Source organism: Niastella yeongjuensis, assembly GCF_900110245.1.
Taxonomy (GTDB): Bacteria; Bacteroidota; Bacteroidia; order Chitinophagales; family Chitinophagaceae; genus Niastella; species Niastella yeongjuensis.
In genome coordinates this window covers 57,672-115,342 of record NZ_FOCZ01000015.1, presented here as the reverse complement: position 1 = coordinate 115,342, position 57,671 = coordinate 57,672, and the positions used below count along the sequence as shown (strand labels likewise).

General features: G+C 46.1%; 37 protein-coding genes (2 of these 37 cut by a window edge). 23 read left to right on the top strand and 14 right to left on the bottom strand.

Annotated elements, in window-relative coordinates:
• Positions 1-2,102, bottom strand: the 5' portion of a protein-coding gene (locus BMX95_RS28750; protein ID WP_081200049.1) for a sugar-binding protein. 2,050 nt of this gene lie to the left of the window's left edge; only the first 2,102 of its 4,152 coding nucleotides appear in the window; the start codon lies at positions 2,100-2,102; its stop codon lies beyond the left edge, outside the window.
• A gap of 442 nt (positions 2,103-2,544) precedes the next feature.
• Here BMX95_RS28750 and BMX95_RS28745 point away from each other — a divergent pair, with 442 nt between their 5' ends.
• From BMX95_RS28745 to BMX95_RS28725, 5 genes are all read left to right on the top strand, one after another.
• The gene (locus BMX95_RS28745) at positions 2,545-4,176 is read left to right on the top strand and encodes a DUF6377 domain-containing protein (RefSeq protein ID WP_242673118.1); all 1,632 of its coding nucleotides are present in this window, start codon (positions 2,545-2,547) and stop codon (positions 4,174-4,176) included.
• A gap of 352 nt (positions 4,177-4,528) precedes the next feature.
• Entirely contained in the window at positions 4,529-7,684 is a 3,156-nt protein-coding gene (locus BMX95_RS28740) for a SusC/RagA family TonB-linked outer membrane protein (RefSeq protein WP_081200054.1), read from the top strand.
• Between the two features lie 109 nt (positions 7,685-7,793).
• A complete protein-coding gene (locus BMX95_RS28735; protein ID WP_081200057.1) occupies positions 7,794-9,596 on the top strand; it encodes a RagB/SusD family nutrient uptake outer membrane protein in 1,803 nt (600 codons plus the stop codon).
• Positions 9,597-9,632: 36 nt separating this feature from the next.
• Positions 9,633-11,735 (top strand): glycoside hydrolase family 97 protein, encoded by a 2,103-nt coding sequence (locus BMX95_RS28730; RefSeq protein ID WP_081200059.1) that lies wholly within the window; start codon positions 9,633-9,635, stop codon positions 11,733-11,735.
• A gap of 238 nt (positions 11,736-11,973) precedes the next feature.
• On the top strand, positions 11,974-12,957 hold the full coding sequence (locus BMX95_RS28725) for an adenylate/guanylate cyclase domain-containing protein (protein WP_165758904.1): 984 nt from the start codon (positions 11,974-11,976) through the stop codon (positions 12,955-12,957).
• A 41-nt stretch (positions 12,958-12,998) separates the two neighbouring features.
• On the opposite strand, the gene BMX95_RS28720 is transcribed toward BMX95_RS28725, so the two are convergent.
• Positions 12,999-13,454, bottom strand: coding sequence for a GNAT family N-acetyltransferase (locus BMX95_RS28720; protein ID WP_081200063.1), 456 nt, complete (start codon positions 13,452-13,454; stop codon positions 12,999-13,001).
• Between the two features lie 13 nt (positions 13,455-13,467).
• On the bottom strand, positions 13,468-13,854 hold the full coding sequence (locus tag BMX95_RS28715; protein ID WP_081200065.1) for a DoxX family protein: 387 nt from the start codon (positions 13,852-13,854) through the stop codon (positions 13,468-13,470).
• A gap of 176 nt (positions 13,855-14,030) precedes the next feature.
• Between BMX95_RS28715 and BMX95_RS28710 the strand changes: the two genes are divergently transcribed.
• Positions 14,031-14,918, top strand: a complete 888-nt coding sequence (locus BMX95_RS28710; RefSeq protein ID WP_081200067.1) for an OmpA family protein — start codon at positions 14,031-14,033, stop codon at positions 14,916-14,918.
• 74 nt (positions 14,919-14,992) lie between these two features.
• Here the strand turns inward: BMX95_RS28710 and BMX95_RS28705 are convergent, their stop codons facing one another.
• Together BMX95_RS28705 and BMX95_RS28700 are read right to left on the bottom strand one after the other, a co-directional pair.
• Positions 14,993-15,664, bottom strand: a complete 672-nt coding sequence (locus tag BMX95_RS28705) for a hypothetical protein (RefSeq protein ID WP_081200069.1) — start codon at positions 15,662-15,664, stop codon at positions 14,993-14,995.
• Between the two features lie 356 nt (positions 15,665-16,020).
• Positions 16,021-16,773: an SDR family NAD(P)-dependent oxidoreductase gene (locus BMX95_RS28700; RefSeq protein ID WP_081200071.1), complete on the bottom strand. Its 753-nt coding sequence runs from the start codon at positions 16,771-16,773 to the stop codon at positions 16,021-16,023.
• Positions 16,774-16,877: 104 nt separating this feature from the next.
• On the opposite strand from BMX95_RS28700, the gene BMX95_RS28695 reads away from it, so the two are divergent.
• Complete coding sequence (locus tag BMX95_RS28695) at positions 16,878-17,234, top strand: winged helix-turn-helix transcriptional regulator (protein WP_081200073.1); 357 nt, start codon at positions 16,878-16,880, stop codon at positions 17,232-17,234.
• Between the two features lie 106 nt (positions 17,235-17,340).
• On the opposite strand, the gene BMX95_RS28690 is transcribed toward BMX95_RS28695, so the two are convergent.
• Positions 17,341-17,637 (bottom strand): hypothetical protein, encoded by a 297-nt coding sequence (locus BMX95_RS28690; RefSeq protein ID WP_081200075.1) that lies wholly within the window; start codon positions 17,635-17,637, stop codon positions 17,341-17,343.
• 47 nt (positions 17,638-17,684) lie between these two features.
• Positions 17,685-18,134 carry an Hsp20/alpha crystallin family protein gene (locus tag BMX95_RS28685; protein ID WP_081200077.1) on the bottom strand — a complete coding sequence of 150 codons (450 nt, stop codon included), beginning with the start codon at positions 18,132-18,134 and terminating at the stop codon, positions 17,685-17,687.
• 214 nt (positions 18,135-18,348) lie between these two features.
• Between BMX95_RS28685 and BMX95_RS28680 the strand changes: the two genes are divergently transcribed.
• Entirely contained in the window at positions 18,349-18,552 is a 204-nt protein-coding gene (locus tag BMX95_RS28680; RefSeq protein ID WP_081200079.1) for a hypothetical protein, read from the top strand.
• Positions 18,553-18,595: 43 nt separating this feature from the next.
• On the opposite strand, the gene BMX95_RS28675 is transcribed toward BMX95_RS28680, so the two are convergent.
• Entirely contained in the window at positions 18,596-19,705 is a 1,110-nt protein-coding gene (locus BMX95_RS28675) for a glycoside hydrolase family 130 protein (protein ID WP_081200081.1), read from the bottom strand.
• 138 nt (positions 19,706-19,843) lie between these two features.
• Between BMX95_RS28675 and BMX95_RS28670 the strand changes: the two genes are divergently transcribed.
• The 8 genes from BMX95_RS28670 to BMX95_RS28640 all read left to right on the top strand — a co-directional run bounded on the left by BMX95_RS28670 (position 19,844) and on the right by BMX95_RS28640 (position 40,558).
• Positions 19,844-21,760: an ulvan lysase-like protein gene (locus BMX95_RS28670; protein ID WP_133053901.1), complete on the top strand. Its 1,917-nt coding sequence runs from the start codon at positions 19,844-19,846 to the stop codon at positions 21,758-21,760.
• Positions 21,761-21,893: 133 nt separating this feature from the next.
• On the top strand, positions 21,894-22,028 hold the full coding sequence (locus tag BMX95_RS35740; protein WP_262493574.1) for a hypothetical protein: 135 nt from the start codon (positions 21,894-21,896) through the stop codon (positions 22,026-22,028).
• A gap of 122 nt (positions 22,029-22,150) precedes the next feature.
• A complete protein-coding gene (locus BMX95_RS28665) occupies positions 22,151-23,509 on the top strand; it encodes a PKD domain-containing protein (RefSeq protein WP_081200085.1) in 1,359 nt (452 codons plus the stop codon).
• A 27-nt stretch (positions 23,510-23,536) separates the two neighbouring features.
• On the top strand, positions 23,537-25,252 hold the full coding sequence (locus BMX95_RS28660; protein WP_081200087.1) for a TonB-dependent receptor: 1,716 nt from the start codon (positions 23,537-23,539) through the stop codon (positions 25,250-25,252).
• A 93-nt stretch (positions 25,253-25,345) separates the two neighbouring features.
• Positions 25,346-29,848: a hypothetical protein gene (locus BMX95_RS28655; protein WP_081200089.1), complete on the top strand. Its 4,503-nt coding sequence runs from the start codon at positions 25,346-25,348 to the stop codon at positions 29,846-29,848.
• A gap of 3 nt (positions 29,849-29,851) precedes the next feature.
• Entirely contained in the window at positions 29,852-31,939 is a 2,088-nt protein-coding gene (locus tag BMX95_RS28650) for a fibronectin type III domain-containing protein (RefSeq protein WP_133053902.1), read from the top strand.
• A 9-nt stretch (positions 31,940-31,948) separates the two neighbouring features.
• Positions 31,949-35,170 carry a SprB repeat-containing protein gene (locus BMX95_RS28645; protein ID WP_081200093.1) on the top strand — a complete coding sequence of 1,074 codons (3,222 nt, stop codon included), beginning with the start codon at positions 31,949-31,951 and terminating at the stop codon, positions 35,168-35,170.
• Positions 35,171-35,203: 33 nt separating this feature from the next.
• A complete protein-coding gene (locus tag BMX95_RS28640) occupies positions 35,204-40,558 on the top strand; it encodes a hypothetical protein (protein WP_081200095.1) in 5,355 nt (1,784 codons plus the stop codon).
• Positions 40,559-40,643: 85 nt separating this feature from the next.
• Here BMX95_RS28640 and BMX95_RS28635 read toward each other — a convergent pair whose 3' ends face one another.
• Both BMX95_RS28635 and BMX95_RS28630 read right to left on the bottom strand, forming a co-directional pair.
• A complete protein-coding gene (locus tag BMX95_RS28635; RefSeq protein ID WP_081200097.1) occupies positions 40,644-41,087 on the bottom strand; it encodes a hypothetical protein in 444 nt (147 codons plus the stop codon).
• A gap of 190 nt (positions 41,088-41,277) precedes the next feature.
• Positions 41,278-45,057, bottom strand: a complete 3,780-nt coding sequence (locus BMX95_RS28630; protein ID WP_081200099.1) for a glycosyl hydrolase family 28-related protein — start codon at positions 45,055-45,057, stop codon at positions 41,278-41,280.
• A gap of 221 nt (positions 45,058-45,278) precedes the next feature.
• On the opposite strand from BMX95_RS28630, the gene BMX95_RS28625 reads away from it, so the two are divergent.
• Positions 45,279-45,872: a dihydrofolate reductase family protein gene (locus tag BMX95_RS28625; RefSeq protein WP_081200101.1), complete on the top strand. Its 594-nt coding sequence runs from the start codon at positions 45,279-45,281 to the stop codon at positions 45,870-45,872.
• Between the two features lie 24 nt (positions 45,873-45,896).
• Here BMX95_RS28625 and BMX95_RS28620 read toward each other — a convergent pair whose 3' ends face one another.
• Positions 45,897-46,097, bottom strand: a complete 201-nt coding sequence (locus tag BMX95_RS28620) for a hypothetical protein (RefSeq protein WP_081200103.1) — start codon at positions 46,095-46,097, stop codon at positions 45,897-45,899.
• A 384-nt stretch (positions 46,098-46,481) separates the two neighbouring features.
• Between BMX95_RS28620 and BMX95_RS28615 the strand changes: the two genes are divergently transcribed.
• Together BMX95_RS28615 and BMX95_RS28610 are read left to right on the top strand one after the other, a co-directional pair.
• Positions 46,482-47,759 carry a DEAD/DEAH box helicase gene (locus BMX95_RS28615; RefSeq protein WP_081200105.1) on the top strand — a complete coding sequence of 426 codons (1,278 nt, stop codon included), beginning with the start codon at positions 46,482-46,484 and terminating at the stop codon, positions 47,757-47,759.
• 495 nt (positions 47,760-48,254) lie between these two features.
• Complete coding sequence (locus tag BMX95_RS28610; RefSeq protein ID WP_081200107.1) at positions 48,255-48,644, top strand: hypothetical protein; 390 nt, start codon at positions 48,255-48,257, stop codon at positions 48,642-48,644.
• A 64-nt stretch (positions 48,645-48,708) separates the two neighbouring features.
• Here the strand turns inward: BMX95_RS28610 and BMX95_RS28605 are convergent, their stop codons facing one another.
• On the bottom strand, positions 48,709-49,191 hold the full coding sequence (locus tag BMX95_RS28605) for an inorganic diphosphatase (protein WP_081200109.1): 483 nt from the start codon (positions 49,189-49,191) through the stop codon (positions 48,709-48,711).
• 36 nt (positions 49,192-49,227) lie between these two features.
• Positions 49,228-49,776, bottom strand: coding sequence for a TspO/MBR family protein (locus tag BMX95_RS28600; protein WP_165758905.1), 549 nt, complete (start codon positions 49,774-49,776; stop codon positions 49,228-49,230).
• Between the two features lie 172 nt (positions 49,777-49,948).
• On the opposite strand from BMX95_RS28600, the gene BMX95_RS28595 reads away from it, so the two are divergent.
• Entirely contained in the window at positions 49,949-52,321 is a 2,373-nt protein-coding gene (locus BMX95_RS28595) for an ABC transporter permease (RefSeq protein WP_081200113.1), read from the top strand.
• Here BMX95_RS28595 and BMX95_RS28590 read toward each other — a convergent pair whose 3' ends face one another.
• Positions 52,322-53,515: an aminotransferase class V-fold PLP-dependent enzyme gene (locus BMX95_RS28590; protein WP_081200115.1), complete on the bottom strand. Its 1,194-nt coding sequence runs from the start codon at positions 53,513-53,515 to the stop codon at positions 52,322-52,324.
• Between the two features lie 289 nt (positions 53,516-53,804).
• Between BMX95_RS28590 and BMX95_RS28585 the strand changes: the two genes are divergently transcribed.
• The 3 genes from BMX95_RS28585 to BMX95_RS28575 all read left to right on the top strand — a co-directional run.
• The gene (locus tag BMX95_RS28585) at positions 53,805-54,878 is read left to right on the top strand and encodes a 3-oxoacyl-ACP synthase III family protein (RefSeq protein WP_081200117.1); all 1,074 of its coding nucleotides are present in this window, start codon (positions 53,805-53,807) and stop codon (positions 54,876-54,878) included.
• 146 nt (positions 54,879-55,024) lie between these two features.
• Positions 55,025-57,460, top strand: a complete 2,436-nt coding sequence (locus BMX95_RS28580; protein ID WP_081200119.1) for a gliding motility-associated C-terminal domain-containing protein — start codon at positions 55,025-55,027, stop codon at positions 57,458-57,460.
• Between the two features lie 59 nt (positions 57,461-57,519).
• Positions 57,520-57,671: the 5' portion of a B12-binding domain-containing radical SAM protein gene (locus BMX95_RS28575; RefSeq protein ID WP_081200121.1), read on the top strand. The gene runs 2,047 nt beyond the window's last position; only the first 152 of its 2,199 coding nucleotides appear in the window; it begins with the start codon at positions 57,520-57,522; its stop codon lies beyond the right edge, outside the window.

The following is a 57,671-nucleotide window of genomic DNA, read 5'->3' as shown; positions in this document are numbered from 1 at the left end:
CCGGCAGTTTCATCAGTGGCCTTTACATTCACGGCGGGGCTGACCGAGATATTTTTAGTGGCGGTTTTATTACCATCACCAGATGTTACCGTAATGGTAGCTGAACCGATGCCTGCTGCCGTAATTTTTCCTGTAGCATCAACGGTAACTACCGCGGAATTGCTGGTGCTCCAGCTTACTGTTTTATTGGTGGCATCGGCCGGAATAATTACCGGGGTTAGCTGAACCGTTTGGTTCAACGCCAGGGTGGTATCACCTGCCGGACTAATACTTACACCCGTAACCGGTACATTCACGTTTTGAAAAATAAGCTGAAAACCGGAGTTGCGATTTATAAAAGTACCCGATTCTGCATCGGTAACAGAGAGGTTGTTAAACGTCATGCCCTGTGAGCTGGCATCGCAGTAAATGCCAAAACCGCCATAAACGTCTGCCGGTATATCGCGGGTCACCGGGTCTTTACCGGTTCCATTGATGGTTGTATTGGTAAATACAATATGATGCAGGTTATTACCGCTGATGCGAATGGCATCGCGTTGGGAATTAAGAATAGTGGTATTATCGAACTGCATGTTAGAAATACCAGAACCTGCAAAGAATTCAATAGCACCGCGCATCTGGTTCCATAGGTCGTAACTGGTTCCGCAGTTTTCAATGGTATTCTCATACAAATGGATAACGTCGCCGGGATACTCAAAGGTAAAACCAGCGAAATCATTGGTGAAACGGATACCCGAACCGCCCACACCATCTTTAATGTAGTTGTGGTGCACCTGGTGACCGGTTCCGCCAAAGATGGCAATGCTGCCCGCCCGCCAGTTGTTTTCAATGGTATTGTTGCTAAAAGTATTGTTGCGTTCCTGCACCGAGCCCTGTACATCGCTGGCAGGCCACATGGCCAGTCCATCATCTCCATTGTTACGCAGGCTGCATTGGGTTACCGTAGAACTGGAAGTGCCCACGCAGAAATTAACCCCATCGGCATAGTTGTTCCTGATGCGGCAATTGGCGATGGTGAGGTTACGGGTAACATCAACCGGGTAGGGGGCGTCATAACCACCTATCCAGAAACCACATTCAAAATGTTCTACCCAAATATCATGGATACTGGAACCATTGCCATAGGTACCCATAAAACCTTTGTAAATTTTGTATTTCTGTCCATCGCGGGGATTGGCTTCATCATATTTTAACCGGTCGTTATTGGCGGTGCCTAAGGTGAAATTCGAGATCTCAACGCCACTGCTGCGGGCCAGTATACCACCATAAAACTGTTTGTCGGTACTGAAATACACCTGGGTATACCACACACCGGCGCCGGTTATTTTCATATTGGTCACATTCAGCATTATCTTATCGCTTAATAAAAAACGGCCAGCCGGGATGTATACATTTTTGCCCTGGGTTTTAGCGGCGGCAATACAGCTATTAAAAGCAGCGTAATCATCGTTGGCATCATTGGCTACCGCGCCAAAATCTGTTACACTCAAATAGTTTGCAGGCAGAGTAATGGCTGCAGGCACAGGTTCCAGCTCAACAAAATCGACCCCGTAAGTGAGTCCATCACCGTTAGTTTTTTGAATTTTAATGGTATCGCCGGAATTTATCGTATTCGTAACGGTAAAATGCACTTCATCAAAACGCATAAATGTTTTGGTGCGGGGCGTTTGGTAAGGGTCACCTTCGCCACCCACATCAAAATACTGATAGGCCCAATAAGAACTGAGGTCAATGGTTTTTACCAGCACGTTGTTTACATACAGGTTTAAGGAACCGGTTTGTCCGGTGCCGGAACTGTTATCGGGCATGGTAAACCGCAGGTTTACACCCCGGGCGGCGGCAGTCGTTTTCCATTGTACGAAGGAACCGTTGGATGGCAGGCTTACATATTTTTGGTTGGAAGCTTCGGATGCAATGTCCGATTGAACAAACTGTACCGAGGATTGCAACGAAGCGCTGCCGCCTACACTGCCGTTTTCCGCCTCATAGCGGGTGTAGGGCATGTTGTTGGCGCCTCTGGGCAGCCCGTCACTTTGCGCCAGCATACAAAGCGGCGCCTGACAGGCTATCAGTAAAGCAAGTTGAGATACAATTTTTTTCATAATTAAATGGATCTGGTTTTATGGCTGGTTCGGCTAACCGCATAGGATAGCCTGCACCCGGCCGGTGTTTTAATGATATGGCAATGATCAGTTGTCAGGAGCTATAATTTTAGCAGCCTGGTCAGTTAAAGAAGGTGTTGGATGATATAACAGGGGGTATACGGGGCGAGCGCAAAATGCAAAATGCGAAACGCGATAAACGTTAGGCTTGTAAACTAATCAAGTGACCTGCCAAAGCCAAAAAGTATAATGGTATTTTATAAAATTGGGGAAAAGTTCAATGTCTTTTTACAAAAATCATTGTGTTAATCAATCAATTAATAGAACAGCTGATTTTTTTGAATATAATCGTAATATAACAACGTGATGGGGAAATGCCGATTTGGATTTCACTCCTTTCTGCTTTAGTTTTGGTAAAAGCCCCATTTGCCATAACGATCATATGAAGAAATTGCTGCTGCTTTCCGCCTGCCTGTTTTTTTTCTGTAACCAGTATGCCCAAACGGATTCGCTGACCCGTTCCCTGAAACAATTGAATGAAGTATTACAGCGTCAGCCTGAGTTTGATCAAAAGAAACAGGCCAATATCGACGCATTTAAAAAATTACTGGCTGCCACCAATACCGATAACCTGCCGGCATTATTCAAAGCATACGAAAACCTGTACAGCGCGTACCGGGTATTTCAGTATGATTCTGCCTACAACTACGCCAAAAAAATGCTGGCTGTGGCGCTTCGCCTTAATGAGCCGGCCCTGATCAACTATGCCCGCATTAAGATGGGTTTCTCCATGCTGTCGTCTGGTATGTATAAAGAAACGCTCGATTCACTGGCTGCCATTCAGATCAGTGCCGTACCGGACAGCTGCCGTGCCGAATATTACGCGCTGATGGGAAGGTATTATTACGACCTCGGGGATTATGATAAAGACCAGTACCATACGCCCCGGTACAATGAGAAAGGTGCCCAGTACCTCGATTCTGCCCTGGCGCTTTGGGAAAAGGATTCGCACGACTATTTATATTATGAAGGACTGAAAGAATTGAAATCAGGCAACCGGGTAGATGCCAAACGGAATTTTGAAAAGTTGCTGGCGCGTTCGGGTCTTACCCCACACCAGGTAGCCATTACGGCTTCCACGTTGAGCGATCTGTATATTCAAAACGGGGATAATGATCAGGCCATTCTGTTGCTCATCAAAGCGGTGATAGCCGACGTACGATCCAGTACTAAAGAAACCTCAGCTGCCTTTATTCTTTCTACCTTATTATATAAGAAAGCCGATATTAAAAACGCATCGGTTTGCATAAACCAGGCTTTTTCCGACGCCGTATTCTTTGGTGCCCGCCAGCGAAAGGTACAGGTGGGTGATGTGCTGCCCCTGATTGAAGCACAGAAATATGCCATGGTAGAACAACAAAAAACAAAACTGCTGTGGTATGCCGGACTGGTAACTTTTTTATTGCTGCTGGTAATAGCCCTCATCATTATCGTGTTCAAACAACTGGAAAAGCTAAAGCGTGCGCAGAAAGCCATTCTGGAAGCGCACCATAATATGCAGGAGGCGAACCGGCGGTTATCGGAAACGAATGAAAAGTTAAACGACGCCAACAAGATAAAAGAAGAGTATATAGGCTATTTCTTTAATGTTAATTCGGAGTTCTTCGATAAGATTGAACGGTTCAAGAAATCGATTGACCAGAAACTAACCGACCGCAAATACGAAGAGATCCGGTTCCTGGTAAACAATATCAACCTGAAAAGGGAAAAAGAAGATCTGTTGAAACACTTCGACCGGGCCTTTTTGAAACTGTTTCCCAATTTTGTAGCCGAGTTCAATGACCTGTTCAAACCGGAGGACCGCATAGAGCTGGAGGATAATGAACTACTCAATACCGACCTGCGCATTTTTGCCCTGGCCCGCATGGGGATCCATGAAAACGAAAAGATCGCGCATATCCTGCAATATTCCGTTAATACGATCAATACCTACAAAACGCGCATCCGCAATAAGTCGATAGTGCCGAATGAAGAATTCGAAAAGAAGGTTATGCAGATAAAGACTATCGATTGAGATCTGTTACCAGTTGCCAGTTACCGGTTACCGGTTGCCGGTCTCCGGTTTCCCGTTGCGCGGCCATCAGTTCGCGAAAATAGAAGGCCATGCATTTAATGATTAGTCTCGAATAAAAACCTGGAACCTGCCACTTTTGAACAGGATTTTACTTACTTGATCGATATATTCATTCAGAATATATATGTTCATAACCGCCTGCCTGTAAGTTACTTACAATATTGGTTAGCCGCTTTTAGGGCAATATTTCCTATACTTTAGCTATATATTTTGCCAACGCCCGCGGCTAATTCTTTTTTTGACTTCGCTTGCAAGAACAACTCATTCATCTCAATCCAAAAATTAACAGTTTATGCAAAGAAAGCGATTGCTTCTCCACCTGTGGTGCGGCTTTGTATTACTACTGGTTTGTCAAGCCAGTTATGCCCAGCCCAGGTCTGTTACCGGCACCGTAACAGATGAAAAAGGCGCTCCCTTACCGGGCGCGACCATTACGGCCAAAGGCGCCAAAAACAACACTACCTCCAATACTTCAGGAAAATTTGAAGTGGCCGTGCCTGAAGGGGTGAATGCCCTCGTATTTTCCTTTATTGGCTACGAAACAAAAGAGGTGCCCCTTGTTAAAGGCAGTAACCAGCTGGACGTTGTGCTTAAAACAACCGAATCGAGTCTTGAATCGATTGTAGTGGTTGGTTATGGTACCCAAAAGCGGGCAGACGTAACCGGTGCAGTGGGTTCTGTAAAAGGAGAAATTATCAAGAACATGCCGGTTACCAATGTTACCGATGCGCTGCAGGGCAGGGTAGCAGGGGTAGAGGTCATTAAATCATCGGGTAGCCCTGATGCCGGTTCTACCATCATCATCCGCGGGCTTTCCTCATTACACCAGCCAACGCCTTTGTACATCGTTGATGGGGTTAGAACCAATGGCGATAACCTCAATGTGCAGGATATTGCTACCATCGATATCCTGAAAGATGCCAGCGCTGCTGCCATTTATGGATCTGCAGCTGCCGGCGGGGTGATCGTGGTCACTACAAAAAAAGGTGCTTCCGCAAAACCTGCCATTAATCTCAATGCACGGGGTGGCGTTACCAAACCCAAGCTCATCCCGCTGCTGAATAAAGCGCAATACATCAACCTGCAGAATATTCTGCACCCAGCCTTTTTTGCAGGCGCCAATCGCATCGATACGCTGGCCAATACCGACTGGACGGATGCGCTGTATCGCGATGCGTCGGAAATGAATTACAATCTGTCCATCGCCGGTTCTTCCCCCGTGGTGAATTATCTGTTGTCGGGGTTTTACAATAAACAGAAAGGGATCTATATAAAGAACTACTCCAATATTGGCGGCGCCAGGATCAATACGGAATATAAGCTGACGCCTTTTTTAAAGATAGGCGAACAACTTTCTTTATCACAACGTAAAACAGCCCCGCCGGTTGGTAGTGAAGCGCAATTGCACAATGCGCCCTTCAGAACATTACCGATCATTCCCATAAAAAATGCTGATGGATCTTATGGCGTAGTGCCATCGGGCTACGGTGGTTTACAATTCGGTGGCCCCAACCCGGTAGGTGCAGCAGAAGCGGCCGATGCCATCAACTTTAAAAATAACCTGCAGGGAAATGTGTATGCTGAAGTGAAACTGCCGCTGCACCTCACCTTCAGGACCAATATAAGTTATGCGTATTACGATGAGTCGCAGGACTATTACCAGGGTACGTATAATTTCGGAACGGTGGTCAACAACGTGAATTCGCTCACCCGTACGGCTATAAAAAGCAGTCAGTTGTTGACGAACTATGTACTTACGTACGATCAGGCATTTGGTGGTCATGCCATCAATGCCATTGCCGGGTTTGAACAGATCACCAACAAGTATCGCAACATCAATGCCTTTCAGAGTTATGTAGGAAGACCCGGTTATTCCTTTGTACAAACTTCGCAATCTTCTGCAACGATTGCAGGGAAGGATGATAACCAGGGTTTGATAAAGTCATTTTTTGGCCGGATCAACTATAATTACAAAGGCCGTTATTACCTCACTGGTTCCGTACGGCAGGATGCCAACTTCACGGTGTTCGGGCCTAATAAACAACGCGGGGTGTTCAGTGCTTTCTCAGCCGGCTGGAATATCAGTGAAGAAAATTTCTTTGCTCCTTTAAGATCAGCAGTAAACCGGTTGAAGCTGCGTGGTAGTTACGGTACGCTGGGTAATAGCAATATTCCGCCTTATACCTATATGGCTACGTACAGTTCATTTGCCGGTCCCAATGGATTGGGTTCTTTATCGGGTACGAACTTTGCGCCTGGCGGCCCGCTCGATATTGGGGTTACCGTTAATGCCATTCCCAACCCCGACCTGCATTGGGAAACCGTATATGAAACCAACCTGGGGTTAGATGGAGAAGCGCTGAACGGGAAAGCCTATTTCACGGTTGAATATTATAACCGCGATACAAAAGATATGTTGTATGCGCTGCCGGTTGCCCTGAGCGCAGGTTATACGGCACCTTATTTTACCAATATTGGTAAAGTGAACAGCAAAGGTGTCGACATCTTGTTGGGCTATCGCGGAAAGGTGGCTGATTTTGGCTTCGACGTTAGTGTAAATGGCGGGTTCAATAAAAACAAAGTGATCGACCTGAATGGTATTGCCAACGATCAATTGTTTGATGGCTATAACTATTATTCTACCGGCGATGCAGGTTTTACTGTAATGCCCAACCAAAGCATTACCATTACCAAAGCCGGATTGCCTTTTGGTTCCTTTTATGGATACAAGGTGCTTGGCATGTTTAAAAGTGATGCGGAAGCAGCTGCGGCTACTGCTCAACCCGGTGCAAAAGCCGGTGACCTGATCTTTGCGCACGATAGTAAAAATGGCGCTACCCTGTCGCCCGATGATCGCCAGGTGATCGGTAATCCCAATCCGAAGTTTGTGTATGGGGCCAATATCCGGCTTACCTATAAAGGATTTGATGCCTCCCTGTTATTCAATGGCGTGGCTGGTGTCGATATCTTCAATGGCGTAAAAGCCTATGAAATGTATCCATTCTCTGATGGCAATACTACCAGCAAAGTATTTGGCGCTTCTTTCCTGGGCAATAACCAGCTTACTGGTCAGCCCCGCCTGGGTATAAAGAATAACGATGGTACATTCACACTCGATCCTAATAAGAACTACACGTCTGTAAACAGCTACTTTGTAGAGAAAGGCGATTACCTGAAGCTGAAAAATCTGCAGGTGGGTTATACGTTCAGCCAGCCGGTGTTGCAAAAGGCAGGGATCAAAACCGTACGCGTATTTGTAATGGCCAACAACCTGTTTGTTATTACGAAGTATTCCGGGCTCGATCCTGAATTGGGAAGCGCTTATTCTGCTGCAGCTATGTCGGGTTTTGTGGGCAATGCCATTGGTGTTACCACCCGCGGTTTGGATGCTGTATCGCAGTATCCGCAGGTGAAATTATATTCAGCTGGCATCGATATAAATTTTTAGAGACGAAGCACGAAATCAAGGATCTGAAATAGGAATTAAGAAGTAAGATAAAAGTTCTCTTCTTACTTCTTACCTCATACTTCAAATCCTCATCGTTAAAAATATTACTATGTTAAAAAAAATAAATGTCATAATAATAGGGGTGGCCTTATTGTCGGCTTGTAAGAAAGATCCCGGACTGGTGGTGCCAACAGACAGTTATTCCACAACCAACTATCCTTCCAGCCTGAACGAAGTGAGCAGTACGCTGGCGCCCTGTTATTCCAATTTGCGTGATGCGAACTTGTTTGGTTTTCATTTGTGGCCAAAGGCATTGTCGAACGCTACGCACACGGCTAATAGCGCGTACGACGGCGATGCTTCCTGGAACGAAATGGCGGCGACCAATTTAAGTACCAACAACACCTATGTACAGGAAGCCTGGACAAGTTTTTATGTGGGGATTAAAAATTGCAATGTGACCCTGCTGGGTGCGGATTTTTATATGAAGCATACCGGTAAACCGCAAGACCAGGCAACTATTGACCTGATAAAAGGGCAGGCCTATTTTTTACGGGCTTACTACTATTTTAACCTGGAATGTTTGTTTGGCGAAAGTTACCTAACAGCATCAGGTGGTGGCGATAAAAAGGGTATCCCCGTTTTCAGTGAACTGGCAACTACGCTGGAAACAACACAAAAAACACGCAATACGGTAAAAGAAGTGTGGGACCTGATCATAAGTGATCTAAAAACGTCTGCCCAGTTGTTGAAAGGAAAAACATGGACGGGCAATGATAAAGGCCGCATCAGTGAATGGGCCGCCAAATCGTTGCTGGGTAAAGCCTATGTGTTTATGCAGAACTGGAATGAAGCTAAGACCGTGCTGAAAGATGTGATCGATAACAGCGGTAAAAGCCTGATGCCTTACGCCAAATACCGCGATGCATTTATCGGTATCGAGGCCAATGAGTTCAATGAAGAATCGATCTTTGAACTGAATATCGACCAGGACTCAAAAGGCAACTATGGTGTATATGGCAACACGCCCAATGCTACTGCCATCAATGGTTTGATCTGGTGCCCCTGGGCGCTGGGCAACGATGGGACCGAAAAGTCTTCCAACCCGCTGGGTTATGGCAATGAGATCTTTCACGACAAAAACGTTTCGCGTTTCGGGTTCGACCTGGGTGCTTACACTTTAGTAGATAATCCTGCATTCAACGCCGGTAAGGATAAAAGCTATACCAATCCCGAAAAAATAATGGACCCTGTATATAAACAGAAGTCGTTACAGGCAAGGGCCAGTCAAACCTGCGATCCGCGTTTGTTTGTAAATGCGTTGCAACCCTGGCTCGACTCTGTTATGTACGATGGCAAGAACTGGTATCCGGTGTCGATGCCTGCATTCTGGGCCGGACAAACAAACCGGTATGGCTGGAGCTTTAGAAAATATGCCCCTATCTTCAATAATATCAACAACACAGGGCCGGCCGATGCCTGGAATTATTACCTGATCCGGCTGGCCGATGTGTATTTGTTATATGCAGAAGCGGCCAGGGGATTGAATGACAATACTACCGCGCTGGAATACCTGAACAAAACAAAACGCCGGGCTTATGGTTACCCGGTAAATGCGCCTTCACCGGTTGATTACCTCAGTTTAACCGCTACTACTGCTGCGATCAATGACCCGGTTTTGGGAAATAATCCATTGTACTATGAGCGTTTTGCCGAGTTGTTCAACGAAGGCGGCTGGTGGTTTGATGTTTGTCGCTGGCGCATCGGGGCTTCTGAAGCTGCCTATTATGAAACAGCGATGAATGTAAGTGGCAACCTTACCTGGAAAGACAAAACCTATAGCTGGCCGGTTCCGTTAAATGAGTTTAATACTAATCCTAAAATGGCCGGGCAACAAAACCCTGGTTACTGAGTGGCCTGGGGATTTTCATAATCTGACACTAAATCAATGATGAAACTTGTTATTGTATTATTAGTTCTGTTATATTCCGTTGTTTCTTATGCAACGCCACCATTGGAAATAAGCAGGGAAAAAGTGAAGTTACAGTTTTTTATAGATGAGCAGGGGCGGCCATTGTATGCCGTTTTGTTCAATGGCCGGGATGTAGTGAAACCTTCAGCAATGGGTTTTATACTTGAAACCGATACCGGCTTCTATAAAAACTTTTCGCTGATCAACGTGGAAAGAAAAGTAGTGGATGAAACCTGGAAACCCGTGTGGGGAGAATGCAGTACCATTCGCAACAACTATGAGCAACTCACTGTTCACCTGAAACATGGCTCAGGAAAACTGCTGGATATTGTATTTCGCGTCTTTGCCGATGGGGTAGGGTTCCGCTATGAATTTCCCCGGCAATCCGGTTTGATCTATTTCGTTGTAAAAGAGGAATGCTCACAATTTAAACTGGCCGGTAATCACAAAGCATTCTGGATCCCCGGCGATTTCGATAGCAATGAATATGCTTACACCCATTCTTTGCTCAGCGAAGTGAATAATACGCCGGTTGTACGGGCGGCTACTGATATTGCCGTTCGTACAGTGACCGATTCACTGGCAGTACAAACACCGCTGATGCTAAAAACAGCCGATGGACTGTATCTCAACATACACGAAGCTGCGCTGCTGAATTATCCGGCCATGCAATTGCATGTAGATAAAAAGGAATTCGTGCTTTCATCGAACCTGGTGCCGGATGCATATAATAACAAAGCTTACCTGCATGCGCCCACGCATACGCCCTGGCGCACCATATTGGTAAGTGATAAGGCTGCGGACCTGTTGGGATCAAAAACGATCCTCAATCTGAATGAGCCGCCAACTGAACAAGGCCTGTCGTGGATAAAACCCATGAAATTCGTGGGGGTTTGGTGGGAAATGCAAACCGGCAAAAGCACCTGGAATTATTCCGACTATGCAGATAGTGTCAACACCGATGGACAATTGATCCCCAATGGCCGGCATGGCGCCAATACCGCCAATGTAAAACGATACATTGATTTTGCAGCAACAAACAAGATCGGCGGCGTATTGGTAGAAGGCTGGGACCGGGGCTGGGAAGACTGGTTCGGCAACTGGAAGGAAAATGTGTTTGATTTTGTTACGCCGTATCCTGACTTTAATGTAAAGGAAATTACGGAGTACGCACGTTCCAAAGGCGTAACTATGATCATGCACCATGAAACTTCTGGTTCTGCCACCAATTATGAACGGCAGCTCGATACGGCTTTCCGGTTCATGCAACAGTTCGGTTACCCGGCCGTGAAAACCGGGTATGTGGGACGCATTGTTCCGCGGGGTGAACACCACGATGGGCAATGGATGGTAAACCATTATGAACGGGTGCTGCAACAGGGCATGCGGTATCATGTTATGGTAGATGCGCATGAACCGCCAAGACCGACGGGACTGCAACGCACCTATCCCAATTTTATGGCCTGCGAAGCGGCCCGGGGCAATGAGTACCATGCATTCAGCAATGGTAATGCGCCCGACCATGAAACCATTTTACCTTTCACCCGGCTTATGGGTGGCCCCATGGATTATACCCCAGGTATTTTTAAACTAACGGGTTATGCGCCCGGAATGCCTGACCGGTCGGTGCATTCTACATTGGCCAAACAACTGGCTTTGTATGTTACGTTGTACAGTCCGGTTGAAATGGTAGCCGACCTGCCGGAAAATTATGAAGCCAAACCCGATGCCTTTCAGTTTATCAAAGACGTGCCGGTTGATTGGGACACTACCCGGATCCTGGAAGCCGAACCAGGAGATTATATCACCATCGCACGAAAGGGAAAGGGTACCAACAATTGGTTCATTGGCGCTATTACCGATGAAAATGCACGGTCAACAACGCTCTTGCTGAACTTTCTTGACAAAGGAAAAAAATACAAAGCAACATTGTATGAAGACGGGGCAGGGGCTAACTGGAAAACAAATCCAGCCGCCTACTCCATCAGAACAATAACGGTTGATAGCACAACCAAACTGAAGCTTGCCCTCGTAGCGGGCGGGGGTACAGCCATCAGTATTATGCAGATTGACCAGTAGTAGTCTCCCCTTACACAAAGGCCTCCTGATAACATCGGGAGGCTTTTTATTTGTTTCAGGAATTGGTTAACTTTAGTTGAATAAAAGAACGGCAGACTCAATGGCGTTGAGTTTAATATACACAAAGTATGCAGGACGATTTGGATCCAGATTTCCTGTCCTGAGTCATGTATTTACACAAATTATCTTTTGGCTAATCGCTTATCTGTTTCTTGCCCTGATAACTCACTTTATATTATTGACAGCAGGGCCTTTGCTGAATGCAGGCATCAACCTGAAAGCGAATGTCACTATTGCGCTGTTCTTTGGATTTTTTAACGGCTTCACTTCCGGGTTTACCGATCAGATCTTTGAAAGGCGGTTCTTTTATAAACGGGCGCTGGGTATTGTCATTCTCATTAAGGCCGTCATCTCCTTTGTTATTTTTGTGATCCTTATAAGTATAGTGCGATATTCCCTGTATCCCTATGTGCAGGTTCGTTATTTTAATACAGTGAATACCAACCCGGAAAAATCATGGGAACATTTCTTTCAATTGCTGTTGATCTATAATATTGTGGCCGGATTGCTGATCAATTTTATCAATCAGGTTAATAATAAATATGGGCCGGGGGTACTGATCCCTATCTTGTTGGGAAAATACAAGAAACCAAAGGAAGAAAACCGGGCCTTTCTTTTTATGGACCTTCAGTCGTCGACTTTGATAGCCGAAACATTGGGGCACTTGAAATACAGTGCCTTTATCCGGGATAGTATTGGGGATATAAATGAAGTGGTGCCTCGTTACAATGCGCAGATCTATCAATACGTAGGAGATGAGATCGTAGTTACCTGGACGGTTGAGAAAGGGAAGTTGCCATTATTCTGCATTCAATTCTTCTTTGCCTGTGAGGCGAAATTTGCCAGCCGGTCTGACTATTACCTGAAAGAATATGGGCGATCTCCTAAATTCAAGGCCGGGCTTCATATGGGAAAAGTTACAGCGGTGGAGGTAGGTGAAATAAAAAGGGATATAGCTTACCATGGAGATATCCTGAATACTACAGCGCGGATACAAAGTATCTGCAATGAGCATAATAAATATTTTTTGACATCCGGGTATGTGCTGGAGCACAGTGGCGTTGAAAAATATTATGAAACAAACTCATTGGGTATGATTGTATTGAAAGGCAAAAAACAGGCAATTGAGGTAATCAGTATTGAGAGCGAAAAAGCCGGGTGAGCTTTATTGTCTTAAGGTAGAATTGAGGTACCACCGTCAATTCACAACGAAATATCCTTCGACATACAAACGCTGTTCTCAACATTTTCATACTGGCCGAAGTTTTTGATGCGGGTATAGCCGGCCTTTTCGTACAGGCGGATGGCTTCGGGTTGCTTTTTGCCGGTTTCTAAAATGGTGGTGGGATAGTTCAATTCTGCGGCCCATAATTCCAATTCCCTCAAAATGTATAAACCGATGCCTTTGCTTCTATATTCCGGTTTAACATACATGCGCTTTATCTCTACAGTGTGTTCATCGTACTCTTTAAAGGCGCCACATCCGATCGGTTGCCCGTCGAGGTAACAAACCATGGCATGTTTAATGTTTACGATCTTGTTGTATTGGTCATAGAAGGCATGTTCTGCGCCATCACGAATAGCCAGGTCTTCATCGAGGAGTTTAACCAGGTCTTGAAAGTCTGCGTTGCCGGAATCGGTTCTTTGAAAGGTTGTCATGCTTCAAATTTACTTAAGCCTTGCCCAGTTTCAATCTTTTCTTCCAGAAAATATAGGAGAGAATACCGGTTACAAACCAGATAAGCATTCCCAGGATCCTGGGGTCAAAGCTGGGGGATACGGCAAGCCCTGAATAGGTAGCGCCTGCCAGGTCGAAGAACAAACCGGCATAGGCCCATTCCTTTATTGTTTTTAACCCGGGAATTAAAATGGCAATGGAGCCGAATAACTTGGCAAAGCCGGTGAATGGAATAAAGTAGATGGGGAACCCAAGCATGTCGTGTATCAGGCCGATGGCCCTTTTATTAACTGCAAGGCTGTCTAAAGAAGAAAAGATCATGAGTGCTGCAAATAAGACGGTGAACACCCAATAAAGAATGGTAATGGTTTTCGGTTTCATCGTTAGTTGGTTTTAACGAATATAAAGAAAAAAGCGACTATTTGAATTACAAGATGCTGATAAATGAACTCATTTCGAACCTATTATTACTGGTGCTATTGGAGATTCGGGATTTTACACATATTTTAAATGCTCAAAGCCGAAGGCTTTGATTTTTGAACAACATATTTATTCTCATGACCCGTACCCTGATTTTCGCCGGATTGGCAGCCGTAAGCTTGTTAATACCATCATGCTTTCCGATTTTAGGACATGCTTCTTCTGGTAAGTCTCTTGTCCTGACCACTGCGGAAGAGTTGAAAATGGTTAATAAAGAAACTAACAATGCAATAATACTGACCGCCAGGAAAGTAAAGGATGAGGACGTGGATCCTGATACCGGTAAAGAGATTATTGACAACCTAAAAGAAATTACAAAGCATACCGACTCCCTGCTTACCATTTGCGCGCATCTTGATTCTGTAGGAAGACGGGTAGAAATACTCCGTTTCATGGAGCTTGCCGGCGCAAGCATTCAAAATGAAAAGAAGACCTTGAATTATTTGAACGACCTGTACAACATTTCAACACATTATCAGTTTGAAACCGACACCTACTTTTCAGCAGGACTTTATGGTATTCTTCCTAATAAAGGGGACGAAGCCGAAAAGTCGGTCGGGCTAATTGTACAGGATATTATTAAATTCCTTAATGATCACCCGCGTCAAAGATTCGTAGCTGTAATTGTAAGTTATGGTTTTACTGATGAAACTCTTGTTAAAACCGAAGCGATCCTGAAGGCAATTTCCCGCGCCTGCGGAGCCCTGCCCACCCGCGAGAATTTGAACATGAAGTTGTCTGAATTTCGTGCCAAGTCGATTGTCAATCTTGTGGTTGAACAGATCAAATCCAATGAGGAGTTTATTCCGAATACGGAATTAGTCAGCTATGATATCAAATGGATGGGTAAAGGGGAAGAATTACCTTATCCCGACAAAATAAAAGATTATAAACCCGAGGATAAACGGCGGAGGTTGGTAAATCTGAACTGGCAGCTGCTGCCAGTCTCGTTGTACGGTAGATAATTGTATGAGGTTATCAGGTGCACTACAATGATATTGACAGGTAGGTAATGTTGGACGGTGATATGACAAAGGTCTTAAAACACTTTTACCACAGCCAGTGCATTATGCTTTTTATCAAGCGGTTCAATACTTCCTCTTTCGTTAAGGAAGAATTCAATTCCCAAACCAACAACAACTGTATCATTAGGTTGAGGCTCAATAATTGGCAATTGCAGCTGCAGGTTTTCGTGACGCTGAAGATCCAGATCCAATATTTCGGTTTGCAGGGGGTTAACCGGAAAGGCCTCATTTTCTAAATTCACCGCCGCCGCCATGGCGGTTAACAGAAATGCATTGGCGCCAGATGCCGTGTCGATCATGGCCCGGGGAATTAGGGAGGGGATGCTGATGGTCGCCTGCATAGCCTCCTGATTGATTATAATCGAATAAGGAGCCTTTAGAACGTTTTGCAGACTGGTGTCGCGATTAAAGTTAAATCCTTCTAATATGCTTAATACTCCCTTTGGCACTCTGCGTTCACCCCGGCCGTTCACGGGGTCGCTTTGCAGAATCTTAAACATGGTTTTGGTAAGACGCCCCGATACATAACGATCAGCCTTATTAAGCATTCCAAGTCTAAAAGCCTGACGAAGCAGGCGGTTAGCCGTACAGGCGCGGGAAAACTCGGCACTATTCTGCCTGCTAAGTTCAAAAACGGGGTCGGTAAGCACCCGTTTGCGGTTTAATGGTGTTTTTTTTCTTTTCATATGGAACGTTAGGTTACTGATATGCCTAGTCTATCTTATCACATATATATGTAAAATATAGCCATTTCTCGTTAATAATGCCACTGGTATTCCCACCAGAATGCCACTGAAATGCCACTGTACAGTGGCATTTTGATGCCATATTGACGGGAGGTTGGTGGGATAAATATCGGCTGTTCACTATATATCACATAATATAACCAGCATACTAATATAAGGATTAATAGGCAAAAGCCTTCAAACCGATGAAATTTGAAGGCTTTTGCAGGTATGGCTGGCCGGTACGTCTACCCATTTTGAAAATTATTCTAATTATTAATGGCGCGAGTTACAAGCTCGCGCTATCATGGAGTTAATTATTTAGCTAAATAAGTCATACCGCCATCAACAAGGAGTTCGGCGCCAAGCATGAACGAAGAATCGTCAGAGGCCAGAAAAACCGCTGTTTTACCAATGTCTGCTGGTTGACCGATTCTACCTATCGGCATTTGATCTGCAAAATGTTTTTTTACTGCTTCAATTTGTTCTGCGGGAACGAACTTGTCAAATGCAGGTGTATCTGTTGTACCTGGTGTTATAACATTTGCCCTGATCTTTCTATTTAAAAGGTCGCTTGAAAATCCTTTTGCTAAATAGATCACGGCCGCTTTTGCAGCGCCATATAACGTAAATGATGGATAGGCCCGATGTGCTGCATTTGACCCGATCAAAATAATAGAACCACCATCATTCATATAGGGCAATGCATTTTGAACAGTGAAGTAAACACTTTTTAGATTCAGATCAATTGCCTTGTCAAAGTCGGCTTCGCCAAAAGTTGCAACAGTTCCTACAGCTCCACCACCCGCATTGGCTACGATCACGTCTATTTTACCAAATTTTTCAGCCGTTTCTTTATACACTCTTTGCAGGTCGGTAAGATTGGTTACGTCTGCATTAATGCCTATAAAATTTTCTCCAAGCTGAGCCGCAGCACTCACTAACGTATTTTGATTTCTGCCGACAATAACTCCTTTCGCGCCTTCATTTTTAAACGCTTCAGCAATACCAAACCCGATACCGCTATTGCCGCCTGTAATCACGGCTACTTTGTTTTTTAATTTACTCATAATTTCTTTTCTAATGATTGAGCAACAAAGCTAGATTGTTATAGTTACTTTTAGTAACTTGGTGCTGAAAAATAACAGTAACATCGGTGTAACCAAGTAACATTATGAGGTGTAAAATAGAAGAGTTTCAACAGGAACAAAAGAAAAGAGTGAGAGCCGTTCAAGATTCCATGGACGTGCTGAATGGGAAATGGAAGATTGCTATTATTTCGTCTATTTGCTGTTACGGTAAAAGGCGATTTTCCGATATTTTGAATGATGTCATCGGAATTTCCAACAGAATGCTGAGCAAAGAGTTAAAGGAATTAGAAATAAACCAATTGGTAAAACGAACCATTTTAGATACACAGCCTATAACGGTTCAATATGAACTGACGGAACATGGCAATACCCTACAAACCATCATCAGCAATCTTGCAGATTGGGGCATAGTACATCGGAAAAAGATAGTGGGGAAATAATTTCTGTCCTTGGTCGGTTGTCGCCCTACCATTGCTGCTGACAGCCTGCCAGGAGGCTGAATAGTAAATAACAATCGGCATTAATCTCAACCGAGATCCTTTAGCTTCAGGTTTTAATGTTGGAAAGGGTTAATATTCGAAAGGTTTCACGTAATATTTTTTTGCAGTTGTCACCGGCTTCAGATAGAATAACGTAACGTCTTTGCAGAACAGTTGACAAAGTATCGTTTACCTCCAACATTTCAAATCGAATGGCGGCAGAACTTGCAGGCGCTTCCTGTCCATCTAATTTTCCAAACAGATCAACTGCTGCCTCGTAGTCGCCAGCGAGCGTAAAATGGCAAGCTTCGACATACCCTTCCGGCACACGAATATTGACTACAATTTCATATCGCGGTTCCATAGCAAAATAAAATTGTTATAAAACCCGCCCTGACGGGCGGGCTTCCGTTAATTAATTGAGATTTGTTTTGGACCCTTTTGTTTAGCCTCTTCTTTTTTGGGTATAGTTAATTTTAAGAGGCCATTTTCATAAATCGCCATTATTTTCTCCGCGTCAACTACGTCTTTGGGAAGTTGAAAAGTCCTGGTAAAAGACTGATAGCTAAATTCACGACGGGTATAGCTTTCTACTTTCTTTGTTTCTTCGTATTGCTTTGCGGAACTGATTGTAAGCTGAGTGCCATCTAAGAGAATATTGAAGTCTTTCTTTTCCATACCAGGTGCAGCAACTTCTACCATAAATTCATCAGCACTTTCCTTGATGTTTACAGCAGGAACAGTAGTGCTGGTAGGTGAGAAATTGTTATTGCCCCAGTTGAAAAATTCACGGCTAAAGAAATCATCGAATAGGGATGGAAAAGCAGGTAGGCTATTTCCATTTCTTTTAATAACAGACATAGTAAACCTCCTTTTAAATTGGTTATGAATTGTGGATCGGCCAATCCTAAAAATTCACTTTCAAGCAGTATGCCAGAAGTTTAAGAACTGAATTATTTTCAGTTCTACTGTCATTTTTTTAGTTTTTAATGCTTTGAGATCGTAAAAAATGACAGTTTATGGAATTGCTATAGCAAACCCGGTTGTCAAAAATCTGTTCGGTTCGTCATAAAATATGGATGAACCCGCAGCCAGATCAGCCTGTATACAGCAGAACGAATTCAAATGGGGTGGTTTGCGCCAAATTACGCTTTCCGCTAAACCTGAAGACAAGCATCAGGAACAGGCGATGCAGTTGATAGTGCAACGATCAAAAGAGTTTTACCACATTGTCAGCTGTAAAACTTTTTCTCCACTTCTTACAAAAACAGGAGCTTAAAGCAACCAGACTGCATACGCCATTGATGAGACAAACATAATACTTACTTCCCCGGTTCATACACCGCCACCGCCACCCGGCTATCAGCACAACCATAATACAAAAACCATTTATTGTGAAAAAATACCAGTCCTTCCACAAAGACGGTCCCTGCAGGGTATTGCCCGCTTTTCTCAAATGGCTCGGTGGGTACAAAGAATGGCTTGTCTAAGCGGCCAATTACTTTGGCAGGATCATTCACATCGAATAATACCTGTCCGGCTGCATAGGTGTTGGCGGTATAGACGGAGTCTCTTCCTGCGCCGGATTTGTTCTTTCCATTGTACAAAACAAGTATGCCTTTATCCGTTATAATGGCGGGCGGACCACACTCTGTAAGATCGCTGTCGAAGTAGTTGGGCCGGGTTTTGACCACCGCTTTCAGTTCCCCTTCCTCATCCAGCATGGGCTCCCAGTTTTTAAGGTCGTCGCTGGTGGCAATGTTCATGAAGCGTTCGCCCCAATACATCATGTATTTTCCATTCACTTTGGCAATCACCTGCCGGCCGTTTACCAGTTTGGTAACAATGGAGGCCGATTTGCTGGCCAGGTCTTTAAACCGGCCCTGGTACGCTTTGTAAAAGGCCGGGCCATGTTTGGTCCAGTTGGTGAGGTTGGTGGATGTGGCCACCGCCAGCCGCGGTACTTTCTTGTTCCATTGCGTATACAACATTACATAGGTGCTGTCTTCCGTTACAGCAATGCGGGGGTCTTCACAGCCACCAGGCCATTCAAATACTTTCTGGTTGTCGGTGGTGGGGTACATGACCGGTACCGGCCAGCGTTTCATGGTGAGGCCGTTGCTGCTTTCTGCAATCCCCAGTCTGGAAGTGCGTTCGCCGATCCCTTTGCCGGATTTGTCTTCGGCCCTGTAGATAACATAGATCTTATTGTCTTTGATGGTGGCTGCAGGATTGAATACATCATTGGCTTCCCAGGCTACGCGTGTCTTGCGCATGGGGTCGGGAAAAACGCTTTGCGGATTGGGCGACAAAACCGGATTTATTGTTGCCGGACGAACAAATGGTCCCAATGCCCAATCGGGCAGTTGTTCCTGCGCTATGGCTGGGATGGAACCGATGAAAAAGGCAAGGGCAGCAAGCATTCGTTTCATAAAACAAGTTTGGTTACAGCATTGGTACGTCAATTATACGTCAAACTATCATAGGTATTCCTTTTATTGGCATTTTAATAAATGCCGGATCAATAGCTGGCTCAATGTTACTAAGTTCGCTAAAAAAACAGCATGGGCATGCAGGTATCCCGACGGAAATTTATCATTACTACGGCAACAGGTGGAGTGGGATTGGCACTGGGCAATATCAACCGGTTGGCGGCAGCGGCGGCCAGTCCGTTTTTAGCCGGCGATGACCTGTATGCACTCAGTACTTCGCTTTCTGCCAGCTGGGCTTCTACCTTGCTGAACCTGCAAATAAAAGATAAAAATCAGGGGGCCGATTATGGCGGTATCCGCTGTCCCAACACGCAGCGTATTTATGGGCGTATTGGCGATACCATCTATCCTTTTATGAATATGGCCCGCCGTACGGGCGATAGCCGTTACCTGGATGGTGCTGCGCTGTTGTTTCGCTGGATAGAAACCAATGTCAGCCAGCCCGACGGTTCCTGGCAAAACGAAATAAACGACAAATGGAAAGGCATTACCGCTTTCACGGTAATAGCTCTTGGGGAAGCGCTCCGTTTTCATGGCGATCTGATGGACCCTGCGTTTAAAAGCGCCATAAACGACAGACTGGTCAAAGCAGGCGAGTACATTCATACCAATTTCAATATCGATTACGGCAATATCAATTATCCCATCTCCGGGGCCTATGCCTTGTCATTATTGGGCACCATACAGGACAATCCGAAGTTTAAAGAAAAGGGAAAAACACTTGCCCAACAGGCGATGAAATTCTTTAGCCGCAACAATCATTTTATTTACGGAGAAGGCACGCCTTATTACGAAGCCAGTAAAAAAGGTTGTTTCTCTGTTGACCTGGGGTACAATGTAGAAGAGTCGCTGCCTAACCTGGTCCTGTATGGGTTGTTGAATAAAGAGGAAGAATTGCTGGGTATGGTCACTTCTTCTTTACAAACGCATTTGGAGTTTATGCTGCCCGATGGGGGTTGGGACAATAGCTGGGGCACCCGCAATTATAAATGGACTTATTGGGGCAGCCGCACCAGCGATGGTTGCCAGCCCGCCTATGCATTGCTGGCCGATCGTGATCCCCGTTTTTACCGGGCGGCAGTAAAGAACACGCAATTACTACAACAATGCACGGTAAATGGATTGCTTATGGGCGGGCCGCATTATAATACGCATAATGTACCCGTAAGTGTGCATCATACGTTCTGCCATATAAAGGCGCTGGCTACCATCCTCGATCATGAACGCCCTACGGTGAAACAGGAAGCAATACAGCTGCCTCGGGAAAACACTTATGGGTTGCGCTTTTTTGAAGACATTCAAACCTGGTTGATCGCCACGGGGAAATTCAGGGCTACTGTAACCGGGTACGACCGGGAATACAAAGCCATGCACAATGGCCATGCATCGGGTGGTGCGCTTACCATGCTGTGGCATGAACAAACCGGGCCTTTGCTGGTTGCCAGTATGAATAGTTATCGATTGGTAGAAGCTGGTAATATGCAGGCTAACCCTGATCCGCATACTATGACGCTGACACCCCGGATGGAATTAAACAGTAACGGAGTCCTATATATGAACATTTCCTGTCTCGATGCCACTGTTACAGCCAAACAAACAGGGGATACGATCATTATACAAACCAGCAGCCGGCTGGTAGATCAGGACCAGAACGATCCACCACTGGGGCCGGTATATTGCCAGGCCGAATATATCTTCACCCCCAAAAAAATAACGTGTACACTGCGCTGCGATAAGGCGCCCGCTGCCTATCAAAACAGCATCCGCATGGTGGTACCGGTGATTGCTGCCTCAACAGAAAAAGTACAAACGATCGGCAAGAACAAAATAGCCATTCAAAAGAACAAGGCGGTTGTGACTATCAATGCGGGTCAACCGCTTACCCGGCTGGAGACCACCGGTGAGCGATTTTTTAATTTTGTGCCCGGTTTAGAGGCTATTCCGCTGGCTATATTGGAGCAAAAAGGTACTATTGACATAACTATTCAGGCTTAATTTGCTAATACTGCGCGCTTTTCTGGTAAAACTGCACGGATTTGGGCTAAAAATGCACAGTTACAAACTCCCACTCCTGCATATAGGTTTGGATATTAATTTAGCGTCCGAAACCATTTAACCGAACGTATCCATGAAAATCGTAGCCTTTCATCCGCTTGTAACGGAACACACCGCCTCCTGTATACAGGAGTTGCCCGGCTCGCCCTATTTTACCCAACACTATTTATTGCCAGCGAATACAATCACTGGTAAGCAACCAGGCTGATACCGCCTGGGGAACGATGCTTCCATAATCTGCATTTATTTATTGGTACGATTTGCTTTTCCGGTTCACGGCTTATGCTGTTGAATGGGATGGGTGATTGTTGTCCCAAACTCCTGTAACCCTTGAAATCAACTGGTTTGAAATACATCCTGTATATCCTGTTGTTGTATGCGCCTTTGGCAGCCTGTAAAAAAGAAGAAGCAAGACCATTGTCGGTTGACTTTTCCTATGCAATCGAGAACAATGATTTTACGGCTCCGGTAAAAGTGACTGTTACCAATAATACTTTAGGGGCCACCAATTACAAATGGACGTTTGTAGGCGGCGATCCTGCCGCTTCCAACAAAAAAGATCCCGGCACTATTGTATTCAATTCGGCGGGTGATTTAAGTATTATACTCGAAGCCTGGAATGATGATAACCGCGATACGTTGACCAGGCAACTGATGGCAGACAGTACGGTTGCTATTGCATTCGATGCAGTAGTACAGGTAAATGATTTTGTGCCTGCCCGGGTAACTATCATCAATAAAAGCGCAGGCGGTGTAAACTATAATTGGACTTTTGAAGGCGGACAACCGGCGACAGCTGCAGTAAAAGATCCCGGCACTATTGTTTTCAACACACCCGGTGAACATGTTCTTACACTGGTGCTGAATAATGGCCGGAAAGATTTTACCCTTACTAAAAAGATCTGGCTGCAACCGGCAATACAGGCCGCTTTCACCATCATACCTTCCTTCGACGATAACGACCAGGAAGCGCCGTTGACGGCCACCCTACATAATGAAACCAGCAGTGGCCTGTATTGGAAATGGAGTGTTAGCGGCGGCGGGGTCATCGATAACGATACTGCCCGTGAACCAACCGTTCATTTTGCATCCGGTGGCACCTATACGGTTACACTGCTGGCCGGTAACGACAAAGAAACCAAAACCGTACAACACGCCATTACTGTATTACCCAATAGCAACCTTCGCACTTTCCACGATGTGCAGTTGGGTATCAATACTGCCCATTCAACAATAGGCTGCTTCTTTTCCACGAAGCTGCAGCGCAGTTTTAAAGCATCGGATGACCTGACCACAGCAGGTAAGGATATTGACCTGGTATTTTTTGGATTGAACCAAAACTTTACCTATAACCGCTTTATTACACCTGATTCGTCGGCAGATTACACCTTCAATGCCATCCCTGGTGCGCAGCCTGTTACCATTATAAATTCCCCCGAACAATGTAATTGCGGCGCCGCTATGACACCGGTTGAGTTTGATGGAATGACCAATGATGTGCTGCTGGCTGGTATGGCGATCAATTTTACGACAGCAGGGGGGCGGCAGTTTACCAATAGTGTAACGCCGCATATTGTACTATTTAAAACCAGCGATGGCCGTAAAGGTGCTGTTAAAATAAAACAGTTTGTATCGAATGGATCCGGTTCTTACATCGTGGCAGATATAAAAGTGCAGAAGACGCCTTAGTTGGAGATAAACCCTGAATCCTGAACTATGAAAAAAATTATACACAGCTTTCTGCTTATAGCCGTTGTTGGTTTTGGTCTAAGGGCCAATGCCCAGCAGGTTGATGTGGAAGCGTTAAAAGATGTGTTCAAAGCGCGGCCCATCAAATTCAGCGGGGGCGTGGCTGCCAATGCTGCCTGGTATTCGGGCAATGGCAATTACGGCCGTGCACCTTTTACCTGGTTTTTACAGGGCAGCCTCAATGCCAGCATTTTTGGTAAAATAAACTTACCATTCTCTTTTAACCTTACCAATGCAGGTAATGGGTACAGTTACCCAACTGCCCCCAACCGGCTGAGCCTGCATCCTACGTGGCGCTGGATCAGCGGCCATATTGGAGATGTGGCCATGAGCTTCTCGCCCTATACTTTAAATGGCCACCAGTTCACCGGGGCAGGCGTTGACCTCACGCCTGAAGGACCCTGGAAAATCAGCGCCATGGCGGGCCGCTTAAGGAAGGCCATTGCCTACGACAGCCTGAACAATAACGTATTGCCCACCTACCGCCGCATAGGCTATGGAGCTAAGGTAGCTTATGAAAAAAAACTGTACCGGCTGAGTATTTCCGCCTTTGCCGCCAAAGACAACGCCAACAGTTTGAGTGCAGCGCCTGACAGCCTGCTTATTTTTCCCGGACAAAACCTGGCAGTGCATTATGAAGTGGGGCTGCAACCAGTAAAAGGACTCGATTTTACTGCCGGTTATGCAACAAGTATAGTAACGCGTGATGTGCGGGATACCACTACTAATTATAATAAAGACTTTACAAAAGCATTGATGAAAGGAAATGGCTCTACCGCCATATACCATGCGCTGAAAGGCCAGCTGAATTACAACTTTCGTAAAAGCACCATCGGCGTAGGGTATGAACGCATAGATCCGGGCTACCAGACCTTCGGCGCCTATTATTTTAATAACGACCTGGAAAATATTACCGTAAACCTGGCGCAAAGCCTTTTGCGGGATAAAGCCAGTATATCGGCGAATGTGGGCGTACAACGCGATAACCTCGATTACAGTAAATCGGGTACCACCCGGCGATTTGTGGGCGCTGTTAATATGAACTATACACCTACTGAAAGAGTGCAGACAAGCCTGAGTTATTCCAGCTTTCAAACCTTTATGAATATTCGTCCGCAATTTGATTACATCAACCAGTTGCCCTATCAACAGCTCGATACGCTCAATTTTACCCAGTTGTCGCAAAACGCCAACCTGAATGTGAATGTGCTCACCACGAAGAATGAACGCCAGTTGCATTCGCTGAATATGAACCTGGGTTTTCAGGATGCGGCTGATGAACAGGGCGGGAGTGTGGCCAAAGGCAACAGCTCACAATTCTACAACCTGGCTACTTCGTATGGCATCCAATGGTTGAAGCTGGGCATGAACTTCACGGCTGCTTACAATATCAGTTATAATACGATTGCGCGCAATGATTTTATAACCATGGGGCCTACGCTGGGTTTCATGGCCCGGTTGTTTAAAAAGAAATTGTCTTCGGGGCTCACTGCTTCTTACAATTACAGTAAGCAGGACAATTCCTTAGTGAACAGTGTATTGAGCATTCGCTGGAATGCTTCCTACACGGTATTCAAAAAACACCGGTTGAACCTGAGCCTGGTCAATCAAAACCGCGAAAGCCAACAAACAAAGAATACCTCCGATTTCACCGGTACCATGGGGTATAGCTATAGCTTTTAGGTTGTGGAGCGAAGGACCTGTAAGGTCCTTTATAGGGGTCTTGCACTATCAGCCTGATGGCTTGCGATTACAGAACTCTGAACTAAGATTATTATGATACGTTATCTTTTTAGTTTATTACTGTTGTTGTTTATTACAAATACTTATGCAAGTGAGTATGCTGATTCTGCAGACCTGCGATCAGCTGCGATCAGTGCGGTGCAGAAGGTAGAAAAGTCGAACAAGTGGGTAGAGATGCTGCAGCCATCTGACGTGAATGAACTGCCGGTTGGCCTGCGCAGGACCATCAACAATGTTACTTATAAAATAGCCGTAAGCAGCGCGATCTTTCGCGAAAAGTATACCGAGCTTACTGCTTATGCCAGTGTAAACATTCCGCAATATGAAAAACCGCTGGTGTTCGGCATCAGCGGTTTGAAGCTTTCCTATAAGGGCGGCATTGTGGGCGATGCAAAGCTGGTATTGCTGGGCGATTTTCCTATTCCCATCCAGGGCGGTAATGCCAAACTCATTCTGCAGGGCGGGCTCAATATGCAAACCGGCCAGGCCAAAGACGGGGTTACTTATCTTTCCATGGATTGTAGCGGGTTTAAGGAATTGAGTGTGTCGGCCCTGTTACAATTTCCGCGAAGCCTGTTGATCCCCTGTGATAAGAACGGTAAAAAAGTAGCCGATTCGGCTGCGTGTGTGAACGCTTCGTTCAAAACTGTAATATCTGACTGGAACGACTTACTGGTATCGATCGATTTGCCAAAGTTCCAGATCAATAAACTTGAAGGTGTGGTGTTTACTGTATCCAATGCCGTCTTCGATTTCAGTGATTTCCGTAACAGTCCCAATGTGGCTTTCCCGGCCGACTATACCAAAAAGTATATGAGTTATCCCAGTCCTGACATGTGGCGGGGGGTATATATTCAAACGCTCGACATAACATTGCCCGAAATGTTCAAGCGCACCAATGCAGATGGACCTGTATCTTTTGGAGCAACTAAAATGCTCATCGACAATAATGGGGTCACCGGTAATTTTTCGGCAAAGAACATTTTATCTTTTAGTAACGGCACCGCATCGGGCTGGCGTTTTTCAGTGAATGATTTCAGTATCGGGCTGGAAGCCAACCACCTGGTGGCCGCTTCGTTCAGCGGTAACCTGGGCCTGCCGGTGGCCGCAGCCGATTCGCTAGCCTATGATGCGGTGATCTCTGCAGATAATAAATACTTGCTTACGGTAAAACCAAAGAAATCGCTCGATTTTAAATTATGGCAGGCAAAGGTTGACCTCGATTCCAATTCGTATATAAAGATGCTGGTTGATAGTGGCCGGTTCAGACCCGAAGCAAATCTTTGTGGCCGCATGACCGTAAGCGCTACGGCCAGTTCCGGCAAATCGCTCGCGGAATTCAAAGGCATTACCTTTCGCAATATGCGGCTGAAAACTATGGCCCCGTATTTTACCGTAGATTACTTTGGTTATAATGGCGAAGTAAAGATTGCCAAATTTCCGGTATCTATCGACAGCATTGTACTTGCGGTCAAAGATTCAGCCCGGGTGGACCTGTCGTTTGGCGTGAAGCTAACCTTGATGGACAATGCTTTTAAAGCCGGTACCCGGTTAAATATATCCAGCAAATTTTATAAGGACCAGAATGGTAACCATAAATGGGAATTTGAAAAGGTAGGCATTTCAAACATAAAGCTGAATAATGTAAAGATCGGCGGTTTATCGCTGAATGGGGAAGCGTCTTTTATGCAGGACGATAAAGACTATGGCGACGGTTATGCCGGCAACATCTCTGCAAAATTAGATGTATTTGGCGGTCTGGAGGTAAGCATGCGTTGCATTTTCGGCTACAGCACCTTCCGGTATTGGTTTGTTGATGGACAGGCTAAATGGGGCACCGGGGTACCGATCGTAGGTCCCTTACTCATGAATGGTTTTGCCGGTGGCGCCTATTACCGCATGTCAAAAACGAACAAGGCATCCGGTTCCGGCACCGGTAACCCATTGGGGGAATACAAACCTGATTCGGTAATGGGTATTGGCATCAAGGCCGGAATTTTCTTTACCGTGGCTAAACCTGAAGCAGTGCAGGGCATGGCTGAATTTGAAGTGGCCTTTAACCACAATGGCGGTATGAATTATATTGGGTTCTTTGGTAATGCCAAATTCATGGGCAAACTGCCAGGCATAGCCGGTAAGTTTATGGAGAAATCGGCGGCCCTGTTCAATAAAGTGGAAAATGCAGTAAGCGCCAATCTGGAAGGGTTATCGGATGCGCTCAAACTGGAGCAAATTGAAAAAATACAAAAACTAAAGGTCAGTGATCCGCAGCAGGCGGCCCGCGAGATCCCGCCCGATGTAGATATGAAAACCGAGAATGGTGTTTCGGCTTATCTCGGGATGTTTTACGATTTTGAAGCAAGCACCTTTCATGCAAACTTCGATGTGTATGTAAACGTAGCCAAAGGATTGTTGCAGGGAATTGGCAATAACTACCGGGCAGGGTGGGCGGTAATGCATTTTGCGCCCGGTGAATGGTATGTATACATGGGTACGCCTACCGACCCAATAGGCGTTCAATTCTCATTGGGGAGTTTCAAATTGAAAACCCAGCTCTACTTCATGCTGGGTACCAAAATTCCCGGCTCACCACCACCACCGCAAGAAGTGGCTGATATCCTGGGGCTGGATGCTGCGCAGCTCGATTATATGCGGGATGAAAATGCGTTGGGCGATGGACGTGGGATTGCTTTAGGCGCCCGCCTGTCTGTTGAAACCGGCGACATCACCTTCCTGCTCCTGTATGCCAATTTCAAAGCAGGCCTTGGTTTTGATCTGATGTTGAAAGATTATGGCGATGCCCATTGTGAAGGCAGCAGCGACCCCATTGGAATGGATGGCTGGTATGCCAATGCGCAGGCCTATGCTTATTTACAGGGCGAGCTGGGCGTAAAGGTGAACCTCTGGTTCATAAAAGCCCGGATCCCTATTATCTCAGGCGCTGCCGCCACCCTGATGCAGGCAAAACTACCCAATCCTTCGTGGTTTGTAGGATACCTGGGCGTGCGATTTAATTTGCTCGGTGGACTGGTAAAAGGGAATGTGCGTTTCAAGCTGGAAGTGGGTAATGATTGTAAGATCGTTGCCGGCGGCGGCGAGACAACGCCGGTGGGTATTGCGGTGATCTCGGATGTTAGTCCGAAAGATACTGCCAATGTAGATGTATTTACCGCTCCACAGGCTGCTTTCAACTTTGCCATTGGTAAAGATATTCCGTTGTCTGATGAAAAAGGCGATCATGTTTACCGCGTACAGCTCGATCAGTTCGACCTGCTGGCCAATGGCAAAACCATTCCCGGTAAATTGAAATGGAATGAGAACAACGATGCCGCTACCTTCTATTCAACGGAGGTATTGCCACCGGCAACTACCATAAAAGCAGTAGTAAAAGTAAGTTTTAAAGAAAGTCAGAATGGTTCCTGGCAAACCGTATATATGGACGGGAAGAAAGCTGAAGAAAGCCGCACGCTGAACTTTGTTACCGGCACCGCGCCCGAAAGCATTCCGCTTAATAATATAAGTTATGCCTGGCCGGTAGTGGAGCAGCATAATTTTTATCCCGGCGAAACCAACCAGGGTATTGTGCAGTTGAAGCAGGGACAGAAATACCTGTTTGCCATTCCAGGATATATTCCGCAGCTGGTATTAAAACCTGCGGACGGCGGACAAACTGTAAACCTGCCATTCAGTTACGATTCAAATGAATGCCGGATCCGGTTTAATATTTTCAAGGTGCAGGCCAACAGCAATTATGAACTGGTGTTGCAAAGCGTACCCTCGGCCAAAACAACACAAGGAGGCGGTCAGGCAGTTACTACCACTGCGGTTGATGGCGACAGCGTACAGATCGCCTCCAACACTGCCGCTAATGTAGTAAATACCAATACCGGTAAACCGTTGCTGAATTACAACTTCCACAGCAGCCGCTATGCAACCTTTGCCGAAAAAATGCGCACGGTGCAACTGAGTGGCACCAGTATTGAAAAACTGGCTTCCGACCTCATCAGTATGCAACAGGGGGTAACTGGGGCCGAACCTTTTGATATCAATGAATTATTAGGCTCCGATTATACCAATAATATGCCGCTTGTTCAACCTGTAGCTATAACCGACGATGCGTATTTCCAGACATTCATTTATCCATTGAATTATAAAGACTATCCTGTAGCCGGTTCTATTGCCATAGCAGAACGTGATACGACTTTGCTGGGATTGGTGCCGGTACGGGCGTTGCCGGTGTCGTTGTCGTACCAGAGTTTGATCCAGCAGGGCAATTTTACCGATCGGCAGGTGACCGGTTACCTGCCTTATGTGTACGACCTGCCCCGCATTTACAAACAGGATTTTCAGGACCTGCAAACGCAGGTGGTAGACCGTTACCTGGGCACACCACAGCAAAAACAATACGAATGGTTGATTAACGGCTATTTCCCCATCATGCGCAAGGGTAATTATAAAGTGAATTACCAGTTCGTAATACCCGGAGGCATCAAAGGCAGTTCACAGCTAATTCAATATTATAATCCCATTCAATAAACTATGAAGCGTTCCCTATTTCTTTTATTTACCGGAATGATGCTGGCTGGAATTGGCGCCAGGGCGCAAGCCGGTAAAATGAGGACGACACAATTAAGAATGATAGCGCGGCCCGACAGTACGGGGCATACCATCCGGTTGCGATGGGCGGCTACCAATGCTGCATTATGGAAACAGACCAATCAATATGGATTTATACTGGAACGATATACCGTATTGCGCGATAAAAAAATGCTCGATGTGCCGGAGCGGAAAGTGCTGGGCATGCCCATTCACTCAAAACCATTGAACGATTGGGAGGCGCTGGCAAAAAAAGACCAGAACGCGGCGGTGATCGCACAGGCGCTGTATGGCAGCGATTTCCAGGTGGGCAGCGTAAGTAAAGGCATGGGCCATATTATAAACCAGTCGCAGGAATTGGAACAACGGTATAGTTTCTCATTGTTTGCGGCCGATATGAGTTTTGAGGCGTCGTTGCTGGCCGGCTGGGCATACGTGGATAATGATATTCACCCGAATGAAAAATACCTGTACCGGCTTACCACCGCAGCGCCGGCCGCTATTGCAAAAGGAGATACGGCGGCGGTTTTTATTGGCGCCGCTGATTATGAATCCCTGCCTGCCGTGCAGGAAATACAGGCGCAATTCGGCAACCAGGTAGTGATGCTTATCTGGGATTTTAACCGGGTAGCCACGCATTACACTTCTTACTTCGTTGAAAGATCAGAAGATGAGGGCCGTACCTTTCACCGCCTGAGCGATGTGCCGGTTGCCAATTTGAACGAAGGCGAAAAACATGCCGCCAAACGGATGTACCTAACCGATACGTTGCACAATAACACTATCCTGTATCAATACCGCGTGCGTGGCATCAATCCATTTGGCGAAACAGGGCCGCCTTCTGCCGTAGTAAAAGGAAAAGGCGTGAACATGCTGCCATTTGTACCCGGCATTCAAACCGCTTATGTGGATGAGAAAGGTATGTTGCAGCTGAAATGGGAGTTCGATGAAAAAGCAAACCCCCTCATCAAAGGGTTCCGGCTTAATATAGCCGACCGTGCCGAAGGGCCTTATAAAATATATCTCGACAGCATAGCAGCAACCGGGCGGGCACTGCAGATTAAAAACCCCATAGCAGGTTCCGGCTATTTTACATTGACGGCGATCCCAAAAGAAGGCGAGGGGCGAACCTCCTTTCCGGTACTGGTGCAACCGATCGATTCCATGCCACCCGCCATACCAGCCGGTTTGCAGGCTGTGATAGATTCAAATGGGGTGGTAACGCTTAGCTGGAACAAAAACAACGAACGCGACCTGATGGGGTATAAAATATACCGCGCCATGAAAAAGGAGGAAGAACCTGTGCCGCTGGTAGATTCGGTTTGGGCGGGTAATAAATTCCGGGATAAACTAAGCCTTAAGCTGCTGAATAAAAAAGTATACTATGCCGTTACCGCGCTCGATAAACGGTGGAACCAGTCGGCCATGTCGGCATTGGTGGAGGTAAAGAAGCCCAATATTATTCCGCCCTCAGCGGCCGTAATAACCCGTTATACAGTAAACAGTAATCTGGTTACACTGAACTGGATCAACAGTGTAGATGAAGATATAGCCGAACATGGATTATACCGCAAGGGCGCCATGGATTCAGGTTATTTCCTGGTGCGGAACTTTATTGGTAAGAACACTACCGGTTATACCGATACCATTCAGTCTGGTGCGGGGCAATACCAGTATTACCTGGCGGCCCGTAGCGAAGGCGGTCTTGTCACTGTTTCCGAATCGCTTGCGGTAACCATAACAGCAGACGGAGCCGGTCCAATGCAGCTTACCCGCCTGTATGCCTATCCGCAACCTGATAAAAAAAGAGTGGAGATAGTTTGGGACGATGAGCTGAAGCAGGTAAACACCTACCAGGTATACCGTGCCAGTGGCAGCGGCGCCTTTTCTTTATGGAAAGAACTCCCGGCCGCACAAAAAGGAATATATGATACCGAGGTACAACAGAATACTACTTACCAGTATGCGGTACGGGCGGTATTGTCCACAGGTGCTTATAGCGAAATGAAAAAAGTAACGGTAAATTATTAACAGTCTTCTATGAAAATACGTGTACTGTTGTTGATGACGGTCTTAATGAATACAGCGTTGACAGCGCTGGCGCAGCCAAAGTATAAAGTTAAGCTGGTTACCCAAATATACTGTCCCAAAAATGACCATTACCGGGAGGTATGTTCAGGTAATTTTATAAACGAAGCCGCGCAGTTTTTTGATGGGTCAAGGGTAAATGTTGCCCAGGGACGGTTGAACAATCCAGATAACGGATTTGGTCACGATCTGAATGCGATGGGACAAAATGGATGTACGGGCGCCGTTAAACGATATTTTGAAGATTCCATCACCTATGAAACCTCCAGGTGGCTCACGTCAATTTGGTTCAGAAGTAAAACCGACGAATCACCCTCCTTTGGAAGCGGCTGTACCAGTTTATGTGATAATCAGTATAACTGGCCGGTGAACACGGGGCCGGGAGTCGTCCACCAGTTTCACAGCGATCCCTTTCCCTGTTATTATGGCAATACAGAATTATGGATCTACCCTGAAAGGATCGATATCACCGACCCTTCCGGAGAAAAATATTTACCCAGCACAGCCCGTATAGACATTACGGCTACGCCTGGCTATCCGATGCAGGTATACAACTGGCAGTATAACATTGGCGGTACTGGCTGGGTCGATTTCCCTGCTGCTACCAACACTGCCGGCAAAACCAGTATCCAGGTGTCGGGTTATGATCTCATGGGGACAAACTTTGATACCATCCGCCACTCGAGCGTTTTTATCCGGGTAAAAGAAGATTTTTATGAATCTGAAACACTGACTTTAAAACCTACTATCCCGGCTCCGCGTATCACCGCCCTTACGCCCATTGCCAACAAATGTTTTGGAGAATCGAACGGGACCATCACGGTGCAGTTTGACCGTGCCCTGGTGCCGGGTGAATCACTGTCAATAATATTGAAAGATACGATCAACCGCCCCCCTAACATTACAGCACCAGATGTTACCCTGGATGCAGATAACAAATATACTTTTCCGGATACGCTGGCACCGGGTGGTTTCAAGGTCGATTTGCTGGGTAGCATTATCACAGGTCCCGATACCATAGCCAGTTATACCCGGGAAGACGGCCATCATGGAGTAACAGGTTTTGTAAGTCCTGCTGCCGTTGGTTTTAACAACGGCGCACGCGATGTGTATTGTTATGGCGGTGCAGATGGCATCATCAATTTAACGGCTACAGGGGGCGACAGTAGTTATAGGGCCGGCTATAAAAAAGTACAGGACGCCAACTGGCAGTGGGTTCCATTTGCTTCTGTCATGCAGCATACCATTACCGGTCTGGATTCCGGCGTGTACCAACTGCGCGTAGTGGATGGCAATAACTGTTTTACAAAAGACGCCGGCGGCAACGAAAAGATAGCCACCCAACCCGTCGATCAGCCGGCGCAGCCTTTGCTGGTGGATCACCGCGAATTCAAAAACCCGCTGGCATACGGTTATACGGATGGGCAGGCACTGGCCATTATTATTGGCGGTACCCCGTTTAATGGCAATAGTTATAACGTGACATGGAACAACGTCTCCACCGGCGCTGTATTGAGCATGGTCACCAATTCAGTCAATCCTTTTACCACTACGTTGCAACAAATAGGCGACGGCGCTTATATTGTTACGGCTACTGATGGTCATTACGCATTGACGTCCGGCGCCAATACCGCGGGTTGTATAGTGCGGGATACTTTCCAGTTGCACCAGCCACCGCCATTGGTTGTAACCGTGTCTGAAAACAAATATGTGTCTTGTAACGGCGTAAACGATGGCGAACTATATGCCAACGCACAGGGAGGTATCGAGATCCCCGGCCAACGATATGTGTACCAATTGTCTCAAAATATAAATGGGTTCTGGGCAGTCGTTCACCAGGGCGACAGCATTGTTACAAATGTTGGTGCCGGTACTTATAAAATGGCGGTTACCGATAGTAATAATATTACCAGGGAATCTGTGCCGTTTACCCTTACCCAGCCCAATGTGCTGGCCGTGAATCTGAGCAGCACACCGGTCGACTGTCATGGCGGCACCAATGGTACTGCCTCGGCTATCATCAGCGGCGGCACTACGCCCTATTCGCTTGACTGGAGCACAGGCAGTACCGCGCTTACCATTACCGGTTTGCAACAGGGCGGTTACCTGGCTTATGTAAAAGATGCACACGGCTGCGAAGTGCAGCAGCAGGTAAAGGTGCTTACCCCCAATCCCATATTGATCAACAATGCGGTTGTTACACCACCGGTATGTACCGGCTTTTGTAATGGCGCTATCAACTATAACACTTCCGGGGGCGTACCGCCTTACAGCTACCGTTGGAGCAATGGCAGTACCACGCCTGCAATTTCCGGGCTTTGTATTGGCACTTACAAGGTGACCATTGCTGATACCCGGGGTTGTACCACCCAGGATTCATTTATCGTAAAGGATCCTTTGCCGCTTACGATTGACCTGGGGCCCGATATTACTTTATGTGCCGGCCAAACCTGGCTGGCAAGTGCCGAAATAGCTGATCCCCATGCAGTATATAGTTGGAACGGACCTAATGGATACAGCGCCGCTACTGCAGCCGCGTCGCTGGTTGCCGAAGGTAAATATGAAGTACAGGTAACCGATAGTAAAGGTTGTAAGGGCGGTGATGCCATTACCATTACCCGCAGCAACGCCACGGTTGCGGCAGAATTTTTCTCGAGCACCCAGGGTTTTAAAGGCAGCAAAATAACCTTTGTCAATATGAGTAAGCCCTGGCCCGAAACCGTTGCCTGGCTGCTGCCTGCCGGCAATGCCGTTACTGTGGTTAGAAAGAATGATTCGCTGGCGGAACTGCAATTCAACGATACCGGCACCTATCGCATTGGTATGCGTTCGGGTGTTGGCAGTTGTTCAAAAGAATATTACAACAGCATTACCATCCTGGAAGGACAATCGTTCAATGATCCCGGTACCACTACCGACCCCTTTGTGCTGGATTTTAAAGTAGCGCCCAACCCCAGCAATGGACAGTTTACGGTTACCGTAGGCTTGCAGGATGTGGCGGATATTAACCTGCGGCTGGTTAATCTGCTCACCGGCGCCATACTGGATGAACGGCGTCAGCGGGGCAGCAAAAATTATTCGGTTCCCTATAATATAAACCTGGGAAGCGGTGTGTATGCCCTGGTACTGGAAACGGCCAACGATAGCCGCATCTTCCGGGTGTTGATCTTATAATAAAAAGGTTTCGGTTTTAAAGCGTGTATAACAATGAGAGTTACCCTATATAAGAAAGCTATAAGCCGGTTGTTGCTGTTCGTTTGCTTATTGACCGGCAATATGGTTATTGGTCAGCAATACCCGGTGCAGATAGTGCCGCAGTTGCAGGCGCCATATACTTTGAATCTGAGCGATTATTATAATGGCACCCAGGAAAAACTGGTGGTGCTGCTTACCAATACCGATTTGAACAAACCGACCGCGCAGGTAAGGTTACGCATGAGCATACAGGGGCAGGTGGCCAAACTGGTGAGTCGTGATAACATGTATTATCCGCCCATCCACCTCGATGCCGGTATTCCACTCCGCATAACGCTGGGCGATCTGGCGCCATATTTCAATGCAGACAATCTTATATTCCAGGGCATCACGCGTGCACAATACGTGCAAAGCGGTAAGCTGCCCGAAGGGTTCTATCAGTTTTGTTTTGAAGCCATAGAAACCGAAACCGGCACCAACCAGGTGGTAGGCCGCAGCTCCTGCGCCATGGCCTGGATCAGTCTGAACGATCCGCCCCTGCTGAACCTGCCCGTAAAGGCAGAAAGCATCGTATATAAAGATCCGCAAAACATCATTTTCCAATGGACGCCCCGGAACTATAACAGTCCGGTAAGCGCTTTCAATACCGAATATGAATTTACGCTGGTTGAGCTGTGGGACAATGGCGTGGCACCCGAAGCGGCCTTTGGTACTGCCCAGCCTTTGTACCAAACTACAACAAAAAGCACCACATTATTATATGGCCCTGCAGAACCTTTATTGCTGGCTGGCCACCGCTATGCCTGGCGCATCAGGGCCCAGGTGCCCGAGGGGGCTGAAGGAGGAGATGTTTGGCGTAACAATGGCTATAGTGAAATATACTGGTTCACCTGCCAGAACAACTGTGCCGCACCATTGAATGTACAGGCCGAAATAAAAAACGGCAACGTTACTGTTACCTGGGTTTCAAACCCCAATCAAACTGCCTTTATTGTTGATTCCCGCGAAAAAGGACAAACAGCTGCCACCTGGTACAGTGCCACTACCAATACCAGCCGCATGATGCTCACCGACCTGAAAAAAGATAAAACATATGAATACCGGGTGGGTGGTACCTGCGATAACGGGAATACGTATACTTACAGCGATATAAAAACGCTGACCATGGGTAAAGACAGTGCGGTAGACAGCACCTGTGGCATCCTCACTGCCGAACCCAATATCACCAACCGTAAAACCGTGCAAACACTGTTGACCGGTGATGTGGTCGTAGCCGGGGACTTCCCGGTAAAACTAACGCAGGTGAGCGGCCAGAGCAGCTTCACCGGAGCGGGTTATGTTACGGTGCCCTTCCTGGGGCAAAACCGGGTGAAGGTAAAATTCAGCAGTATAAGCGTCAATACCGACAAACAGCTGATCGGTGGTTATTTTGAAACAACTTACGACTCAACGGAGAAACAGATTGCCAATCTTGACCAGGTGCTCGATGGGGGCAAAGATGCAGGCATTGTAATTAGAGGTGTTGACACTGCCAATTACTACATCGATATGGTAATTCCCGGTGTAGAAAACATTAAAGTGGAGTTGAATGAACCATCGGAGCACAATGGATACAGTACCGGCGGCGGCGCTACGTTGATCATTACCGGCCCAGATGGTTCCGTAAAAGAAATAAAAGTAGACCAGCTGCCCACCACTATAAAAGACAAAGACGGTACTATTTATGGGATTGACAAAGACGGCAAGGTTACCAAAGTAGGCGAAAACGGTTCGCTTGGAAAGATGACGAAGGCGGATTTGAATACGCTGCAACCCAACAAAGCGGTGGTGCGTTTCATACCGCATAAAGACCAGCATTACGCATTCGATGCTTATCAGCCTGTTTATGCCAACAGCGTGCTGTATAAGGAGAAATATGAAAAGCTGGCTGGTGATTATTATGTAAACGCCAAACTGGTGACGGAAGCAAGTGTCGATGTAGTAAAAGCGGAGATCACCATAAAAGATACTGCCATCAAGGCAGACAGTGTTCGGTTCATTACGGCAAAAGGCATTCGCTTTGAAAGTAAACTGCTGTCGGCCAATACCTGGGAAATACACATCGTAGGCGGCCCCGGGGGCGATGCGCAGGAGTTGTATGCGTTGTACCCCAATAGCGATACTACTTATTTGTCACTGGGTAAACTGCTGATTGCCTCCTACAAGCCGCAAAACCTCAAACTGGTACTCGTGCCGGTAAATGACGCCAACATTGACAAAGCGGCAATCAGCCAGCAGCTGAATGCTATTTACAATCCCGTGGCGGTTTCGTTTGAAGTAACGCAGGATGCGGCGTTCAATGATAAAAGCTGGGACCTGAATCATGATGATAAACTGGCCGTATCGGGAAGTGGATGGTTATCGATGCTCACTGATGAAATGCAAGCATTGAACAGTACCTATGCCAAAGCACGTACCGTGCAGAATGATGCCATTTACCTGTTTGTAATGAACAGCAGCGATAGCAGCATTGCCGGTGATATGCCGAGAGGAAAACAGTTCGGCTATCTCTTTAATGGTGCCGATGGTAAAGTAGCTGCCCATGAATTAGGACATGGATTGTTCAAGCTGAAACATGTGTTCGATAGTGATTATGGATTTAAACAGGGGCAGCTGTCATCGAATGTGATGGATTACCCGGCGGGTGACAACTTTACCAAATACCAGTGGGATGCGTTACATGATCCGGGAACCGTGATCAGCATTTTCGAAAAAGATGCAGATGCAGCACTCAGAATGGACAATGTAACCGACTTTGAAAAACTGAAGAATGTAAAGACAGGCACCTATACGTTCCTGTCGCCCGGTGGTATGCCGGTTACGCTTCCGGCTACGGCAACAGCTATCAACATCAGTGAGACCAATTATTTCAACGGTATCGGAGAAAAAGATTCACTGGGAAGGATCTCGTTCGGAACACTGATAGGTTTTAGTTTGCCTGCGAATGACAAGATGATACGCTACATAGCAGTTGGTACAAATGGACAGGGAGCCAACGCATCGGGAACCTTTATGGGGTATTTTTATACAGATGACAGCGGCCGAAAAGTCTATATCGATAGCTTGTCGGCCAAAGAGACTGAACGAAATGTCATCATCGCCTTTCCAGCAATGAAAGCTGATACCACCTTCAGTGTAAAGGCCAGATGGGCGCAGATGAAGGAAGAAACATGGAAAAAGACCCGGGACTCAGGATACAGGGCCAGCGGGTATATGGTAAATGCTGAAGTGTATCTGTTGGATATTGCTACGGACGGTTTGTTCGACAGGTACCATTCTCCAAAAGTACCTGTATATGACATCCCCGGAGCTTATTCAGAATTTGAAGGAAGTGTGGAAGCTGCAGCCTTTTTGAAGGATAATACGCTGACAGATGTAATGCCCTTGCCTATTTTTATGAATATAGCCAACCTGATAAAATTATACCCCGATGAATATGCCAGATTTGTGTGCTCCCGTGATGGCGATGTATTAAAGATGAGTGGGTATATGACTAATCCCTTTGATTTTTCTTATAGCGATTTGGAGAAAAAGGCGAATCCATACCTGAATGCGTTTACCCGGTTTATTGAAACAGTTAAAAAGCAAAATGGAAGACTGGCAGTTGCTACCGATGTTAAGGAAATAAAAGACATCCTGGCTACTATGTGTGCCGAGGACTACTATCGCCTTTCTGCCACCGAAAGGATCCAGATCATAAAAGTGTATACGAATGAAAGTAACTGGATCACCGGCTGCCTCGTAGATGAGGAACTAAAATGTGAAGAGGGGCAGCTGATACAAGTGGTCAGGACCGTGCCAGATCCCGAGCAGGCTGCAGCGTTATTCAATTACCTTAATAGTGAAGATAACCTGACCGTTTTATACAGATTGGTGCATGATGTAGACGGCCATAATCATAATGCTATGATGGAAGCCCTCTTTGAACTTTGTAAAATGAATGATGAGCGTAGTGGATTTGATCGCGGTGACCTGCCGGGTAACAGGCTTTTTTATAACGCATCATTTGACTATGACGAGTTCTCTATTACCGTAAATACCGATCAAATTGATTTTTCCGTTCAGCATGTACCGCGGTTTACCATCCATGAAAGAAAAAAACAGGTATTCAAACCGGAGATCAATTCTGACAAACAGAAGAAGCTTACCACTTACATGTATGATAATGGATATGGAATTATCAATTACATTAAACCGCTGGATGCGGTTACGGTGGTCTTTGGCGAAGATTTTGTACTCACCGATCAAACCGTGTTATTCCATAGTGGGGACGTAATACGGATGCCCGCCCTGTACCTGTGGCACATGTTAGATGTAGATGCGCGGCAAACAGCTCAGTTATTACGAAACAACGCAAAGAGTTTAGCGGAGAAATCCGTATCCTACTTTAATTTAGCTGAGGAAATAAAAGTATTGGAATATACGATGACCGCAGTAGACCTGCTATTTGACGCCTATGATAGTAAGCTAAGGCCTGCGATTGACATGGAAAAGTTAGATGCAGGACAAAAGGATATGGTATCGGACTTTGATAACGTGTCAAAAGCTTATAAGCTTTACAAGGACAAAAAGGAAGCATATGAAAAATGGAAGGGTAGGTATGAAACGCTGAAAAAGTACTGGCCGGCGATCCGGAGTCTAAGTACAAAACAACTTCCCGCAGATTGGGACAAAGAGGCTATGAATACACTGTACGAGAAGATCCTGAAATTTGAAGAAGAGCCCGTGAAAGTGGTAGCCGAAGACTGGAACGCAGGATGGAAAGATTGGGAAGATTATGATAAAAAAGAAATAAATGGCGAGGAGATGGCTAGTGTTGGCCAGCGATACTATTCCCGGCAGGCGGTTAACGCAGGTGCTGCCAACAAGTATGGGGTGTTGCCTGCAGATGTAGACAAAGCTATTCACGACAGCAGGGACTCTGCTTACATATCTGGTGACAGAAAAGGCTGGGTGCATGATAATGACCGGATCATGATAGTTACAGATGTCACTACCGAGAAATATGTAAAAGGGTTGTCGATTGTAGACTGGAATACCATCGGTCTGCCAAAGGCAGTTGAGCATGTAAAATTCAAAGAGTCTCGTGATCCGAATGATAAAGTGGTCTATCTGGTGGGGGATTATCCCTCTGGATGGCCAGGCGCCCGTTTATTACAGGCTTGTAAAGAAGCATTCCATGATGTGTTCATACGATATAATGGCCGCCTGAATACGCCCAATGTTACCTATACAGGTTATACAAAGGAAGGATATAGAATAGAATTTTATTTCAGGAATGATAAAATTGAATCTTGCAATTTCTATTATAACACAGGGAAGAAGTGAGCTGATAGAAAGAAACAGACAATAAAAAAAGGGGCTCTCCCGCTGTGTGGGGAGGCCCCTTTTGTTTATGTGCGCTGTTTAATTATTATTTCTCTTCTTCAACGGAGATATCCCAGTTACCATTGGCTGAGTTAACGGAGATGTAGTAATTACCGGCTTCCTTTGTAATGTAAGTTTCGGAAGATTCGGTTTTCTCGCTCTCTCCATCAGGAAAGCCGCCTTCTTTGTTCAGGTCTGTACCTTCAGGCACTACATAAAATGCAAACATGCCCATCTCATCTGCCTTAAAGGAGTATTTAACTCTTGCCTTGCCGCCGTTTAAATGAAAAGAAGCAGAATTCTTTGTGCCGGAACCTTTCAGCGACAACACTTCTGTCCATTTCTTTTCAGTGGACGAAGCAGTTGCAGGTTCTGAAGATTGTTCTGCCGCTGTGGTTGCATCATCACAGCCAGCGAGGATCATGGCGCTGAACGCTACTAAAAGACCAGTTGTAAGGATTGTCTTTTTGTGTACAAAAAACATTTTCATGGTATAATTTTTTAGGGTTTACATACGTAAGGCATGTAAATGAAAAGGTGCGAACCTATTAATTATCGGGCGGTTCAAAAACCGTTAAAACACCTGTTTTTTTCCATGAAAATGTTTGTAAGCCGAATGCCTGAAAAAAAGATGCCGTCTCTGTGTAAACAGGACGGCATCTTTTTTTTAAATAGATCTGTTATTGTACCACCAGCTTGCTGGTAATTGGTTTGCCATTATGCACAGACAGTTCCAGGATATAATTTCCTGCAGGTAATTTGTGATCGGGTGTAATGGGGATCAGTTGATTGCCATTGGTAACCGACACTTTTGTGCTGTATACAGACTGTCCGAGATGATTGAACAGTTGAATCTGGTAATTACCGGTTGCCTGATTGATCATCTGTACATTGATCTGTTTGCCGGTAACCGGGTTCGGGAATACTACAGTCTGCATTGGTAAAGGTTGATTCACCGCGATCATGCGGGCGCCGGGACGAACGAACGTTACATAATTGAGGTTGAACCCACCCGTTAATTCTACAATCCGCAAAGTTTGTACACCTGCTTGCAGGCTTGGTGTTGTTACCGTTACTGTTTGATATTTTTGCCAATCAGTGGTATTGGGAATGGTAATGGTACCTGAAATATTAACGCCGTTCAATTCAATATAGAACTGGCTGCCATTGCCGGGCGATGCAACCCGTGCCTGAATGGTGTATACACCTGCAGTGGTAACATTTACGGTGTATTTCATCCATTCATTGGCGTTTGTCCAGCCCACATCATAGCCACCTTCACTACAATTTTCTATATCAACACCTTCTGTTGTTCTGTATTGTCCGCCGGAGTTTACGGCATCGGCGTCGTTATAGGCAACGCCTTGTCCGCCCTTGTCAAAATCTTCTGCTTCAATTTTACCGGGTATGGCAATGGCCTGTACTGGAATGGTATTTACCTTGCCCCATACGTACAACTCATGTATTGACCAGTAATTGCCTTTAGAACCGGTTTGAACGATCCTGATATAACGGCCAACTGCATCCGGGAACAGGATCAGTGTCATACCGGGTGAACCAACGCCCGAAGCGATGGGGCCCGTCCAGTTAGTGTTATCGGTAGAAACATATACATCATAACCGGCAGGATCATCATTAGGACTTTGCGATGCGTCCAGTACGATCCGGTTGATGGTGTTGGTTGTTTTCATGTCAACCGTAAAGGTTTGCCCGGGGACCTGAGAGCCGTTGGTAGCCCAGCGCGTGGTAGCATTGCTGTCGAGTGCGTACCTGGCGTCGCCATTGGTAGCAGAAGCGGTGGCTGTCCAACCCTTTCTGTCTAACGCACCGGCAGTAGACACCGACCAGCTATTGCCGAGGTTGTTCTTCCATAAGGCTACTTGTGCCGGGTGAATGTTTGAACTGTCTATGATGGAAGAGCGCGCCGACAAATGCGACTCGGTATTGGCATTTAAAATCGCGTTGTTGCCCCATAACCAGGAATTGTGCAGGTTGAGGGCCCCTGCCTGTACATTTCCCCAGCGTACGCGGCCCGGACTTTCAAAATTGGCGGTTTGCCAGTTTATGGTTCCACCCTTAAGTTGAATGCCATTGTCGGGATTGCCCCAGTAATCGGAGCTGTAAAAATCAGCCGTTCCGGTAAAACCGGAATTGGTAACGATGTAACTGTTGGCCGTATCGTTCAATGAAACGATCTGGGTGTTGATGAAGGGGAGCCCGGCAGTGCCGATGCCATTGAAGGCAAAGGCCTTTCTGGCGCCATCGACACTAACGCCCACGCTGATACCGGAAGCGTTTGCTCCTTCTGAAAGCAATGTCAGGCCATAATTAGCGCCATACACAAAATCATTATAAAGCGTTTCGTTCTGGCAATCGCCCAGTTCCATCCAGCTTACGTTGTTATAATTGTAAGCATAGACCAGTGAATCGCCGTTTCTGGTAGGCGCGTTGGGCCAGGAACCGAATTTTGATTCAGAACCATTGGCAAAATAAATGGTATTGAAATGAAGGTTGTAAATCCTGCCGCCATTCGAATTACCGCCTACACGAACCGCAGTGTGAAATACATGTCCGGCCAGGTAGTCGATATAATGGTTGTCGCATTTGTTGGTAAACAGATCAACCCCATTGTAGCTGGCGCGAATGCCGATGTTGATAATGTATACATCGCTGCCCAAACCCTGAATGGTGTAAGGATATTGCGGGAAGTTGGGGACCAGGTCACCCTTTTGTTCGGGATAATTGAACACCAGCCCGCGGATACCGCTGCCTGCTGACAGCCGCAGGAAAGGAGTACCACCGGGATTGCCTTTATCGGCATACGCTTCCAGAATGCTGCCGGTGCCGGTAGGGGCGCTGCTGACATCATTGGCGCCTTTCAGTTCCACATTGGTAGGCACCGTAAGATGTCCTGATACCTTATATTTTCCCGGCGGCAGGAACACAATACCACCGCCATCGGTGCCGGCCTGGTTCAGGGCATTTTGAATGGCTGTTGTGTTGTCAGTTACCCCATCGGCTTTTGCATTATAGGGTGCAGCCGTGGCCAGGTACAATACCTTTCTGGAAGGCATGTGTGTTTCGGCAGCTATAGTAGTGGGTACATCCGGCATTTTTGACAATGACAGGGGTGTATCGTCGATACTGCTTACATAGTAAGAGTTGTTTTGAAAATTGGAACCATTGCTGTACCGGTTGCTGGTAAGAATAGCGCGGCCACGTGAACCGATCACATTTTTCTGACTGCCGTTATTGAAATCGCAATCAGATGCGGTAAAGGTTCCACCGGCTATATTTACTTTTCCACCGTTGACAGTTGATTGCTGCATCAACAAGCTGCCGGTTACGGTAGAGTCGATAGAGATGGCATTGTTGGTGGCTGCGATAGTACAGCTGTGTAATTGAATAGCGCCTCTTTTTGAATAAGGGTTCAGAACAAAACCCGATGCACAACCGGTAACGGTTACGCGGGAGAACATAATGCCTACTGTTTGCAGCCCATCTACCTGAACGGCCGTATTACAGTTGGAGAAGTTCATGGCGTAGTTACTGCCATTTGGAAAAGCGCCGGGATTGGCCACCGATTCGGATACCCAGAAACCTACATTATAACCTTCCACATTTACGAAGGCGGTGTTGGTCCAGTCGTTACGACGCATTACAATACCGGCGCCATTCTGGTAGATCCAACTGGCAAAGCCACTGCCGGCGGCAGGTGCATTGGCCAATCCGGAACCAGCCCAGTAGACCGGTGAAAAATCCAGGTATTGCACCCGGCCCACATCCACGATGTTATCGAGCTGAATGCCTTTGTGCAAAGGGGTACCGTAAATATTCCAGATAACCGGACAGGTACCACCGTTTGCTACGGAAAATACGATCCCGTCATACACGTTAACCAACGTGAGGTTTTTGGTATTGCAGAATTCATTACCAAAATAGTTGGGCTGGCCAAACAGGATGGCAGGCGGGTAGGGGACAATGTTATCGGGCAATTGTTCAGGGTACCAGATGCTCAGGTCCTGCACCTGTGCCGAAGGTTGCATGGTGATAAAGGCGGCCGCATTGGCATTGTTACGGCCGGCGTAAGCCATTAAAATGGTACCAACAAGCGGCTGGCCTTTTACCGGTTGTTGCCATTCGCCCCGCAGGGTAATACCTTTAGGAATGGTAAGGTTGCCCTTGATCACGTATTTCCCTTTGGGTACAAACAAGGTACCACCACCCGCTTTGCTCAGGGTGTTCAACGAGCGCTGAAAAATGTTGGTAACATCAGTGACCCCATCGCCCGTAGCGCCGGAGTCGGCCACGGAGATGCCAATAACAGGTGCATCGGTGGTGGGGTAAGAAGGAGTGATCAAACGCCATTTTTGGGAAAAGGCCGGAAAAGAACACATAAGGATAAGAGCGAGCAGGGACAAGGTAATGCCCCGCTGCGCATGTGCCTGGTTGTTTTTCATACAATAGATTTATTTCGGTTAAGCATGGGATTGGTTAGCAATTAACAGGCCGATCTGACCAAATGCATGAAGCATATTTATGCACCTGTATGACTTACTATGGCAAAACTCACCCCCTAAGTTGTCGTTTTTACACCGTATAAAATCCACCAGGGAATGATAGTTTTGTGTAATCAATAACACAAAAAATAATTGATACCTTAATTATAAAAACAAGTAAAATGAGAAAAATAATTGTTTTGTCGATGATCTCACTGGATGGTATTATGCAGGCTCCCGGAGGAAAACAGGAAGATACCTCAGGCGGCTTCAAATATGGTGGCTGGACGGCCTCTTATAATGACGAGATTTTTGGCGAGATCATGCAGGAAGAACTGAAACCGGCGGATTATCTGTTGGGCAGAAAAACATTTGAGATCTGGGAATCCTACTGGCCTCACCATGGCGACTTTTGGCCAGGTATCAATGATGGCAACAAATACGTGTTATCGGAGACCAGGTCAACATCTGACTGGAAAAATACCAGTTTCATCAAAACGGCGGCAGATATCGAAAAGCTAAAGAAATCAGCGGGGCGCGACATTCAGGTTTGGGGCAGCAGCCAACTCATTCACCTGTTGCTTAAGCATGACCTGGTAGACGAGCTCCGACTGAAAGTTTACCCGGTAATTCTGGGTGAAGGAAAAAAGCTGTTCGACAGCCTGGCGGTCCCGGCAGCATTTACAGTAACAGAAAGCCGGGTAACAACAAAAGGGGTTATTATAACCAGTTACAAGCGCGCCGGAGAAGTAATAACAGGTGATATTGAGGTGTAAGCCAAAGCAGGCAGATCAACTGATTTAGCCTGCTTTTGTATATAACCAAGCGGCAGGGGTAGGAGAAAAACCATATATGCTTTTATCTCTTAACAATGCAGCAACCCAGATCAATGCGATAGGCAACAGCGCATTGGCACCCATCAACTTCATACTGCCGCTAAGCACCACCAAACCAACTGCAAGGGCGGTAACAACAATGGTAATAATTCTTTTTGCTTTCATCTTTTGTGATTGTATCGCAAAAGTAGAGCAACGAATAAAGCGTATAGCGGTAGTTACAAAAAGGTAAGTGCTTACCTTTTTGTAACCTGCTCACGCATCGAATTCCGGATTACTTCTTTATGTTCCATAATTTTTCAAAGTTACCTAAGGTGCCCGATCGGTCATAGTGGCCGTTACACCGGAACAACTGTTAAAGAGTGTTAAATGTGCTATAATAAAATATTTTCAAATAGTCAAATTATTGATATATCTTTGCGCAACTTATTTCCTCCCTGCACCTATCTTGATTTCGGGTTTTCAACATTTGTGAAGGTAAGATTCTAAGCATGAGACCTATTCATTACCAACAGCTTACCCTGGTATTATTTATTAAATTTTCAACCATTGTCATTTCAAAAATTAAACATCATTGAGCCTATTTTAAGAGCTCTTACTAACGAAGGTTATACTACCCCTACACCCATTCAGGAACAGGCTATTCCGCTTGTACTTCAACAAAAAGATCTTTTTGGTTGTGCGCGGACAGGCACCGGCAAAACAGCCGCTTTTGCTATTCCTGTGCTGCAATTATTACATGAACAAAAGCAGGTTTCAAAAGAACCTAACACTATAAAAGCACTCATTCTTACGCCTACCCGGGAACTGGCTATTCAAATATTGGAAAGCCTGGATGCCTATGGGAAGTTTACCGGATTAAGACATGCGGTAATCTTTGGCGGTGTATCGCAGCAGGCCCAGGTGAACACGCTTCGCAGAGGCGTGGATGTTTTAGTGGCTACCCCCGGGCGTTTACTCGATCTTATAGACCAGCGCTATGTGAACCTGAGCAATATTCGGTTATTGATCCTGGATGAAGCAGATCGCATGCTTGACATGGGCTTTGTGCATGATGTAAAAAAGATCATTGCCAAAGTTCCCCGGCAGCGACAAACGCTTTTCTTCTCAGCAACCATGGCCCCGGCTATTCGCCAACTGGCCAATACTTTACTGACGAACCCGGTACATATTGAAATAACGCCTGTTTCCTCTACCGCTGAAACTGTTCGCCAGGCGGTTTATTTTGTTCAAAAAAGCAGTAAGCAGTCTCTGTTAAAGCATTTACTCTTTACGGCCGACATTCCTATGACGCTGGTGTTTACACGTACCAAACATGGCGCCGACAGGGTTGCCCGGGAATTAAATAGCAGCGGCATCAGCGCGGCTGCCATTCATGGCAATAAATCACAACAGGCCCGTCAATCAGCCCTGCTGAAGTTCCGGTCAAGGCAGATACAGGTACTGGTTGCTACCGATATTGCGGCAAGAGGCATAGACATCGATGAACTGTCGTATGTTATAAACTACGATCTTCCCGAAGTGGCCGAAACATATGTACACCGGATAGGCCGTACCGGCCGGGCCGGTGCAAACGGTATTGCCGTTTCATTTTGTGACCATGAAGAAAAGGTGTATTTACGCGACATCGAAAAGCTGATCAGGAAAGCAATTCCTGTAGAAAGCGAACATCCATTTAAAAACGTTAATAGTCCTGTAAGGAACGTTAATAATCCAGGCGACAATCGCCCTGGTTTCAAACCAGCCGGTAACGCAAAACCATCTGGTGGTCGTTTTAGACCCAGGAACCGGAATAAATCCGGTAACAGGCGGACAGTTAAATCTTAACGATATATGGTAGAAAGGGTTGGATTTTATCCAGCCCTTTCTTTTTACTACTAATGCTTTTACTAAAATGGGGTCGGATGAAAATCCAACCCCGTACTGTAATTATTCTATTAACGATTAACTGTTATGATACAAAAGGTGAGCCTTTGGTATTGGTAGTTATAAATGTAGACTGGGTTATTCACATTAATGAATTTGTGTATTCAAGTCTACATTTTAAAATTCTTCATATTTAGCGGCTTTGAATTGATGGTGGTAAAGCATTAAGGAAATACTCGCTGTTTACGAATTTCGCACTGACCACCACTCCTGTTTAACATGTAAAATTACCCTATTAAACATTGATTTTTTTGGGTAACCCGTATAAGTTTATTATCTTATAATCTAATTAGCAGTTTCTCCGGTCAAAGGATCCTTTTCAATTCACCCTATTACCCCTGCTCTTAGCGGGGAGTTTATACTTATATATTTACCAGCACAATAAATACCATCATTATGGATCGGTTAACCCATGTATATGATTGCACTGGCAATCTTATATTCTTTGATCAATTCGTTTTAGAATGTCAGGATCATGCGATAAAACTATCCCAGGATCAGTATCTGCAATCGGTGGAAACCCTGTCATCACCGACGCTGATCTTTGAACTGAATAAAAATTGTCCAACAAGGTATTATTACCGTGGAATTGGTTTGGAAAAGCCATTGATAATTGGCGTACAATTTAATAACGGCATGTGGGCGGTTAAAGAGTTTTGCGAAAATGCATCGGTATCTTTTTTACTTACTCTGTTAAAACAACGCTTACTCGATGGCCAGGTAACTATTTATGTCGACAATGAGATCGAAGACAATGCGCTGGGAAACCAGTTTTTTAACTTATAATAAAAGCTACCTGTTTTCTTACCGGGGGAAAAATACCTACAAATTGGGGATCAAAACTGATTACTTATTTGCGCCCTTTCTTTATCAGTTTCAATGCTTTTTCAGAGTCAACAACGCCCAGGCAGGTAAATACTTTTCCGTCTACCTTGTTGTAATTGATAAAAAAATCTTCAATCTGTTCCTTGTGTTCTTTGCCTAATTGATCTATTGATTCAATAAGTGCATAGGTAATAGAGCCAACCGGTACGCAAAAATACCGGTCGTTACGAATGACTTTTTTGCCTTTCTCTTTTTGGTCTGCTTTCAGGGCGCCTATCACTCTGCAGGTAAGGTGAGCCCCCGTAAAACTGGCAAACTCCGATAACACCAGCACATCCAGTGGATCGCCGTCTTCACCAACGGTGCCGGGAATAAATCCAAAGTCATAGGGGAATACCATTCCTAAGGGCAGCAGCCGCTTTAGTTTGAAGAGTTTATCTTTGGGATCGTACTTGTATTTTGCCTGGGTAGCTCTTGGTGATTCAATAACTGCTTCAATGGTTTGCATATACCCTTTTACAATTTTATTGCAAAAACCTTTCCGCTACGTGGCTGTGTTTTCCGGCGGCAACAAGGCCGGCGTATTCAGCAACACATCTTTGTTCTCTAGCGCCTGATAGCCGGCCAGGCTGCTGGCGTAACCAGTCCAGGCAAGCAAAGGCAGATAGCGCCAGGCCAGCTGTTTATTCTTCCGCAGGGCGATCGTAAAACTGACAGCTGCCAGCAAGGTGTCGGTCATCGTCCATAGAAAAGCAAGCACGGTGCTTTTGCGTTTGAAATAAATGTAATTGAAGGAAAAGAATATGATCCAGATAAATACCTGAAGGGTCAGCAATTTTTTCTTATGACTACCGGTTTCCTGAACCAGCTTGCGCAAGGCCTGCAGCACAAAAAAATTATTGACAGTCCATGCCGGGCCAAACACCCAGGCCGGTGGCGCCCAGGGCGCCTGTTTCAAGTCTCTATACAGGTTACGTTCGCTTTTTTTCGATCTTCTGCCCGAAAGTCCGCCCAGTGCAGTCACTACAATAGTCAATAGGGCCAGTTGCCACCACTTTAGCCTTTTGGGCTTTCCAGTCACTTCCAATTGCATAACCATAGATTTTTAGGATGGTTGAAATTCTTATGCCCGCCCTGTTTCAAAACCGCACATTATATTGTATCGAAAACGTGCTATTGGCTTGTGTTTTTTAAAGCAATAGTTTGATAGTCAAATGAATATCTAACTGGCATTGTTGTGGCTCCATTCCTGTGAACCTGCTTATATGTATAAAAATTATTTCATAACTGCGCTGCGGAATATTTTAAAAAACAAGGCATTTGCTTTCATTAATATTATGGGACTGGCATTGGGGTTAGCCTGTAGCCTGGTTATCCTGTTGTGGGTGATTGATGAGTATAAGGTGGATGCCTTTCATAAAAACAGTGAACAGTTATATAGTGTATATGAAAAGCAATACCGCGATGGTAACATCGATGCGTTTTATGGATCACCCGGTGTATTGGCTGATGAATTAAAACGGGTAATACCCGAAGTGCAATATGCTACCCAATATGCCTGGAACAGGTTGAGCACCTTTGAAGCAAATGATAAAATAATAAAGGAGAACGGCAATTATGCAGGACAGGATTTTTTAAGTATGTTCTCTTATCCGTTATTGTCCGGTGATGCAAAAACTGCGTTGCAAAACCCATTGGACATTGTGATCTCAAAGAAAATGGCGGAAGATTTCTTTGGTTCACCTGCTGCTGCAATCGGAAAGGTGATCCGCTACCAAAATAAAAAGGATCTTACCGTAACGGCCGTGTTTGATAATGTTCCTGCCAACAGCACGGCTCAGTTTGATTACCTGCTTACCTGGCAAAATTTCCTGGAAAGTAATAGCTGGGCAAAGGACTGGACGAACAACGGACCGTTTTGTTATATAAAGCTGAAGGATGGAGCCAATGCAAAAGCTGTTGACCAGAAGATCAGGAAATTCCTTGATAATTACAACAAAGAGCAAACCGCCCATTCATACATACACCTTGGCATTTCGCGGTACAGTGATGTTTATCTGCATTCCGGTTTTGATAAACAGGGAAATGTTTCGGGTGGAAGAATTCAATATGTACATCTCTTTAGCATAGTAGCGATCTTTATTTTACTGATTGCCTGTATCAACTTTATGAACCTTACAACGGCCCGTTCCATAAAGCGCGCGAAGGAGGTAGGTGTAAGAAAAGTGGTAGGCGCTGTTCGTTTTGCACTGGTAAAACAATTTATCGGGGAGGCTTTGTTAACCGTAGCTATCGCAGTGATGGTTTCCCTGTTGCTGGTAATGCTGGTGTTGCCTGTGTTTAACGGGCTTACCGGCAAACAGATTCATATTCCCTTTAACAAGCTGGAGTTCTGGCTGGCCATTGCGGCCTTGTTAGGTTTTACCGGCTTTGTTTCCGGCAGCTATCCAGCTTTGTACCTTTCCTCATTTAAGCCAGTGCGGGTATTGAAAGGCTTACCAAAGTTTTCGGGCAGTGCTTTGTATTTTAGAAAAGGGCTGGTGGTGTTTCAGTTCATGCTTTCCATTGTATTGATCGTTGGAACGATTGTAATAAGCCGGCAGGTGAATTACATTCAAACCATGCAAACTGGTTTCGACCGGGATAACCTGGTCTATATCCCGCTGGAAGGGGAACTGGTAGCTAACTATGAATTGTTCAAACGCGAAGCATTGCAAATGCCCGGCGTAAAAGCCATTACAAGAATGACAGATGTGCCTCACGAAATTGATAATGGAACGGGTGGCGTGAAATGGGAGGGTAAAGATCCCAGCGCCGATATAGAATTTGCTTATGGCGCAGTAGGGTATGACTTTATTAAAACAATGCATATGCAACTGGTGCAGGGGCGTGATTTTTCAACGGATTTTGCCACAGACTCTGTTGCCTACCTGATCAATGAAAAAGCATTGGAGAAAATAGGCTATAAAAACCCTGTAGGAAGGTCATTGACCTTTTGGGGAATGAAGGGAACGATAATCGGGGTTTTAAAAGACTTTCATTTCAATTCCCTGCATCTGCCCATAAACCCTCTAATTTTAAAACTGGTTAAAATTGAAACCTTTGGGTCGGTGCTGGTACGGACCGAAGCCGGCAAAACAAAAGAAGCGCTGGCCAGTCTGGGAAAGGTTTGTAAAGCAATCAATCCCAAGTTTCCGTTTACCTACAAGTTTTCTGACGATGAATATGCAAAGCTTTATAAGAGTGAGCAGGTCGTAAACCGCCTGTCGAAATACTTTGCTTTTCTGGCTATCTTTATTTCCTGTCTGGGGTTGTTAGGGCTTGTTATGTTCACTGCAGAACAACGCACCAAAGAATTTGGAATACGAAAGGTGTTGGGCGCCTCGCCTGTTACTTTGTTCAATTTATTGTCGAAAGAATTTATCTTATTGGTAGTGATAGCGCTGGCCATTGCCTCGCCATTAGCGTGGTGGTTTATGCATTACTGGTTACAGAATTTTGCCTATAAGATCGATGTGTCGTGGTGGATGTTTGGTATTGCCGGGGCTGCAGCCATTGCCATAGCATTGATCACCGTAAGCTTTCAGTCTATCAAAGCGGCAATGGCCAACCCGGTAAAGGGATTGCGCTCGGAATGATCAGCACAATCCGCGCAATTCCTGGCATACCCTTTCAATTTCTTCTTCCGTATTGTAATAATGCACAGAGGCGCGTACAATGCCGGTCAGCTCTTTCCGGTTCATATAATACAAGGTAGAAGGGGCGAGGCCAATATGCACGTTGATGTTTTTAGTGGCTAGTTTTGCCTTTACTTCCGTAACGGGTATACCGGTCAGGGAAAAGGTAACGATCCCGCACAATACATCGCCCTGGTCGTGTATAACAACGCCCTCGATCGCCTGCAGGCGTTGCCTTAACAAATCCGCCAGCATTTGAATCCGTTGCCATACGCGTTCAATGCCTATGTGCAACACATACTCCACAGCTTTCTGAAGTCCCAGTACAAGGGCGGGGTTCTTTTCATACCATTCAAAACGCCGGGCATCTGCACGCACTACAAAATCCTGTTGCGTGACACTGGTAACGGTACGGCCATCGAAACAATTCAGTTGCAGTTTGTCCTGTATTGACTGGCGAACATATAAAAAGCCGGATCCACGGGGACCGCGTAAATACTTTCGTCCGGTTACAGCCAGCATATCGCAGCCTATTGCCTGTACGTCTACGGGTACATGACCTACCGACTGACAGGCATCAAGTAGAAACAAGATATGGTGTTTGCGTGCCACTTCCCCAATGGCCGCCACTGGCAATACATTACCTGCGGTAGAGGCAATGTGTGTTATGGCGATCAACCGGGTTTTGTTGGTGATGGCAGCTTCCAGTTCATGAAGCGGGAACATTCCGGCAGCATCATTAGCGATCACTTTGATCACAATGCCGTATTGCTTTTGTGCATTCAGCAGGCCCAGTACATTGGAAACATATTCCATTTCAGAAACGATCACTTCATCGCCGGGTTGAAAAGAAAGCCCGTTAAACGCAATATCCCAGGCGGCGCTGGCGTTTTCCGTAAGGGCTATTTCATCGCGGCTGGCATTGATCAGCTGGGCAATCAGGGTGTGCGTATGATCGAGCTGCGCCCGGTATTTTGCTTCTGTTTCATAACCGCCGTGTACGGCTTCCTCTTGCAGAAAATCGACCATGGTTTTTACTACCACATCAGGTGGTAATGAAGCACCAGCATTGTTCAGGTGAATACGGCCAGCTGTACCTGCTGTTTCCGCTCTTATTGCCTGTATTTCGGCCTCGCTTAAAGGTTTTACTTCCATACTGCAAAACAACAGAATTTACCTATACCGAAACAGATGCAGATGGGTCAATTTTTACTGGATCAGATGTGCCTGACAGCGTAACCCATTACTCGTCACTGGTAAATGAGCGGCTTACTACAGAAATCCTGTTTTTCCGAATAATCCACAATATTAGTGTACCTTCATGCAACTTATTTCGGCCCTGCACCTATCTTGATTTTCATATCATTCAATATTTGTGAAGGTTAGATTGTAAGCCGGTACCTGTTTTTATAACAGCTTACCATTAAAGATTAACATATACATTATGCTCAGGTCCATCATAACAGGTACAGGTTCCTACATCCCCCCCGTAATTAAAAAGAACGCTGATTTTGGTAATGAAAATTTTTATACTGGTCACAATAAGCCTTCGGATGTTCCTTCAGCGATAATAATCGAAAAGTTTGTAAAGATCACCGGCATAGAGGAGCGCAGGTATGCCCCCGAGGGGATCAATACATCTGACATGGCTGCCCATGCAGCACAAATGGCTATAAATGACAGCGGCATCGATCCGGAGGTTATAGACCAGATCATAGTAGCACATAACTACGGCGATATACAGCATAATTCGGTACAATCCGATATGGTTCCTTCGCTGGCTTCCCGGGTAAAACATAAACTCGGTATTAAAAATCCGTATTGCACTGCCTGGGATATTTTATTTGGCTGCCCGGGATGGGTACAGGGATTGATACAGGCCGATACCGCTTTAAAAGCTGGTAATGCAAAAACATGCCTTGTTATAGGTGCAGAAACGCTTTCTCGTGTAGTAGATAAATACGACCGGGACAGCATGATCTTTTCAGATGGAGCCGGTGCCTGTATTGTTGAATATAAAGAGGATGCCAGCAATGGCGGCATCCTGAATAGCTGTTCACGGTCTGATTGTGCACAGGAAGTTGATTTTATACATTTTGGCAAGTCGTACTCACTGCAATCCGGCGACAACACGCACTATATAAAAATGAAGGGCCGTAAGGTGTATGAATATGCATTGACGCATGTGCCTGAGGCTATGAAACTTTGTTTGGAAAAAAGCAATGTCGACATCCGGCAGGTAAAAAAGATCTTCATCCACCAGGCCAATGAAAAGATGGATGAAGCCATTGTAAATGCATTTTACGGCTTATACGGCCAGCAGGACATCCCTGAGCATATTATGCCCATGAGCATTCACTGGCTGGGCAATAGCTCGGTAGCCACCATCCCAACCTTATTTAACCTGGTTCGAAATGGCCAGGTAAAGGACCACCACCTGTATCCGGGCGATGTGATCCTGTTTGCCTCTGTGGGCGCCGGAATGAATATCAATGCTATTTGTTATCGTTGTGTGTAATTAAAAAAGATTACTGGGGTTTTTGGGTATTATCTCATAAGAAATAAAGAGATGATTAAACGGTCTTTCTTTAATAAAGTCTGCAGTATACATTTGCAAGCCAATATTTTGGAAACCATATAATCAACCCAATAGCACTTTACCCTATGTTTCGTTTTCGTAGCCTGCTCATCCTATGTCTTTTTCCCATCCATTGTTGTTTTGCTGTTATCCGGTATGTTAATGTAAATAACCCAACGCCTGGGGGTGGAACCAGTTGGGCAACCGCATTTACCGATCTGAGTGCGGCGATTGCTGCGGCCAGAGAAGGCGACGACATCTGGGTTGCGCGGGGCATTTATAAACCAACAGGCGTGGGCAGGAACGCCACCTTCTTCATGACGGACGGGTTTTACGTTTATGGTGGTTTTGACGGTACAGAAACGACGGTTACACAGCGAAATCCCACCGTAAACCAGACCATTTTAAGCGGTGATTTGGGCGTACCGGGTGACCCCTCCGATAACTCGTACCATGTAGTTACCTTATATAAGATTGTGAACGGGTATTTTATGGATGGTTTTACCATTCGGGATGGCAGCGCCAATGCCGGGGTACCCAGTCTTACGCCACAGCCAGATAATACAGGCGGGGGCGTACTCTTCCTGGCCCAGGCAAACGACCTCAGCTATGGCCTGGTAAGGAATTGTGTGTTAACTAACAATACTGCCGTTTATGGCGGTGGGGTAGGGTCCCTTGGAAACGGTGTTGGCGCGCAGGCCCGATATGGTGTGACCAATTGTATCTTCAATAACAACAGAGCTCAAATCGGTGGTGCCATTGCGGGGTTGTCGTTAAACGGCGATTGGGGCGAAGGGGAAATACAAAACTGCATTTTTACAAACAATTTAAGTGTAATGTCGAAGGGCTCGGTATTGGCAGCCATCACCGATAATCCCGGTTCGAACTATAGCACCAATTTTACTAACAACACGTTGTACGATAATCAGGCACCAGTTCTGTACAACCAGCAAACTGGTGGCACCAGTTATATTTTTACGGGGAATGATATTGTCTGGCAGTCCGGCGGGCCATATGCCAGCGTATTAAACGTTGGCCCGAATAGTGATTTTTATGATAGTGATCTTGACCTGGCCAGCCCGGCCGGTGGCAATCTGGCCGTAGATCCGCAATTTGTGAATGAAGCCGGTAATGATTTTCATTTAAAGCACTGTAGTCCGGTAGTTGACAAAGGCACCTCCATTCCGCTTACCTTCAACTACGATATGGATAATGGGGCCCGCAAACAGGGGAATGAAATAGATATGGGGGCGTATGAATCGGCGCTGCCGCTTTACCCGGGCGTAGCGGATGTTACCTATTGCCAGAACGCCACGGCAAACCCATTAACGGCCACGGCAGATGCAGGGAATACCCTTCTCTGGTATGCCAACTATACAGGAGGTATCGGCAACCCAACCGCGCCTACACCTGCTACGAACAGGGTTGCCACCGAATATTTTTATGTAAGCCAGGTAGATGCTACAGGTTGCGAAGGCCTGCGCATAACTACCAGGGCCATTATAACCGCCGGGCCTGCTGTACCTGCGGCTACGGGCGTTACTTATTGTTTGAATGATGTGCCCAGTACATTGACTGCAATCGGCACCAGCCTGCTTTGGTATACCGACCCCGTAACAGGTGTCGGTTCTGCCACCGCGCCAATGCCTTCAACGGCTGCCAGTGGCGTTACCACGTATTACGTAACCCAAACCATTGGGTGTGAAAGCCAGCGTAAAGCAGTGACCGTAACCGTGAACGCACCGCCGGCAGCGCCTGTGGCTGCTTCCCCAACTTATTGTCTGCAGGCTACAGCCACCGCATTAACAGCTACTGGTTCCAGCCTGCTTTGGTATACCGATCCTGCAACCGGTACGGGGTCTGGTACAGCGCCGGTTCCTTCCACAGCCACCAGCGGAACGACCACTTATTATGTCAGCCAGACAAGCGGTTGTGAAAGCCTACGAACACCCGTATCAGTGACCGTTTACGCCAGTCCATTGGTGGCTGTTCAGCCTGTTACCGGGAATATTTGTCCTGGTAATACGGTTAACCTGAATGCGTCAGGTGCGGCTACCTATCAATGGGACCCTGTTACCAACCTGTCTGATGCGACGATCAATAACCCTGCTGCCCAGGTACAGAACGACATCGTATATACCGTTACTGGTACAGATGCCAATGGTTGTACTGCCACCGCACAGGTTACATTGAAGATAGGGACAGGTTGTTCGGCGGGAAATGGAGGCAACGCAGGCGGAACTTTAACCGGTTATAACTTTCCCAATGCTTTTTCACCCAACCGGGACGGGCGTAATGATGTGTTGCGGGTGAAAACAGGTGATGTGCCGAAGTCATTCAGCTTGCTGATCTTTAATCGCTATGGACAGAAAGTATTCGAAAGCCGGGATGTGAATAAGAGCTGGGATGGCATGCTGGCCGGACAGGTGGCCGAACCCGGCGCCTATGTGTACGTAATGGTGATCACTACTTCAACGGGTACGGTGATAAAGAATAAAGGGACCCTCATGCTGATGCGGTAAATGGCTGAAACCCTGCTAAAACCCGGTTTTTAGCGTAATTTTGCGGAAATTATTGAATCTTGAGTGTTCCTGTGTTTTTGATTACGCCGCCTTTTACGCAGCTTAACACGCCGTATCCGGCGACGGCCTACCTGAAAGGGTTTTTGAATACCAAAAATATCCGTTCCTTCCAGAGTGATCTGGGCATAGAGGTAACGCTGGCCCTGTTCTG

Excerpts from the sequence above, each read along its gene's own strand:
- BMX95_RS28605 (WP_081200109.1), bottom strand. The coding sequence starts at position 49,191 with ATGCAAACCATTGAAGCAGTTATTGAATCACCAAGAGCTACCCAGGCA.
- BMX95_RS28595 (WP_081200113.1), top strand. The coding sequence starts at position 49,949 with ATGTATAAAAATTATTTCATAACTGCGCTGCGGAATATTTTAAAAAAC.
- BMX95_RS28590 (WP_081200115.1), bottom strand. The coding sequence starts at position 53,515 with ATGGAAGTAAAACCTTTAAGCGAGGCCGAAATACAGGCAATAAGAGCG.
- BMX95_RS28705 (WP_081200069.1), bottom strand. The coding sequence starts at position 15,664 with ATGAAAAGAAAAAAAACACCATTAAACCGCAAACGGGTGCTTACCGAC.
- BMX95_RS28580 (WP_081200119.1), top strand. The coding sequence starts at position 55,025 with ATGTTTCGTTTTCGTAGCCTGCTCATCCTATGTCTTTTTCCCATCCAT.
- BMX95_RS28745 (WP_242673118.1), top strand. The coding sequence starts at position 2,545 with ATGAAGAAATTGCTGCTGCTTTCCGCCTGCCTGTTTTTTTTCTGTAAC.
- BMX95_RS28625 (WP_081200101.1), top strand. The coding sequence starts at position 45,279 with ATGAGAAAAATAATTGTTTTGTCGATGATCTCACTGGATGGTATTATG.
- BMX95_RS35740 (WP_262493574.1), top strand. The coding sequence starts at position 21,894 with ATGAAAATCGTAGCCTTTCATCCGCTTGTAACGGAACACACCGCCTCC.
- BMX95_RS28620 (WP_081200103.1), bottom strand. The coding sequence starts at position 46,097 with ATGAAAGCAAAAAGAATTATTACCATTGTTGTTACCGCCCTTGCAGTT.
- BMX95_RS28730 (WP_081200059.1), top strand. The coding sequence starts at position 9,633 with ATGATGAAACTTGTTATTGTATTATTAGTTCTGTTATATTCCGTTGTT.
- BMX95_RS28695 (WP_081200073.1), top strand. The coding sequence starts at position 16,878 with ATGAGGTGTAAAATAGAAGAGTTTCAACAGGAACAAAAGAAAAGAGTG.
- BMX95_RS28645 (WP_081200093.1), top strand. The coding sequence starts at position 31,949 with ATGAAAATACGTGTACTGTTGTTGATGACGGTCTTAATGAATACAGCG.
- BMX95_RS28685 (WP_081200077.1), bottom strand. The coding sequence starts at position 18,134 with ATGTCTGTTATTAAAAGAAATGGAAATAGCCTACCTGCTTTTCCATCC.
- BMX95_RS28700 (WP_081200071.1), bottom strand. The coding sequence starts at position 16,773 with ATGAGTAAATTAAAAAACAAAGTAGCCGTGATTACAGGCGGCAATAGC.
- BMX95_RS28715 (WP_081200065.1), bottom strand. The coding sequence starts at position 13,854 with ATGAAACCGAAAACCATTACCATTCTTTATTGGGTGTTCACCGTCTTA.
- BMX95_RS28650 (WP_133053902.1), top strand. The coding sequence starts at position 29,852 with ATGAAGCGTTCCCTATTTCTTTTATTTACCGGAATGATGCTGGCTGGA.
- BMX95_RS28670 (WP_133053901.1), top strand. The coding sequence starts at position 19,844 with ATGCAGGTATCCCGACGGAAATTTATCATTACTACGGCAACAGGTGGA.
- BMX95_RS28655 (WP_081200089.1), top strand. The coding sequence starts at position 25,346 with ATGATACGTTATCTTTTTAGTTTATTACTGTTGTTGTTTATTACAAAT.
- BMX95_RS28720 (WP_081200063.1), bottom strand. The coding sequence starts at position 13,454 with ATGACAACCTTTCAAAGAACCGATTCCGGCAACGCAGACTTTCAAGAC.
- BMX95_RS28690 (WP_081200075.1), bottom strand. The coding sequence starts at position 17,637 with ATGGAACCGCGATATGAAATTGTAGTCAATATTCGTGTGCCGGAAGGG.
- BMX95_RS28660 (WP_081200087.1), top strand. The coding sequence starts at position 23,537 with ATGAAAAAAATTATACACAGCTTTCTGCTTATAGCCGTTGTTGGTTTT.
- BMX95_RS28710 (WP_081200067.1), top strand. The coding sequence starts at position 14,031 with ATGACCCGTACCCTGATTTTCGCCGGATTGGCAGCCGTAAGCTTGTTA.
- BMX95_RS28610 (WP_081200107.1), top strand. The coding sequence starts at position 48,255 with ATGGATCGGTTAACCCATGTATATGATTGCACTGGCAATCTTATATTC.
- BMX95_RS28640 (WP_081200095.1), top strand. The coding sequence starts at position 35,204 with ATGAGAGTTACCCTATATAAGAAAGCTATAAGCCGGTTGTTGCTGTTC.
- BMX95_RS28585 (WP_081200117.1), top strand. The coding sequence starts at position 53,805 with ATGCTCAGGTCCATCATAACAGGTACAGGTTCCTACATCCCCCCCGTA.
- BMX95_RS28675 (WP_081200081.1), bottom strand. The coding sequence starts at position 19,705 with ATGAAACGAATGCTTGCTGCCCTTGCCTTTTTCATCGGTTCCATCCCA.
- BMX95_RS28740 (WP_081200054.1), top strand. The coding sequence starts at position 4,529 with ATGCAAAGAAAGCGATTGCTTCTCCACCTGTGGTGCGGCTTTGTATTA.
- BMX95_RS28600 (WP_165758905.1), bottom strand. The coding sequence starts at position 49,776 with ATGCAATTGGAAGTGACTGGAAAGCCCAAAAGGCTAAAGTGGTGGCAA.
- BMX95_RS28635 (WP_081200097.1), bottom strand. The coding sequence starts at position 41,087 with ATGAAAATGTTTTTTGTACACAAAAAGACAATCCTTACAACTGGTCTT.
- BMX95_RS28630 (WP_081200099.1), bottom strand. The coding sequence starts at position 45,057 with ATGAAAAACAACCAGGCACATGCGCAGCGGGGCATTACCTTGTCCCTG.
- BMX95_RS28735 (WP_081200057.1), top strand. The coding sequence starts at position 7,794 with ATGTTAAAAAAAATAAATGTCATAATAATAGGGGTGGCCTTATTGTCG.
- BMX95_RS28680 (WP_081200079.1), top strand. The coding sequence starts at position 18,349 with ATGGATGAACCCGCAGCCAGATCAGCCTGTATACAGCAGAACGAATTC.